At 40.7% G+C, this 57671-nt stretch carries 52 protein-coding genes, 2 tRNA genes and 1 pseudogene (1 of these 55 cut by a window edge); 33 read left to right on the top strand and 22 right to left on the bottom strand.

Going from position 1 to position 57671, the window contains the following annotated elements:
- Positions 1–665 precede the first annotated feature (665 nt).
- From PSH50_RS02380 to PSH50_RS02360, 5 genes are all read left to right on the top strand, one after another.
- A complete protein-coding gene (locus PSH50_RS02380; RefSeq protein WP_096739369.1) occupies positions 666–2036 on the top strand; it encodes an MATE family efflux transporter in 1371 nt (456 codons plus the stop codon).
- A 4-nt stretch (positions 2037–2040) separates the two neighbouring features.
- The gene (gene uvrB / locus PSH50_RS02375) at positions 2041–4035 is read left to right on the top strand and encodes an excinuclease ABC subunit UvrB (protein ID WP_273586751.1); all 1995 of its coding nucleotides are present in this window, start codon (positions 2041–2043) and stop codon (positions 4033–4035) included.
- The gene (locus tag PSH50_RS02370) at positions 4036–4989 is read left to right on the top strand and encodes a class I SAM-dependent methyltransferase (RefSeq protein ID WP_273586752.1); all 954 of its coding nucleotides are present in this window, start codon (positions 4036–4038) and stop codon (positions 4987–4989) included.
- Between the two features lie 148 nt (positions 4990–5137).
- Positions 5138–5809, top strand: coding sequence for a tRNA (adenine(22)-N(1))-methyltransferase TrmK (locus tag PSH50_RS02365; protein ID WP_248444044.1), 672 nt, complete (start codon positions 5138–5140; stop codon positions 5807–5809).
- A gap of 101 nt (positions 5810–5910) precedes the next feature.
- Complete coding sequence (locus PSH50_RS02360) at positions 5911–6948, top strand: hypothetical protein (RefSeq protein WP_273586753.1); 1038 nt, start codon at positions 5911–5913, stop codon at positions 6946–6948.
- Here PSH50_RS02360 and PSH50_RS02355 read toward each other — a convergent pair.
- Positions 6945–7187 carry a hypothetical protein gene (locus PSH50_RS02355; protein ID WP_024034198.1) on the bottom strand — a complete coding sequence of 81 codons (243 nt, stop codon included), beginning with the start codon at positions 7185–7187 and terminating at the stop codon, positions 6945–6947. The two genes, PSH50_RS02360 and PSH50_RS02355, sit on opposite strands and share 4 nt — an antisense overlap.
- A gap of 315 nt (positions 7188–7502) precedes the next feature.
- Here PSH50_RS02355 and PSH50_RS02350 point away from each other — a divergent pair, with 315 nt between their 5' ends.
- The gene (locus tag PSH50_RS02350) at positions 7503–7952 is read left to right on the top strand and encodes an isoprenylcysteine carboxylmethyltransferase family protein (RefSeq protein WP_029773497.1); all 450 of its coding nucleotides are present in this window, start codon (positions 7503–7505) and stop codon (positions 7950–7952) included.
- Positions 7953–8052: 100 nt separating this feature from the next.
- On the opposite strand, the gene queC is transcribed toward PSH50_RS02350, so the two are convergent.
- A complete protein-coding gene (gene queC, locus PSH50_RS02345; RefSeq protein WP_004589469.1) occupies positions 8053–8709 on the bottom strand; it encodes a 7-cyano-7-deazaguanine synthase QueC in 657 nt (218 codons plus the stop codon).
- A 145-nt stretch (positions 8710–8854) separates the two neighbouring features.
- Here queC and queE point away from each other — a divergent pair, with 145 nt between their 5' ends.
- The 4 genes and pseudogenes from queE to PSH50_RS02325 all read left to right on the top strand — a co-directional run bounded on the left by queE (position 8855) and on the right by PSH50_RS02325 (position 11820).
- On the top strand, positions 8855–9520 hold the full coding sequence (gene queE / locus PSH50_RS02340; RefSeq protein WP_273586865.1) for a 7-carboxy-7-deazaguanine synthase QueE: 666 nt from the start codon (positions 8855–8857) through the stop codon (positions 9518–9520).
- Positions 9521–10486: 966 nt separating this feature from the next.
- On the top strand, positions 10487–11020 hold the full coding sequence (locus PSH50_RS02335) for a GNAT family N-acetyltransferase (protein ID WP_273586754.1): 534 nt from the start codon (positions 10487–10489) through the stop codon (positions 11018–11020).
- Positions 11021–11163: 143 nt separating this feature from the next.
- Positions 11164–11235, top strand: a pseudogene (locus PSH50_RS02330) (twin-arginine translocation signal domain-containing protein); the annotation flags it as partial.
- 87 nt (positions 11236–11322) lie between these two features.
- Entirely contained in the window at positions 11323–11820 is a 498-nt protein-coding gene (locus PSH50_RS02325) for a lactoylglutathione lyase family protein (protein WP_235576495.1), read from the top strand.
- Between the two features lie 114 nt (positions 11821–11934).
- Here the strand turns inward: PSH50_RS02325 and bcp are convergent, their stop codons facing one another.
- Together bcp and PSH50_RS02315 are read right to left on the bottom strand one after the other, a co-directional pair.
- The gene (gene bcp / locus PSH50_RS02320; protein ID WP_273586755.1) at positions 11935–12414 is read right to left on the bottom strand and encodes a thioredoxin-dependent thiol peroxidase; all 480 of its coding nucleotides are present in this window, start codon (positions 12412–12414) and stop codon (positions 11935–11937) included.
- Between the two features lie 10 nt (positions 12415–12424).
- Positions 12425–12961: a glycine cleavage system protein R gene (locus PSH50_RS02315; RefSeq protein WP_029774547.1), complete on the bottom strand. Its 537-nt coding sequence runs from the start codon at positions 12959–12961 to the stop codon at positions 12425–12427.
- 360 nt (positions 12962–13321) lie between these two features.
- Between PSH50_RS02315 and bamC the strand changes: the two genes are divergently transcribed.
- Together bamC and PSH50_RS02305 are read left to right on the top strand one after the other, a co-directional pair.
- Complete coding sequence (gene bamC, locus PSH50_RS02310; RefSeq protein WP_029772477.1) at positions 13322–14380, top strand: outer membrane protein assembly factor BamC; 1059 nt, start codon at positions 13322–13324, stop codon at positions 14378–14380.
- Between the two features lie 70 nt (positions 14381–14450).
- The gene (locus tag PSH50_RS02305; RefSeq protein WP_029772478.1) at positions 14451–15821 is read left to right on the top strand and encodes a YjiH family protein; all 1371 of its coding nucleotides are present in this window, start codon (positions 14451–14453) and stop codon (positions 15819–15821) included.
- A 120-nt stretch (positions 15822–15941) separates the two neighbouring features.
- Here the strand turns inward: PSH50_RS02305 and PSH50_RS02300 are convergent, their stop codons facing one another.
- Complete coding sequence (locus PSH50_RS02300; protein ID WP_029772479.1) at positions 15942–16478, bottom strand: acyloxyacyl hydrolase; 537 nt, start codon at positions 16476–16478, stop codon at positions 15942–15944.
- Between the two features lie 246 nt (positions 16479–16724).
- Here PSH50_RS02300 and PSH50_RS02295 point away from each other — a divergent pair, with 246 nt between their 5' ends.
- Positions 16725–17318 (top strand): phospholipid-binding protein MlaC, encoded by a 594-nt coding sequence (locus tag PSH50_RS02295; RefSeq protein WP_096041478.1) that lies wholly within the window; start codon positions 16725–16727, stop codon positions 17316–17318.
- A 210-nt stretch (positions 17319–17528) separates the two neighbouring features.
- Positions 17529–18866, top strand: a complete 1338-nt coding sequence (locus tag PSH50_RS02290) for an ankyrin repeat domain-containing protein (RefSeq protein ID WP_004589168.1) — start codon at positions 17529–17531, stop codon at positions 18864–18866.
- Positions 18867–19149: 283 nt separating this feature from the next.
- On the opposite strand, the gene PSH50_RS02285 is transcribed toward PSH50_RS02290, so the two are convergent.
- The 5 genes from PSH50_RS02285 to PSH50_RS02265 are packed head-to-tail and all read right to left on the bottom strand — an operon-like array spanning position 19150 to position 22670.
- Positions 19150–19593 carry a DUF2069 domain-containing protein gene (locus tag PSH50_RS02285; protein ID WP_024034209.1) on the bottom strand — a complete coding sequence of 148 codons (444 nt, stop codon included), beginning with the start codon at positions 19591–19593 and terminating at the stop codon, positions 19150–19152.
- Positions 19590–20144, bottom strand: a complete 555-nt coding sequence (gene wrbA / locus PSH50_RS02280) for an NAD(P)H:quinone oxidoreductase (protein ID WP_004589170.1) — start codon at positions 20142–20144, stop codon at positions 19590–19592. Before wrbA ends, PSH50_RS02285 begins: the two co-directional genes overlap by 4 nt.
- Positions 20144–20491, bottom strand: a complete 348-nt coding sequence (gene arsC / locus PSH50_RS02275) for an arsenate reductase (glutaredoxin) (protein WP_024034210.1) — start codon at positions 20489–20491, stop codon at positions 20144–20146. Before arsC ends, wrbA begins: the two co-directional genes overlap by 1 nt.
- Positions 20492–20545: 54 nt before the next feature.
- The gene (locus PSH50_RS02270; RefSeq protein WP_024034211.1) at positions 20546–22003 is read right to left on the bottom strand and encodes a M48 family metalloprotease; all 1458 of its coding nucleotides are present in this window, start codon (positions 22001–22003) and stop codon (positions 20546–20548) included.
- Position 22004: 1 nt separating this feature from the next.
- Positions 22005–22670: a hypothetical protein gene (locus PSH50_RS02265; protein WP_273586756.1), complete on the bottom strand. Its 666-nt coding sequence runs from the start codon at positions 22668–22670 to the stop codon at positions 22005–22007.
- Positions 22671–22817: 147 nt separating this feature from the next.
- Between PSH50_RS02265 and PSH50_RS02260 the strand changes: the two genes are divergently transcribed.
- The 11 genes from PSH50_RS02260 to PSH50_RS02210 all read left to right on the top strand — a co-directional run bounded on the left by PSH50_RS02260 (position 22818) and on the right by PSH50_RS02210 (position 38146).
- Positions 22818–23036, top strand: coding sequence for a hypothetical protein (locus PSH50_RS02260; protein ID WP_004589174.1), 219 nt, complete (start codon positions 22818–22820; stop codon positions 23034–23036).
- Positions 23029–24105 carry an AI-2E family transporter gene (locus tag PSH50_RS02255; protein ID WP_273586757.1) on the top strand — a complete coding sequence of 359 codons (1077 nt, stop codon included), beginning with the start codon at positions 23029–23031 and terminating at the stop codon, positions 24103–24105. The genes PSH50_RS02260 and PSH50_RS02255 overlap by 8 nt, the downstream gene beginning before the upstream one ends.
- A gap of 126 nt (positions 24106–24231) precedes the next feature.
- A complete protein-coding gene (locus tag PSH50_RS02250; protein WP_273586758.1) occupies positions 24232–26457 on the top strand; it encodes an aminotransferase class V-fold PLP-dependent enzyme in 2226 nt (741 codons plus the stop codon).
- Between the two features lie 518 nt (positions 26458–26975).
- Complete coding sequence (gene pgi, locus PSH50_RS02245; RefSeq protein WP_004589177.1) at positions 26976–28622, top strand: glucose-6-phosphate isomerase; 1647 nt, start codon at positions 26976–26978, stop codon at positions 28620–28622.
- Between the two features lie 268 nt (positions 28623–28890).
- Positions 28891–30363, top strand: coding sequence for a glucose-6-phosphate dehydrogenase (gene zwf, locus PSH50_RS02240; RefSeq protein ID WP_004589178.1), 1473 nt, complete (start codon positions 28891–28893; stop codon positions 30361–30363).
- Positions 30364–30366: 3 nt separating this feature from the next.
- Entirely contained in the window at positions 30367–31077 is a 711-nt protein-coding gene (gene pgl / locus PSH50_RS02235) for a 6-phosphogluconolactonase (RefSeq protein ID WP_273586759.1), read from the top strand.
- A gap of 338 nt (positions 31078–31415) precedes the next feature.
- A complete protein-coding gene (locus PSH50_RS02230; RefSeq protein WP_004589180.1) occupies positions 31416–32123 on the top strand; it encodes a SapC family protein in 708 nt (235 codons plus the stop codon).
- Between the two features lie 244 nt (positions 32124–32367).
- The gene (locus PSH50_RS02225; RefSeq protein ID WP_273586760.1) at positions 32368–33402 is read left to right on the top strand and encodes an isoaspartyl peptidase/L-asparaginase family protein; all 1035 of its coding nucleotides are present in this window, start codon (positions 32368–32370) and stop codon (positions 33400–33402) included.
- A 95-nt stretch (positions 33403–33497) separates the two neighbouring features.
- Entirely contained in the window at positions 33498–37385 is a 3888-nt protein-coding gene (gene hrpA, locus PSH50_RS02220; RefSeq protein ID WP_273586761.1) for an ATP-dependent RNA helicase HrpA, read from the top strand.
- 74 nt (positions 37386–37459) lie between these two features.
- Complete coding sequence (locus tag PSH50_RS02215; RefSeq protein WP_024034218.1) at positions 37460–37840, top strand: PleD family two-component system response regulator; 381 nt, start codon at positions 37460–37462, stop codon at positions 37838–37840.
- Between the two features lie 9 nt (positions 37841–37849).
- A complete protein-coding gene (locus tag PSH50_RS02210) occupies positions 37850–38146 on the top strand; it encodes a PilZ domain-containing protein (RefSeq protein ID WP_004589184.1) in 297 nt (98 codons plus the stop codon).
- Positions 38147–38257: 111 nt separating this feature from the next.
- Here PSH50_RS02210 and PSH50_RS02205 read toward each other — a convergent pair whose 3' ends face one another.
- Positions 38258–39448 (bottom strand): class I SAM-dependent methyltransferase, encoded by a 1191-nt coding sequence (locus tag PSH50_RS02205; RefSeq protein WP_054983075.1) that lies wholly within the window; start codon positions 39446–39448, stop codon positions 38258–38260.
- A gap of 140 nt (positions 39449–39588) precedes the next feature.
- Between PSH50_RS02205 and PSH50_RS02200 the strand changes: the two genes are divergently transcribed.
- Both PSH50_RS02200 and PSH50_RS02195 read left to right on the top strand, forming a co-directional pair.
- Entirely contained in the window at positions 39589–40245 is a 657-nt protein-coding gene (locus PSH50_RS02200) for an HD domain-containing protein (protein ID WP_004589186.1), read from the top strand.
- Position 40246: 1 nt separating this feature from the next.
- A complete protein-coding gene (locus tag PSH50_RS02195) occupies positions 40247–40675 on the top strand; it encodes a VOC family protein (RefSeq protein ID WP_273586762.1) in 429 nt (142 codons plus the stop codon).
- Here PSH50_RS02195 and PSH50_RS02190 read toward each other — a convergent pair.
- Positions 40672–41667, bottom strand: coding sequence for a two-component system response regulator (locus PSH50_RS02190; RefSeq protein WP_273586763.1), 996 nt, complete (start codon positions 41665–41667; stop codon positions 40672–40674). The genes PSH50_RS02195 and PSH50_RS02190 overlap by 4 nt on opposite strands.
- A gap of 9 nt (positions 41668–41676) precedes the next feature.
- A complete protein-coding gene (locus tag PSH50_RS02185) occupies positions 41677–45009 on the bottom strand; it encodes an MHYT domain-containing protein (RefSeq protein WP_273586764.1) in 3333 nt (1110 codons plus the stop codon).
- A gap of 309 nt (positions 45010–45318) precedes the next feature.
- Here PSH50_RS02185 and PSH50_RS02180 point away from each other — a divergent pair, with 309 nt between their 5' ends.
- Entirely contained in the window at positions 45319–45969 is a 651-nt protein-coding gene (locus tag PSH50_RS02180) for a M48 family metallopeptidase (RefSeq protein WP_273586765.1), read from the top strand.
- 63 nt (positions 45970–46032) lie between these two features.
- On the opposite strand, the gene PSH50_RS02175 is transcribed toward PSH50_RS02180, so the two are convergent.
- Positions 46033–46117 (bottom strand) — tRNA-Tyr (locus PSH50_RS02175).
- Positions 46118–46165: 48 nt separating this feature from the next.
- Positions 46166–46250, bottom strand: a tRNA-Tyr gene (locus tag PSH50_RS02170).
- Between the two features lie 112 nt (positions 46251–46362).
- On the opposite strand from PSH50_RS02170, the gene PSH50_RS02165 reads away from it, so the two are divergent.
- Both PSH50_RS02165 and PSH50_RS02160 read left to right on the top strand, forming a co-directional pair.
- The gene (locus PSH50_RS02165; RefSeq protein ID WP_273586766.1) at positions 46363–46890 is read left to right on the top strand and encodes a VC2046/SO_2500 family protein; all 528 of its coding nucleotides are present in this window, start codon (positions 46363–46365) and stop codon (positions 46888–46890) included.
- 190 nt (positions 46891–47080) lie between these two features.
- On the top strand, positions 47081–47383 hold the full coding sequence (locus tag PSH50_RS02160) for a DUF6172 family protein (RefSeq protein ID WP_004589192.1): 303 nt from the start codon (positions 47081–47083) through the stop codon (positions 47381–47383).
- A 128-nt stretch (positions 47384–47511) separates the two neighbouring features.
- On the opposite strand, the gene PSH50_RS02155 is transcribed toward PSH50_RS02160, so the two are convergent.
- The 3 genes from PSH50_RS02155 to PSH50_RS02145 form a co-directional block, all read right to left on the bottom strand.
- Entirely contained in the window at positions 47512–47991 is a 480-nt protein-coding gene (locus PSH50_RS02155) for a YchJ family protein (protein WP_029774254.1), read from the bottom strand.
- A gap of 42 nt (positions 47992–48033) precedes the next feature.
- Positions 48034–48468, bottom strand: coding sequence for a SulA-like leucine-rich domain-containing protein (locus tag PSH50_RS02150; protein WP_121637664.1), 435 nt, complete (start codon positions 48466–48468; stop codon positions 48034–48036).
- A 283-nt stretch (positions 48469–48751) separates the two neighbouring features.
- Positions 48752–49207 (bottom strand): tetratricopeptide repeat protein, encoded by a 456-nt coding sequence (locus tag PSH50_RS02145; RefSeq protein ID WP_055254982.1) that lies wholly within the window; start codon positions 49205–49207, stop codon positions 48752–48754.
- Between the two features lie 117 nt (positions 49208–49324).
- On the opposite strand from PSH50_RS02145, the gene PSH50_RS02140 reads away from it, so the two are divergent.
- Entirely contained in the window at positions 49325–50617 is a 1293-nt protein-coding gene (locus tag PSH50_RS02140) for an NCS2 family permease (RefSeq protein WP_004589400.1), read from the top strand.
- Positions 50618–50867: 250 nt separating this feature from the next.
- On the opposite strand, the gene PSH50_RS02135 is transcribed toward PSH50_RS02140, so the two are convergent.
- Positions 50868–51626 (bottom strand): hypothetical protein, encoded by a 759-nt coding sequence (locus PSH50_RS02135; RefSeq protein WP_024032356.1) that lies wholly within the window; start codon positions 51624–51626, stop codon positions 50868–50870.
- A gap of 293 nt (positions 51627–51919) precedes the next feature.
- Here PSH50_RS02135 and cysB point away from each other — a divergent pair, with 293 nt between their 5' ends.
- Entirely contained in the window at positions 51920–52897 is a 978-nt protein-coding gene (cysB, locus tag PSH50_RS02130) for an HTH-type transcriptional regulator CysB (protein WP_024032357.1), read from the top strand.
- A gap of 71 nt (positions 52898–52968) precedes the next feature.
- Here cysB and PSH50_RS02125 read toward each other — a convergent pair whose 3' ends face one another.
- The 3 genes from PSH50_RS02125 to pabB form a co-directional block, all read right to left on the bottom strand.
- Positions 52969–54345 (bottom strand): L-serine ammonia-lyase, encoded by a 1377-nt coding sequence (locus PSH50_RS02125; protein WP_004589403.1) that lies wholly within the window; start codon positions 54343–54345, stop codon positions 52969–52971.
- A 102-nt stretch (positions 54346–54447) separates the two neighbouring features.
- A complete protein-coding gene (locus tag PSH50_RS02120) occupies positions 54448–55023 on the bottom strand; it encodes a CoA pyrophosphatase (RefSeq protein WP_039972509.1) in 576 nt (191 codons plus the stop codon).
- A gap of 6 nt (positions 55024–55029) precedes the next feature.
- Positions 55030–56376 carry an aminodeoxychorismate synthase component I gene (pabB, locus tag PSH50_RS02115; protein WP_273586767.1) on the bottom strand — a complete coding sequence of 449 codons (1347 nt, stop codon included), beginning with the start codon at positions 56374–56376 and terminating at the stop codon, positions 55030–55032.
- Positions 56377–56545: 169 nt separating this feature from the next.
- Between pabB and PSH50_RS02110 the strand changes: the two genes are divergently transcribed.
- Positions 56546–57671, top strand: partial view of a fumarate hydratase gene (locus PSH50_RS02110; protein WP_273586768.1) — the 5' portion only. It continues 401 nt past the right edge of the window; the window shows 1126 of its 1527 coding nt (coding positions 1–1126); the start codon lies at positions 56546–56548; its stop codon lies off the right edge, out of view.

Raw genomic sequence — 57671 nt, 5'->3', positions numbered from 1 at the left:
AAACTTTATTTTAAAAAGCTGTACAAAAACAAAACAATCAATAAGTTGCTAAATATTTGCGTAAACTAATTAAGTCACTTATAGCTGTATTAGGCACAAAGATTTGGCTTAGCTTAATTTTTTGTTTGCAAGCATTGATAAGTTTTTAACTTTAACTTTGAACAAAGGTAGGACCTGAGCTGAATTTTAGCCAGCGCGCAAGCCTTTATAAATGCGGGCTGAGCTGAGTTATCCACGGTTTCTGTGGATAACTCTGTTTATGAAACTTTAAGAACACTGTCCCGACCAGAGTTTTAGGGCGCTACAACGATTTCAAGCTTTTAAAACGATTTTTTTATTACTATAAAAAACATAGGGTTATAAATGCATGCTGAATTACCATGCAACGATGAGTAAATTAATTCGTTACGATAAAGATTAATACCGCGCTGTGTAAAAATTCAGCGAATTTGCAGGGTTAAATGTTAAAAAAGTAATAAAAATGTTCACTTATTGTTTTTTGGCGCTCTAAGGGCGTATTTGTGCACAAATGCTTAAAAATTCAACTTTAGCTATTTTTTTAATTGTTGCTTTATTATTAGTATGAAATCCATTGATAAATCCGTGGCTTGAATTGCTATGATGCTTTAAAATGGCTCGCTCAGTAAAAGAGGCTTATTTATTCCATGCGCGAAACTTCACATTCTCAATCACGCCCAGATTTACTTAACGATCCCATCTTGCCTACATTGAAAAAAATGACCATTCCGATGATATTTGGCATGGTCACGCTAATGATGTTCAATATAGTCGATACATTTTTTATCAGTATGTTGGGCACAGAGCCCCTTGCGGCGGTAAGCTTTACGTTTCCGGTAACCTTTACGGTAATAAGCCTAGCCATAGGTTTAGGTATTGGCACATCAGCGGTGATAGCGAAAGCCTTAGGCAGTAATAAAATAGAAGAGGCGCGATTTGATGCCAGTGTGTCGCTTATTGTGGCGCTACTATTAGTTATTTTACTTTCGTTTATTGGATATTTACTAATCGACCCAATATTCACTTTATTAGGGGCCGGACAATTAGTGCTGCCACTTATTCATGAGTATATGAATATTTGGTTTATTGGCAGCGTATTTTTAATTACCCCCATGATAGGTAATTCGGTATTGCGAGCCAGTGGCGATACTAAAACACCCAGCATAGTAATGGGTGGGGCAGGGCTTATTAATGCCATACTCGATCCTATTTTGATATTTGGCTGGGGCCCAGTACCGGCATTAGGCATTCAAGGTGCCGCTATTGCCAGTGTTATTGCCTGGGGCGTAGCGGTTATTATTATTTTATATGTGCTGGGCGTTAAAAAGCGGCTATTAAGCTTAAAAGCCGGTAATCAAACTGCGGCAAGTGCAATTAAAAAAGTACTTAAAATAGGTTTACCCGCAGCGGGGGCTAACATGCTTACTCCAGTAGCAATGGCAGTGATGACCGCACTCGTTGCCAATCATGGACCCGAAGCGGTTGCCGCTTTTGGTGTGGGCAGCCGTATTGAATCAATTGCCAGTATTTTAGTGCTGGCTTTGTCGATGACATTGCCTCCTTTTGTTAGCCAAAACTTTGGGGCGGGTAAATTAGGCCGCGTAAAAGAGGCGTACATTGGTACGCTTAAATTTGTGATGATATGGCAATTTGCTATTTATATTTTACTCATTGCGCTGTCAGGGGTAATAAGCCAATTATTTGGTAAAGAACAAGCTGTAATCGATGTTATTAAGCTCTTTATATACACCATACCGCTAAGTTATGGTTTTCAAGGGGTGATCATTTTATCAAATTCATCGTTTAATGCTTTACACAAACCTATGAATGCATTGTTTTTAAGTATTATTCGTTTGTTTGTTTTCTACCTGCCTTTTGCTTATGTAGGCAGTATGCTAGGTGGTTTGATTGGTTTATTTATTGGCGCTGCAATCGGTAATGTATTCACAGGGTTAGTCGCGTACAAATGGTTTGTAAAAGAGCTAGATGCAATATGCAGTAACACGGTAACGGAGTAAATGAATGAGTGATCACTTTGAGCTAAAGTCACAATTTAAACCCGCGGGCGATCAACCCACAGCGATTAAACAGCTTGAAGAAGGCTTAGAAGCCGGGCTTGCGCATCAAACCTTACTCGGTGCTACAGGTACAGGTAAAACATTTACCATGGCCAATATTATTAGCGATTTAAATCGCCCAACAATAATAATGGCGCATAATAAAACACTTGCCGCGCAGTTATATGGAGAAATGAAAGAGTTTTTTCCTAATAATGCAGTTGAGTATTTTGTATCTTACTACGATTACTACCAGCCAGAAGCCTACGTGGTTGCCAGCGATACGTTTATAGAAAAAGATGCCTCTATTAATGAGCACATAGAGCAAATGCGTTTAAGTGCTACTAAGGCATTGCTTGAGCGCCGCGATACCATAATAGTGGCCTCTGTGTCGGCTATTTATGGTTTGGGCGACCCCGACTCATACATGAAAATGATGCTGCTTTTAAAAGTAGGCGAGCAGGTCGACCAACGCGATATGCTGCGCCGCTTAGCTGAGCTGCAATATACCCGTAACGACATTGACTTTAGCCGTGGTACTTACCGTGTGCGTGGCGAAGTTGTTGATATATTTCCTGCCGAGTCAGACACCTATGCAGTACGCGTAGAAATGTTTGATGACGAAATAGAGCGCCTTAGTATTTTTGATCCCCTTACTGGTGCGTTAGAAAAACACATAGTTCGCGCTACTATTTACCCTAAAACGCACTATGTAACGCCACGCGAAAAAATTCTTGATGCCATAGAAAAAATAAAAGCTGAGCTTAAAGAACGCAGAGCACAATTATTAAGTGCCAATAAATTAGTAGAAGAGCAGCGTATAGCGCAGCGAACGCAATACGACATAGAAATGATGACCGAGCTTGGTTATTGCTCGGGCATAGAAAACTACAGCCGTTATTTGTCGGGGCGTACACCGGGCGATCCACCACCCACATTACTCGATTATCTTCCTGATGATGCATTGATGATCATCGATGAATCGCACGTAACCGTATCGCAAATTGGTGCCATGTATAAAGGCGATAGAAGCCGTAAAGAAAACCTAGTTGAATATGGCTTTAGAATGCCATCGGCGATGGATAACCGCCCATTGCGCTTTGAAGAATTTGAAGCCATAGCACCGCAAACTATTTATGTATCGGCAACGCCGGGTGATTTTGAATTAGAGCGCAGCGCAGGCGAAGTAGCAGAGCAAGTTATACGCCCAACAGGCCTGTTAGACCCAGAAATAGAAATACGCCCTGTAGGCACTCAAGTAGATGATTTACTCTCAGAAATTTATAAATGTGTAGAAAAAGGTGAGCGAGTACTGGTTACTACGCTTACCAAGCGCATGTCTGAGGATTTAACCGATTACTTAAGCGAGCACAATGTAAAAGTGCGTTACCTGCACTCAGACATAGACACAGTAGAACGCGTTGAAATAATTCGTGATTTACGCGCGGGTGTGTTTGATGTGTTAGTGGGTATTAACTTATTACGAGAAGGCTTAGATATGCCAGAAGTGGCGCTAGTTGCCATTTTAGATGCCGATAAAGAAGGCTTTTTACGCTCAGCACGTTCGCTTATTCAAACTATTGGCCGTGCTGCACGTCACCTTGATGGGCGCGCCATTTTATACGCCGATAAAGTCACTAAATCGATGGAAAAAGCGATTAGCGAAACCCAGCGCCGCCGCGAAATACAACACGCCTTTAATATAGAGCACGGCATTGAGCCGCAAGCCTTGGTTAAAAAGATCACCGATATTATGGATGTGGGCGAAGAAGCCGCACCACAAGATAACCTTAAACTGGTGCGTAAAGAGTCTAAAAAAATACTCAGTGCGAAAGAAATTGCCACACAAATTAAACAGCTTGAAAGCAAAATGCATGCTTATGCCAGCGACCTTGAATTTGAAAAAGCCGCGTCTGTACGCGACGAAATACACGAACTACAACAACAGTTGATTAACTAAATGACACCCGATTTTTCGCCCCTAATAAGCGCGCTTGAAGATGCGCCATTACTACAAAACGAACTATGCCGCGTATTTCATGGTCGCGGCCATAGCGTGGCATCGCTAAGCCATATTAATTTAGACTTTTATCCGCCAAGCTTGTTTTTAATTTCGTACGATGAAATTGACGAAGCCACGTTAAATACACTGACCAGTACCCTTTGGGCGTGGGCGCAGCAGCATCACCCTGAATTAATATCTGCATTGGTGTATCAACAGCGCGCGGGTGTACAAAGCAGTAATCGTTTAGTGCATGGTAATCTTCCCTCGCCACATGTGGTAAAAGAAAACGGCATTGGTTTTTTAGTGGATTTAACAAGCCGCCAAAACACCGGAATATTCCCCGATATGCGAAGTGGCCGTGAGTTTGTCTCTGCCAATAGTAAACATGCAAAAGTACTTAATTTGTTTTCATACACGTGTGGTTTTTCGCTTGCGGCAATGCAAGGCGGGGCTGATCACGTTATGAACATGGATATGAGCAAAGGCGTACTTAAAGTAGGTAAGCAAAACCACCAACTTAATGGTTTCGAGCGCGGAGTGAGTTTTTTACCGCACGATATTTTAAAGTCGTTTGGTAAATTAAAAAAAGCAGCGCCGTTTGATTTAATTATTGTAGACCCGCCAAGCTTTCAAAAGGGCAGCTTTATTCTAACTAAAGATTATCAAAAGGTGCTGCGCAGATTGCCCGAACTACTGTGCGATACCACACAGCTTTTATTATGCGCTAATAGCCCAGAGCTTAGCGAAGATGCGTTTAAAGCTTTAATAAACGAGCACACCCAAGGAGCAATAGAATTTGTTAAGCGCCTTGCACCAACGGCCCGTTTTGTAGAAGTAGACAGCAATAAAAGCTTAAAAGCGTTAGTGTATAAAACGGCGCATACCGCAACTTATACCAATTCGCAATAATACTTAATCATTTTAAGGGGCTAAACGTGTCGCTATCTGTGTTAAAAAACTCTCATTTAGAACAACTAAATAGCGAATTTTTTGCCTAGCTATCAACACGTTTTTCCAGCCTCAAAATAGATCACTTAATTAAGCTAATTGGTATTAAATGAAACTGAGTAAGCGTTTAAACGCAATTAATGCGTTAATTACTAACCCCGTTGATGTTATTTGGGATTGCTGCTGCGATCATGGTTACTTAGGCATTGCACTATTAAAGCGCCGCGCTGCAAAACAGGTTAATTTTGTAGATGTGGTAGATAAAATAATGGCCGAGCTGAGCGAGCACCTTACAAATATTAGCCAAACACTGCCAAGTGATGCGCAATATAAAGTACATTGCCAAGATGTAAGAGAAATAAAGCTCGTTCCAAATGCGTTAAATACTGTGGTTATTGCAGGTGTTGGCGGCGAGCTGTTACTAAAACTTGTTACTGGCATTATTAAAAACAATTGCGCTGCATCTGTAGCAAGCACCCGCTTTATAGTTTGCCCTATACACCATACTTATCATTTGCGCAGTGGTTTAGCCAAATTAGGCTTTGGCCTTGAAAGCGAGCAATTAATCACTGAAAACAACCGCTATTATGAGCTTATAGAGGTAAGTCAACGTAGCACAACGTTGCTCACATCTACTGGTAACAGCATGTGGGATTTAAATAATGCATCGCACAGGCAATACCTTAAACAATTACTCACTCATTATAATAAAATGCTTAATAAAGATGAGCTTTATTATCAAAAAGTTATAACAGATTATAAAAAACTCAGCGACGCTTAAAAATGGCTTATTTAGCTCTAATAGTGTGATCTAATGCAAGGCGCAAAAACGTAACATCAACATAGATTATATCGCCTTGCGCGAGTTTATTTGGTTTATGTATGTCAGATAAAAAAAGTCGCATTGAGCCGCTGCTCAGTGCAGAGCAAAAATGGCAAAACAGCTACGAGCAGCCAATTTCGTATGCTCCATTAGTGCAACTTGCTAATAACAGCTGGATAGTTCCACAGCACTTTTTACGCTATAAACACACCTTACAAAGCGTTAATCAAGTACTAGAAAATATTAATTTTTCAGCGCACTTTAGAGTGCTTGCTGCACAAAAAGATCAGCAAATTTATTTACAAGTTGCCGTACTCAGCCCCGATAATTACAAAACCAGTAGTTACGCGGGTGAGGGCACAGCAAAAAAATTACTGTTTGGCAGGCGCTGGATAGTAGAGGAAAACTTACCAACCTCCGAGCTTATTCAAACAGCGTTTTTAGCGCTTAAAATAGCGCGAGAGCACGAGGTAAGAGAGCTGTTTCAACTTACTCACAGCAATAATACCACCAGCACGCCATTTAATAATCATCATGATTTACCGGTTATGGCACAAAATGCAGAGCTTGTTATTGCACACGCGCCGCAGAGCAATGAGCAACATTGTACTATTGAGCAGTTATTAAAACGGGTAGTATTTGCAGGTGCTAAGGTATCGCTAAGTGCTTTGCAGCAAATAAGCTCGCAGCAGTGGTTATACACCTTAAAATTACACTGCGACACTTGTCAGCTTACAGAATTTAATAATAAAACCTTTGCATTTTTAACCAGTGATAGCAGCGCAAATAGCTTTTTACATGGCCTTATTAATGCCCTGGTTGATATTAGTAATGAGTATGTGAGTGAGCAATTTAAATACCAAGGGTTTGCCCGATTTAGTAAACACAATTGCGTAGAAAAAATAGGTGCTCTTAGTGTGGCAATGCGCTCGCCAAAAGTGTTGGGGCTGTGCTCACTTGGCAAGCAACATGCAAATAAGCTTAATTTTGAAATTGATAGTTCGCGTGCGCCACAAGGTTGCGGCCAAGCTATAGATGGGTTTTTAGCTGCCCACGGTATAGAGCAGCCAGAAAATGCACATTTATATCGTTTTTAAAGGCGGTTAATTTCTTCTTTTGTGGTGTAGCTTGAGTCTGTCACTATGGCCTCAAGCGTTTGCACGCGCTCTTTTAAAGCAACCACTTGCGCACTTACCTCGGCCAGTTGTTTATTTGCATCTTGGTTGCTATCTTGCATTTTGTGTTTAAATTCAAGGTGCTTTTTGTACATATCGTAAATAACTCCAGAGCCAACCGATATAAGCACAATAAGTACTATCATTGTAGTGCCTGACATAACCACTTCCTTTTTATAGTTTTAACTGTTGCATAAAGTATAACCATATTTAGCAGCGGTTAAACCTGACAATTGTAACTTTATTTGTCGATTACAGCGTGGAGTTGTGTTCATCATTGATACACCTGCGTTATTGTTTAATAACTAATGGCATAATTAATAAGTCTATTTGAGATTAAACCGTGTGACTTTAATCAGCACTTTAACGTGCTCTATGCCAGCGTTAACTTTGTATTTAATTGTGTATTAATGCAAACGGGTATAGTGTTTACAGACTTATAGGTTCTTATTTTATAATCAATACAGTGAGTTGCTATGTTAAATAATAAAATACCTCCGGTTATTGTCGTGCTCGTTTTTGCAGGCATAATGGCGTTAATAGCCCATTACAGTGTGATTGATTTTACAGCGTTTATTGCCTACCTAGCAGCAAGCTTAGTCATTATAGGGTGCGCATTTTGTATAGCCGGAGTGCTGAGCTTTAAACTTGCACGTACCACAGTTAATCCAAATAAGCCCGAGCAAGCATCAAAGTTGGTAACCAGTGGCGTATATAAAATTTCACGTAATCCTATGTATGTAGGCTTTGCGTTTATTTTAGCTGGCTGGGGTATTTGGCTTAGTTCGCTGTGGGCACTTTTATGTGTTGCTGGGTTTATTGCTTATTTAACGTTTTTTCAAATAATTCCTGAGGAGCGGGCGCTTAGCAAATTATTTGGCCAAGAATTCACAGAGTATAAAAACAAAGTAAAACGCTGGTTGTAATTTACAAGCAAATACAAAAAAGGCTATCGAGATGATAGCCTTTTTGCGTTCAGCGCTAATAAATTAACCGTACTTTCACTGAAAACCCCGTAACTAGCGGTTATTCGTATTCGATTGGATCAGTGACGTTATTAAGCGAAAATGCCTCTAAACGTTCTTGGCAGGCGCCACATTTACCACAGGCTTTTTCGCGTCCGTTATAACAAGTCCATGTTTGGCTGTAGTCTAAGCCCATTTTTATGCCATCGGTTAAAATATCAATTTTGGTGTTATTTAAGTACGGGCTAAAAATTTCTACAGCGTCGTAGTTAGCAATACGACATACATCATCCATTTTTTGCACAAACTCAGGACGGCAATCAGGGTAAATAGCATGATCCCCCGAATGCGCGCCATAATATACTTTGCTCGCTTTTAAAGACACAGCGTAACCAACCGCCAGCGAAAGCAAAATCATATTACGATTAGGCACTATGGTGCTTTTCATGCTTTCTTCTTCGTAATGACCTTCTGGTACATCAATATCATCAGTCAGTGATGAGCCACCAATAAGCTGGTTAATAGCTGATATATCTACAATTTTATGTGGAACATTAAGTTTTTCACACACGTTTGCAGCCACTTCAAGCTCTTTAACATGACGCTGACCATAGTCAAATGAAAGGGCATAAACATCATGGCCTTGTTGTAAGGCTTTATTTAATACGGTAAACGAATCCATACCGCCGGAATAAATAACAACTACTTTTTGCGTCATATCTGGATTGCTCTTTAGTTTTAATAGAGGTTTATATCAGGGCGCGATATACTACACGGCCGCAGCTTAAATAACAATTTTTGGGCAGCGCTTTTTCGTCTTTTATAGTAGCAATTTTGCAGCTAGGCAGTAAGTGAGATCTCTTTTGTACAAAATTAATGAAGTGTTTGAAACCATCCAAGGTGAAGCAAGTTTTACCGGCACACCCTCAATATTTTTGCGTTTGCAAGGCTGCCCAGTGGGCTGCGCATGGTGTGATACTAAACAAACTTGGGAAGTCGATAACGTGTACAAAGTATCGCTTGATGAAACGGTAGAAAAAAAAGCCGATTCAGATCATTGGGCCGATGCCAGCGCCGAGCAAGTACTTGAGCTGTTTAAATCACGTGGCTATACAGCCAAGCATGTTGTAATTACCGGCGGCGAGCCGTGTATGTACGATTTAAACCCAGTGTGTAAGCTATTGCACGATAACGGCTTTACGACACAAATAGAAACCAGCGGCACCTTTGAAATACTTGCCCCTGAGCAAACCTGGGTTACCGTATCGCCTAAAATTAACATGCGCGGCGGCTACGAAGTACTTACCAGCACCATGAAGCGCGCCAACGAGATAAAGCACCCAGTAGCGATGCAAAAGCACGTAGAAGAGCTTGAAGCGCTATTTGCCAAAACAGGCGTTAACCCGAAGCTTGTATACTTACAGCCAATCAGCCAAAAAGTGTCAGCCACCAAATTAGCCATCGACACCTGTATTGCCAAAAACTGGCGCTTATCGGTGCAGGTACATAAGTATTTAGGGATTAGCTAAAGCGCAAGGGCAGCTGTAAGTGCTTAGCTGTAAGCGATAAGCTGCTCGGCGTTAATTCGTAGGTTGGGTTGAGTGAAACGAAACCCAACACCACAACTCCATTACTCACTCTTTATATAAACCACCACACCAGCTTATTTAAACACGTAGGTCGGATAAGCGAAGCGCCATCCGACACAGTAACTTATTTAAGTTTCGGCGAATATAAATGGCTAATTAATTTATGATGTATGAAGTCAAGATTTGACCCCTCAGGTTCTCTAGTAGGTTGGGTTGAGTGAAACGAAACTCAACCCAACACCACAACTCCATTACTCACTCTTTATATTAAGCACCACACCAGCTTATTTAAACGCGTAGGTCGGATAAGCGAAGCGCCACCCGACGCAGTAACTTATTTAAGTTTCGACAAATATAAATAGCTAATTAATTTATGATGTATGAAGCCAAGATTTGACCCCTCAGGTTCTCTAGTAGGTTGGGTTGAGTGAAACGAAACCCAACACCACAACTCCATTGCTCACTCTTTATATAAACCACCACACCAGCTTATTTAAACGCGTAGGTCGGATAAGCAAAGCGCCATCCGAAAAGGCTAATTAATTTCTTCCCCGCAGTGATAGCATTTATTTTTTGGCAGGCGATAGCTAGTAGCTGATTGCATTACCTGGTTTTTCTTACAATTTGGGCAAAAGTAATTAATAACATTCACAATTAACGCGATTGCAAAAATAAAACTGCCAATATAAAACGGGTTTGTATAAAACTGGCTACTCGCTGGTGAAAACATAAAGCCAATAACACATATAATCAATGCGACTAAATACACTCTAAACTTGATTGCCTTACTCAAAATTAAATTCTCCTTTTTTTATCTTTTTATCAAATAGATTGGTATTTAGCCACTTAAAGTTTATGTTGGGTATTTTAAAGTGTAATTAAGGATATAAGGAGATCAAAAGTTAAATGGAAAAGTATTTACATATAAAAATATCAAAAGACATAAAGCTATCACCTTTATTAGAAAGTGATGCTCCTGATGTTTTAAGATTAGTTAATGAAAACCGTATTGATTTAGCAAAATATCTTTACTGGGTTAAAGATGTATCTGACATAGCGTCGGCCCATAAATATATTTTTGAACGAGTAAATAGCGGAAAAAGTGGTTCACGATGGTTCAAAATAAACTTTAAAGGTAAGTTTTGTGGTGTATTTGCCATTAAATCGATATGTCCCGATTCGGCAGTTGCTGAATTAGGCTATTGGCTAGCTCAAAACGCGCATGGTAACGGGATTATTAGTCAAATCATTTCAAAAGCTCCGCAGCTACTCACGAGCACTCATGTTAAATTTATCGAATTTAGGTGCCTAGAGAGAAACGAGGCAAGTATAAAGGTTGCGTTGAAATCAGGCGCTTTGCTCGTAGATGTTATACCTAATTTTTTAGTTGCAGATAATGTATTCCAAAGCCTAAATATTTATAGAACCCCAGTAAAATAATAAAAATATTACAGCTCTCACCATCACAAAACGTAATCATTAATATCATATTTGATAATTTTTTGTCCTCACTATATGCATTTATTATGGCTAATTAATCCCCTTTAATTACATTTAACGCCTTTGTCGTTAAGGAACATGCCATGAGTAAAAAAGAGTTAAACCGCAGAGACTTTATGAAGTTATCGGCAGCTGGGTTGGGTGCTGCGGCGCTGCCTATGCTGTTTACTAGTTTAAGTGCTAATGCCAACTTGCAAGCGGCTGGTAAAGGCGAGCAAGCAAATGGCTTAGCCGATTCGCCAATGCCTTACCCGCGTACGTTTTCGCATATAGGTGTATCTGTTCCAAACTTAGAGCAAGCCGTTAAGTTTTACACTGAAGTGTTGGGCTGGTATTTAATTATGAAGCCTACAAAAATAACAGAAGATAAATCACCGATTGGTGAAATGTGTACTGATGTATTTGGTGCTGGGTGGGGCAGTTTTAAAATAGCCCATTTATCAACAGGGGATAGAGTGGGGGTTGAGCTATTTGAATTTAAAAATCAGCAAAACCCAAAAAATAATTTTGAGTATTGGAAAACGGGAATATTTCATTTATGCGTACAAGACCCTGATGTAGAAGGACTCGCTGATAAAATAGTGGCCGCGGGCGGTAAAAAGCGTATGAAAGCGCCTCGCTATTATTACCCAGGGGAAAAACCATACCGCATGATTTACATGGAAGACCCGTTTGGCAATATTTTAGAAATTTATAGCCACAGTTACGAGCTTATATATTCAAGTGGCGCTTATGGTTAATAAATTATGTAACGAGTCACTGTACTTTATTCAATAAACGCTAATAAAAAAGCGTTGCCCTAGAGCAACGCTTTTGTATTTTTTACAGCTTACAGCTTACAGCTTACAGCTAACTTATTCTGCCGCTAAGTAATCTAAAACCACTTGGTGGTGATCTTTGGTTTTAAACTTATCAAATAAGTGTTTAATTTTACCGTCTTGGCCTACTAAAAAGGTTAAGCGGTGAATACCATCGTATTCTTTACCCATAAACTTTTTGTAGCCCCATACGCCAAATGCTTCAGCAATGGCGTGATCTTCATCGGCGAGCAAATCAAAGTTAAGCTCTTTTTTAGTTTCAAAGTTTTTAAGGCGCTTAATAGGGTCTGGGCTAATACCTACAACGCGGGTGTTAAATTGAGCAAGCTGCGCTTGTTGATCACGTAAGTTTTCGGCTTGAACCGTACAACCCGGTGTAGAGGCTTTAGGGTAAAAGTACACCAGTACTTGTTGCTCTTTTAACAGCTCACTTAACGTGACTGTTTCGTCGTTATGGTTTTGTAAGCTAAATTCTGGTGCTGTATCACCGGCTTGTAATGGACTAATTTTGTTCATGCTGTGCTCCTTAGCGAATACGTTTAAAAATATAATCTACGTTAAGACTGTGCGAAAGGTTTTCAAAGGTCACTTTAAATTGGTCTATATCAACCTCTACTGGGATATTAAACTCAATTTCGCAGCGCATTTTAGTGTCGGTTTCTTCATCGTAAGTGTCTGACTTTAATGAGCAGATACTAATGTGGTGATCGGCAAAAAAACGCGTTACTTTACTCAGTGTACCTGGGGTGTCTATCCCTGTGTATTCAAGGGTATAGCCTGCGCAAAATTCACTTTCGGTGTGGCGAGTGGTGCTGCGCTTCATCATGGTGAGTAGGCCTAGCTCCATGCCTTTAGTAGGCAAGGTGTGCTCTATGCGGCTAATGGCCGACATATCGCCGCTTAGCAGCATGGTAAAGGTAAATTCGCTGCCTAAAATGGCTATTCGGCTATCTATAATGTTGCAATGACAATCACTTACAAGCTGTGTAAGTTCACTTACAATTCCCGGTCTATCTTCGCCAATAGCGGTTAAAACAATTTGATGATTTGAAAATGCAGTCATGAAGTTTAATACCTACGTTTTTTGAAATATAACAACCGAGTTGGTATAGCCCGCTGCGCATACACTACGTTGCACGGCGGCGAAGTTTAACACAAAAAGCGCCCTAAACTACATAGGCACTTAATTAAAGGCGCTTTAAAGCGTTGTGTTCCTTGTTTTTACTGGCACAGGAAAGTACCATAGCTAAAATTTGTCTTTTTGTTGTGATTGATTTTATAACACTTAGGTGTGAACTTTATTGCAATTAGACAGCCAAATAATAAATGTAAAGTTAATGTTGATTTTACACTGAACCAAATTCGGTATTACCCACTCATATACGTGTAAAACAATTAAAGGGTATGCTAAGGAGAAATATCTGTGCAGTATTGGATCCCAAAAGCACTTGCAGTGAGTGTATTGGTAAGTTTATCAGGGTGTAATGTTTTTATTAATGAAGCGCACAACGAACGCAATTATCGTACGCATGAAGGTGTTAAAACCCCGCCATCGTTATCTCAACCAGCGCAAGATCCTGTTTATAAAATGGATGTGGGCCAATACGATAACAACCCTGAGGCAACAAACTATCGTCCACCAGCACAGGTTTTAACTGTTGCTAAAGGTAGCTGGGTAGAAGAGGGCGATAAACAAGCGCGTATTTACTTTGATAAAAACGATGGCATTGTTGATTTAGATGAATTTGTTTGGGACTCAATTAAAGCGGTTATTGCTGAAAATAATGCAACAACCACAAAAGAAGATAAGCTACTTGGTATTATCGAAACCGACTGGTACTCAATAATTAAAGCTGAAGAGAGCTGGTTGTGGGGCGATGAGGTAAGCGAAAACCAAGAGCGTTTTAGATTCACAATTGAAGAAAAATCGCATCAGCGTACTGCTTCGTTGCGCGCAGAACTTATTGACTTTAAAGGTGATGACACGTTAACTGATTTACTTAAGCAGCAATTAGAAGTACGCGCGCTTAACCAAGTTGTGGCTGAATTTGATTATCGCTATCGTCAGTTAGAAGTAGAAAACCGTAAGCGCCAAGGTATTATTTCTTTAGAAATGGGCTTTGATAACAAAGGCAATGCTGCACTTGTTACTGAGCAATCATACGATGCAGTATTCGACCGCTTCTCGGGCTTTTTAGAGCGCCTATCGTTTACTATTGTTGAGATTAAAACCGATACCGGCTTAATAACTGCCGACTACAACAAGCCAGAAAGCAGTGTATGGGATTCTATTTGGGGCGACGAAGTTGCGCAGCTTCCAATTGAAGAAGGCCAATACCAAATTTTAGTGAGCAAAACTAAAGAAGGCGGTACAAGCTTAACCTGGATGGATGACAAAGGCGAAACACTCGAACCTGGCACCATGAATGGTTTACAACAAGCGTTAGAAGCAGCACTTATTCAGCGCGGCATCAAAATTTAATAATTAATAATAAGTTTTTACTACAAAAAGAGCGCTTTGCTCTTTTTGTAGTTTTTATGGATTAAAAAATATGTCTCAGTTACCTCCTCGCGGGCACTATACGTGGCGCACTTGGTTTACTTTTTTAGTACCGTCGTTAATTGGTGTGTTTTTATTTATGACACCCATTCCTACCGCAGACGGGATGACCATTCCTATTGCGTTAATGGCTAAAGGCGTGCAAGCGTTGATGTCTGGCTCTGCGCAAGCAATTATTACCCTCATTATTTGTATTACTGGCGTTATGTCGGTGATCACCAAAGTATTTAAACCCGCCGCTATTTGCCAATCACCCCTGTTAAAGCATTTATTTGATGTGAGTGTAGTGTGGTTAGTGGTGCGTTTATTCGGTATGGCGTTTGTGCTAATGACCCATTTAGGGTTAGGTAGCGAGGCAATTACCTCTGCAAACACAGGCGCTTTGGTATTAAACGACTTATTACCTGTTTTGTTTTCGGTATTTATACTGGCCGGTTTATTACTGCCTTTACTAATTAACTTTGGGTTATTAGAGCTTGCAGGCACTATGCTAACCAAGGTAATGCGCCCTGTATTTGGTGTACCTGGGCGAAGTGCAGTTGACTGTACTGCGTCGTGGTTAGGTGATGGCAGTGTTGGTATTTTAATGACCGCAAGGCAGTACGACCAAAAGCACTACACGCAGCGCGAAGCCGCTATTATTGGTACTACGTTTTCGGCGGTTTCTATTACGTTTAGCTTAGTGGTTTTAGGTCAAGTGAAATTAGAGCACTTATTTGCCCCATTTTATGCCACCGTATGTTTAGCCGGTGTAGTTGCTGCTATTATTGTGCCGCGCTTACCGCCACTTCGCTTTAAAAAAGATTTGCTTATTGATGGTAGTGAGCCAAATCGCGATGCTGAGGCTATCCCAACAGGTAAAAGCTTAGTAGGGCACTCACTTGATGTAGCATTAGCAAAAGCCAATAACTCGTCGGGCTTTAAAGGTACCTTAAAAGAGGGTGTACATAATGCACTTGATATGGTGTTTGGTGTACTGCCTGTTGTAATGGCCGTAGGAACATTTGCACTTATTATTGCTGAGCACACGCCGGTATTTCAATATTTAGGTATGCCGTTTGTGCCATTTTTAGAGTGGTTACAAGTACCCGAAGCACAGGCCGCGGCACAAACTATTATGGTGGGATTTGCCGATATGTTTATTCCGTCAATTTTAGCTGCGGGCACCATTGAAAGTGATGTAACTCGCTTTATTATTGCTGCAATGAGCGTAACTCAGCTAATTTACATGTCTGAGGTTGGCGCACTTTTACTGGGTAGTAAAATACCGGTAAACATTGTTGAGCTGTTCGTTATATTTATTTTACGTACACTTATTACGCTGCCGGTTATTGCCTTAATGGCGCACTGGTTAGTTGGCTAGTAGTGTATTTTAATTATAAAAAGCCCTGATTTATCAGGGCTTTTTTGTGGCTAGTTATTTCAATTCACCCTAATGCTTAACATTCTTAAGTGGCAAATTGATACTAAATCCGAATGAAGATTAAAAACGCCTTGCCACTGAAAGAGTTAAAAAGTTTAAACCTGGGTTAGGCTCTTTAAATCCGGCGTTTGAGTAATGAATAACCCGAAGCGCTACGTTTGTGTGGCCAAAGTCTGCAACTAGGCCAATACGGTCTTCAAATTGGTAGTGAGTACTAATATTTTTGCCCGCAAATTTAGTTTCATCAATAAGCGATACGCCAATACCTGCCTCAATATAAAACGGGGTATTATGAAAACTAAAAGCAGGAAACTGCAGTACGGGCGACATAGCCAAAACAAGATTAGATTGCGAGTTGTCACCATGGCGGTATTCCCACATATTAACGCTGGTTTCAAAATAAAAGCGCGCATCGCCCACTAAGTTTTGTAAGCTAGGGGCATGATATTGATAAGCCAGCTTTACGCCATTCACGTTGCCTTCGCCCTTGAGAACATCTACGGCGTAACCATGATTAGACTGCGCAAACGCCGTGTTACCCCATACAGAAATAACTAAAAATAGAATAAGTGTGAAAGTTTTATATACCGTTTTCATAACTGCCAAATTGGTGTGTGAGTCGAATGAGTAAATAAATGATAAGGGCGGGCCATTCACATTTTCAATGAGGACAAAATGCCGCTTGTTTATGGGGTGTTAACAGGGAAGGCTTAACTAGTTGAAAATAAATAGTTTATTTAATTGGTGCTGTTTTGGCATTAATAAGGTGCATTTTTGTGTCTGTTTTTGTGGCTTAAAATCGCGTAATTTAGCCACATCTTAATCACACACATGGTCACGCTCATGAAACTTTTTAACACTATTTTTATTGCTGCTGCCTTTTTTAGCAGCGCGTTATTTGCGCAAACGGCGCAGTCGCCTCAACATATGCTTGAGGGCGTTGCCGATACGCTTTTTAGCGATATTGCAAAAGTAAATGCAAAAGGCGATGCAAGCAAAGCCGATATGGCGCGCATTGTAGAGACGCGTTTAATGCCAAACATAGATATTAAGTTTGTGTCGTTTAAATTGCTTGGTAAGCACATTAAAGGCATTGAGCGCGAGCAAGCTGTACGTTTTATTGATGCAGTAGAGCATTATTTAACAGGTACTTACGCAGGTGCGCTAATGAAGTACACCGGCCAGCAAGTGGTATTTGAACAAGATACCGCTAAAAGCGACTCTGAGTACGCGACGGTTAAAACGCAAATTATTGAGCCAAACGCGCCCGTGATTGATCTGCATTTTAAGCTACGCCAAGGTAAAGACCAACAGTGGAAAGTATACGACATTGTTGCCGAAGGTATTTCGCTTTTAAGCGCTAAGCAAAAAGAGATCATTCAACGTATTTCTGATGTAGGCTTAGAGCAAGTAATTACCGAACTAAAAAATAAATAGTTCACTTCCTGATTAAGACCCTCTCCAACCACAAAAGCAGCCGCACTAAAGTGTATTGGCTGCTTTTATATTTTCTTAATATTCATCTACTTTAAGCTCGCAGCAAAAAAAAGGTGTGATAGAATATCACCACGTCGATTAAGCGTGGTGTCAGCTAAAAACTGCTATAACTGACGCCTCATCAAGCTACACTGGAGTTGTGCTGTTTTAATGGAAAATGTACTGATTTGGCCAAAGGAATACCCATTACTTATTAAAGGACTTGTAGAACAAAACGGTGCCTTTATTTTAGATGCTTTAGAAGCTTGGCCTGCATGTCGTTCTACTATTGAAGATGACGGTGTATGCACCACTGTGCTACCACCCATTTACTATTTGATATGGTTAACCCCGCTTGAACCCTTTGAAGAGTGTTATTTTCAGCATATTAGTGAATATGACGAAGATGCGCACGCTTACATTGCTGCTGTTAAAAATCATTATTTAGATAACGAATACACCAGCGAATCAATGGCGCTAATGCTGTGCCAGCGATTAGAAAAATACGCCAGTGTGGCGGCGCAAAACGCACTTGATACGCCGCTTTCGTTGTTTAGCTTATTATTTAGTAAACGCTATTTTTCGTTAATTGAACATGCCCTAAATAGTGGCAGCAAATTAAGTGCACACGATACGCTAGCACTGTGGCAAGAAGTTGATTTTAGAGAGCGTTTAAGTGCTTTTTTACCTGAATCGGTTGCTGATTTAAACGAACTTACAGAGCTTGCCAGTCAAAAAGTAGCAAACGGTAAAGACTATTTTACGTTGTTAACGCAAGTATCGCCTGATGTAGATTCTATTGTATTGCTTGAAAAAGCATTACTTGCTCATTTAAGCCAAAAAAGCGCAAAGCAAACCATGGCGATGCGTTTTATAGAGCAAGGTGCCACTGGTACATTGGCTGATGAAAACAATAAAACAGCGTTTATGTGGGCAGCCGAAAAAGGCTATGTAAATGTGATAGAAACCCTGTTGGCTAAACAGGATCAAAAAGCGCAAGACACCTTAGGCAATACCGCACTGCATTATGCAGTGTTAGCTAAAAACGAAACCCTTATGGTGCTATTACTAAAAGCTGGTTACGACTTTAGAGCACGTAATAACGAGGGCTTAAGCTGTTACCGGTTAGCAGTAAGTATTAAAGCAAGCAATTTAGTTAAATGCCTTGAGCGCGATTTTGGTATAAAAGAGCTTTCGCCAGAAGGGCAGTTTAACCGCATTAAAAAGGTGCACGCCTTACACGCAATTGTCACTATTTTATTGCCATTGCAGCTCTATTTCTTTTTTGATGAAAGTATTGCCATAAAAAGTGAGCTGACTTTAATTTTTACATTGATTGCATCGGTGTGTTTTTTCTTTGCGGCGAGCTTAAAGCGCTGTGCGCTCTATCCACATATAAAACACCCGTGGGGATTATTTGTGTTGCGTGTTTTTTCGTTGTTGAGCTTAATTGCTCAGCTTGGGTTAGCCAGCATAGTTGCACTGGCTGCACTGAGCGAATTAGTGTAGCGGCCGCCATGGCAAACTAAAAGCCTAAAAAAACGCGCTTACATTGTTATGTTAAGCGCGTTTTTTGTATGTATAAGCTATTATACCAATCCGCAATAATATCTAATCATTTTGCAGGGCTAAACGTGTCGCTATCTGCGTTAAAAAACTCTCATTTAGAACAACTAAATAGCGAATTTTTTGCCTTGCTATCGACACGTTTTTCCATCCTCAAAATAGATTACTTATGCGGATTGGTATTATTTCAACTTTCAGCTTAAATAATTTATTTTGCGAATTAGCATTATTTATTGTATTCGTTAGCGGCTTTTTCCTCTGCGAGCTCTTCTTTAAGCTTACGTATTTTTAAGCCTTGCTCTTGCCCACGGTGCCTTGCGTAATATGTGCAGCCAATAAACATGGCAGAGGCAAACACAAGCTCTAATAACACCCATATTAGCTCATCAGGTGCAGCCCATAGCATGGTTAAGCCGTGTATAAAGTACAACATAACAACAAAGTTAGCCCAGGCGTAAGTGTAAGTGTTGTCTTTAATAAAGCCTCTTAAGGGCAACAGTAAAGGGATTATAGGCACAAACAAGGATACAACACTTGCGTTGCCATTTAGCGGAGGTACAAAGTACATCCACAGAGGAAATAAAAGTAATAAACCCACATAGCCAAAAATAGCGGTGCGCTGAAATTTTACAGTAATTGGCTTTTTAGCAGGGGTGTCAGCGGTATTCATTGAAGTTTTCTCGCAATGTGAGTGAGGCGTTTACCAACGCTTTGGCATATTTTAATTTCGTCTTTACTTAAGGTATTAGTATTACTACTGCCGGCTACATGCGTTGCCCCGTAAGGTGTGCCGCCGGTTTGCGTAGCTAGTAACTCTGGTACTTCGTAAGGTACCCCTAATAACATCATGCCGTGGTGTAGTAGCGGTAATGATAAATTAAGTAAGGTGGCTTCATTGCCGCCATGCATACTGCTTGACGATGAAAACACACAGGCTGGTTTATCTATTAACTGGCCTTTTAGCCATAGATCGCTGGTGGTTTCCCAAAACGTTTTTGCTTGCGATGCCATCATGCCAAATCGGGTAGGTGTGCCAAACGCAAGGCCGTCGCAATTTATTAAATCATCTTTTGTAATTACTATATCGTGCGGATTTTTAGCAACAAAGGTACGCAATACGGCTGTGGCACCCTGTTGCTCTATAGACTCGGCTATTTCGTGCGCCATAGCCTCAACCGAGCCATGGCTTGAGTGATACAGGACAACAATGCGAGTCGTCATTATAATACGCTTAATACGTTTTCAGGCGGACGGCCAAGGGCTGCTTTACCGTTGTTTTGTACAATAGGGCGTTCAATAAGTTTAGGGTTGTCTACCATGGCGTTTATTAGCGCTGACTCGTTGGTTTCTTCTTTTAGGTTAAGCGCTTTGTATGCATCTTCTTTTGTGCGCATTAGCTGGCGAGCTGAGCTAAAACCTAATTGTTCTAAAAGTTGGCTTATTTGCTCATGGTTAAGCGGTGTTTTTAAATACTCTACTACGCTTGGTGTTACGCTGTTTTGTTCTAGTAATGCGAGGGTTTCACGCGATTTAGAACAACGTGGATTATGATAAATAGTCACTGACATACAATTAGTTCCAAAATGTAATTTGCCGCTATTTTAGGGCAAGCGCTGGCAGACTTAAAGCCTTGCCAGCTCTTTTTGTAAACGGCGATACTGAGTAAGCAAGGCTTTTAAGCGTTGCTGTTTAACCAGCTCTGTGGGTTCTACGAAGTTAAGCGCTTTTTGGATTTCGTCTGCGGCTTTAATATACGCGCCATATTGAGATAACACATCAGCATTGGCCTCGTGATAAGCGGCAAGCTTGTCTTGTTTTTTATAGGCATCGGCTAATAGCTGTTTACCTAAGTTGTGATCGGGTTTTTCAAGTAAAAAGCTTTTTAAAATGTTTTCAGCTAATTCAAACTGCTCAGCCTCTAATGCCGCATTTGCATAGTTTAAAGTTATAACTTGGTTGTTAGGGCGATAGTTGTTTAGTTCAGCCAAAAACTTTACCGCTTCGTCGGCTTTTTTTTGCGCTATTAGTAAATCGGTATGGGTATCGATATAGAATAAATTTTTAGGACTTTGCGCTAATAGTGGCTCTAAAATTTCGGCGGCTTCATCTAGTTTATCTTGATCAAGTAAGCTTATGCCCAAGCCGTATTTAAGCGCGGTGTTGTTGTAACTGTTTTCGCGCATTAATTTTTTAAATAACGCTTCGGCATTTTCGGGCTTATTGGCATAACGAGCAAGTACTCGGCTTTTTGCTAAATTAAACTCAAGGCTTGGGTTTAAATGGCGCACAGGGAATTGCTCTGCACGTAGGCGTACGTCAGATACACGGCTCTCTGGCAATGGGTGAGTCAGTAAAAAAGCGGGTGGTTTGTACTTATATCTTATTTGCGCTGAAAGTTTAGTTAAAAATTCACTCGATGCACGGGCGTCAAAACCGGCGTTATTAAGGGTTTGCATACCAATTCTGTCGGCTTCTTGCTCGGCAGCACGGCTGTGAGTTAATTGGCTAAACGCAGCTTGGGTTTGGTTAGCCGAAATAATAGCAATACCTGCATCGGGAGCAACAACGGTGGCTAATATACCGGCTATCATGCCTGCAATAGTCAGAGCGCTGTTATCTTGTTGTTGCTGAATACGACGAGCTAAATGGCGCTGAGTTACGTGCGCTATTTCGTGCCCAAGTACAGAAGCAAATTGGCTTTCGTTATCTGATTGCGCAATAAGCCCAGTATGCACACCGACATGCCCGCCATAAAAAGCAAAGGCGTTAATTTCGTTGTTATTTACCCAAAAAAACGAAAAAGGAAAACGCACGTCGTTTGCATTAGCCACAAGTTTTCGGCCAAGTGTGGTTAAGTATTCGTCTAAAACGGGGTCGTTTACTACCGGTGATGAGCCTCTTATTTGCATCATCATCACTTCGCCAATGGCTTGTTCTTTTTCAAGTGGCAAAACTTGTAGCGCAGACGTGCCTAAATCGGGTAGCGTAAAGTTTGTTTGTGCCTTTAACGGCTCACTAACCAGTAGGCTAAAGGTAAGCGCGGCACTGCATAAAGTGATAAAGGCTGATTTTAGCTGCATTTTATTCCTTGTTAATTTGTTCACCAATGGCAATTTTTGCTATGTCAATTTCATCGCTGCTTGCACGGCTGTCTTTTTCGCACAATTGGTAGAGTTCTTTTATTGTGACTCCATCAAGCTTTACAACGTTCAATTCCTGCTGCAAAAATTTAATAATTTTATGTACTACCTTATGTGCATGTAAAATAATGGCTTTATCGGCTTTGTCGCCGCGCTCAAAATAAAAGCCAATAAACTTATGGAGCTGATTTATGCGGATCAGGTTTTTCATTGAATGCGGATCCCATACTTTAAACTCCATAAAGCGGTTATCTTTAACGTATTGATCAATAATTATATCTTTAGCATAGGGTTGCACCCAGAGCTCAAAGCCTCGGTCGGTAAATACTTGGTGTAGCGCTATACGCGGCTTATGCTTGGTGTGTATTTCACCAAAATCATCTTCATAGCCATCGAGTAAGTCTAAGTTCCAATTGCGTTTATTGATCAGGCTTTTTACAGCGTTATCAAATCCGTGCTCCAATATTCCTTCAGATTCGCTGACCGAAGAAGCAACAAGATGATAAAAAGGCGGGAGCTCACCCCAGTTTATCTGCTTTTTATACCAATTAATCTCTTTGAGAGTTGGATTACTAGGTAGTTGCGCTTTATTATGCGTGCCAGGCATTAACTTATCCTTACTGCTAATTATGTTATAAGGATAAACCATTGCTGGAATGGTTTTAAGAAAAAGTTACTGCTGTTCACATTTTATAAATAGAATGACCGACAATATGCGACTTATTATTCATTTTACTTAGCGAGTAAAGTAGTTATGTTAGAGTGCGATTTAAAAAAATTTAAATGCCCACAACAGTTTGTACAATTTAAATTAGCGCTTCGTAATGCGCAGTCATCTAATAAGGCAATAACGTTTAGTATAAATAACGATGAAAGCGCAGATGATATTACGCGTTTTTTAAGCAAAAATGCATATACATATAAATTTGATCAACACCTAGGACTATTACTAGTGGAGCCATTGCATGTTTGAATACGTTAAAACATGGTACGAAAGAAAGTTCTCAGATCCTCATTCAGTCACCTTACTTTTTTTACTCATTGCCTCTGTGGCATTACTGTACTTTTTTGGCTCGTTAATTGTTCCTGTGTTAGTGGCATTGGTGATTGCTTATTTACTTGATTGGCCGGTTGTACACTTAGAGCGCTTTGGGTTAAAACGCTTTAGCGCCACAGTCATTGTAATGCTGATTTTTACCGGGGTTATGCTTACTCTTATTTTGGTTATTGGCCCAGTACTTTGGAAGCAAACCAGTAATTTAGTACAAGAAACCCCGCACATGGTAGAGCAAGGTAAGTCATTTTTAATGGCCTTACCGCAGCAATACCCCAGTTTAATTAATGCCGAGCAGGTCCAAGCTATCGTGGCAAGTGTAGAAGCAAAGGCGCTCGAATTTGGCCAAGTTATTGTCTCGTTTTCACTTACTTCGTTAAAAGATGTTGTGGCATGGCTTATTTATTTGGTGCTTGTACCCTTACTTGTATTTTTTATGCTTAAAGACAAGCTTGAGCTTACAAGCAGTGCCGCTACGCTTATTCCGCAGCAGCGACGGTTAATTTTGCAAGTGTGGCACGAAATGAACCAGCAAATAATGAATTATATTCGAGGCAAAGTATTCGAAATTTTAATTGTGGGTGGCACCTCGTTTATTGCCTTTACTGTACTTGATTTACGTTATGCAGCTTTACTTGGCGTGCTGGTTGGGTTTTCGGTGTTAATTCCGTTTGTAGGTGCAGCATTGGTTACCATACCGGTTGCGGCGGTGGCGCTGTTTCAATTTGGTCTCGAAACGCAGTTTTGGACCATATTAATAATTTACGGGATCATTCAGGCGCTCGATGGCAATGTATTAGTGCCTTTGTTGTTTTCTGAGGCCGTTGATTTAAATCCCGTATTTATTATTGTTGCAGTGCTATTTTTTGGTGGCTTATGGGGTTTTTGGGGCGTGTTTTTTGCCATTCCGCTCGCATCGCTTGTTAAAGCGCTAATAAATGCCTGGTCATCAACCCATGGAGAAATAACAAAAGAGCGGGCACAGTAACGTACTTTTAGTTTAAAAAAGCATAGTAAACGCACCTAAGTTACTAATTGATTATTACCCAATGAGAACAAACTTATGTACTATTGGGTATAAGATATATTTTTTAGTAATAAAGGTGCATTTTTAATGTCTGAGTTTTTATTGCACGATGAACAAGCAGCCCAAGTTTATCTTGATGCAAACGCTACAACACCTGTTTTACCCTGTATTGCCGACGTGGTGTCGCACACCATGCAAATTTGTTTTGGTAACCCTTCAAGCCCCCATATTAGCGGTATACAAGCTAAGTATTTATTAGAACAAACAAGGCAAAATGCACGCCATGTTATTGGTGCGCCCGATGGCGATATTCTTTTTACCTCAGGCGCAACAGAGGGCATACAAACAGCCATTGTTTCAACGCTCATTCATGCTAAAAATCATACGATTAAAAACCCTGTATTATTGTACGGGGCAACTGAGCACAAAGCGGTGCCTAATACGTTAAAACATTGGAATAGCGTTTTAGGCATTAACGCCCAATTACTGGCTATTCCTGTTGATAGTAAAGGGGTTTTAGATTTAGCGTTTATTAGTGAGCACATAAATAACGCGCTAATGATTTGCACCATGGCGGTTAATAACGAAACCGGTGTTTATCAAGACTTAAACGCTATAGAACATACTATTCGCAGCCGTAATAAATCAGTGTCTTGGATGGTTGATTGTGTACAAGCCTTAGGTAAACAAGCGCTAGCGCTTAGTAGTACCAGCATAGATTATGCCCCGTTTTCGGGCCATAAACTCTATGCACCAAAAGGTATTGGTTTTTTATACATTAAAAATGGCAGTGCCTATACGCCATTTATTGCGGGGGGCGGGCAAGAAAGCGGCATGCGCTCTGGCACCGAAAACCTACCAGGCATAGCAGGGCTTAATAAACTGTTTAACTTGCTGCTAGATAAAAACGACGACACATTTAAGTCGGTTGAGGTATTAAATAGCTACAGAGCGCAACTGCTTAATGCGCTGCAAAGTACCTTTGGTGATATAACCTTTAATCACGATTTTTCACATTCTGTACCTACCACCCTTAATTTTGCTGTTGATACGCTTACCTCCAAAGAGGTTATTGATTTATTTGACGCAGCAGGCATTAGAGTGAGCGGTGGCTCGGCGTGCAGTACAGGGGCAACACGCAGTTTTGTGCTTGATGCAATGGGGGCAACTAATTGGCAAAGTGAAAACGCCATTAGGCTGTCTTTTGGGCCTGCTGCAACCGAGCAGCAAATTAGCCAAGCATGCAAGCGTATATGCTCGTTAAAGGCGGTATTAGAGGCCAATTGCTTAATTGTTTCTGACAGTGCGTCGCCAAAGCAAGAAGTGTGCGCGCTGGGGTTAACACAATTTAGGCATAAAGGAGCGTGTAGCTGGCTGTATGTTAGTGACGACGACAGTGCCGTTATCATTGACCCCGTATTAGAGCTTATTCCGCGCTTTGAAAAAATAGTGAGCACACAACAGCTCAACGTAAAAGCAATTTTAGATACCCACCAGCATCAAGACCGTCCAAGCGCAGTGGCTTTGTTAAATGAAGTACTAGGCACAACGCATGCGATGCAAAATAGCATTGAGCTTGGTACAAAAACGTTAACCATAAAGCCAACCCCAGGGCACAGTAAAGACAGCGTTAGTTATTTATTAAAAGAGCGCACCACAGGCCATATTGATTATTGTTTTTGCGGTGATTTAATTTTACCTGCAGGACTTGGTAATACCTCGCTTGAAGGGGGCAGTGCAACGCAAATGGCACACTCACTTATTACCCTTGCTGAGCAAATAAGTGACGATACGGTTATTTGTTCGGGGCATGACTATCAGCAATGCTTTGCCATTAACTGGCGTACTGTACGTGCACAAACGCCTTTGCTTAGCTCGTTATTAAATGGAGAAATAAGTACGGCGCAATTTGCACAGCTAAAAGCGCAACACGATCAGCTACATAGGCAAACCAGTAACCAATTGTGTGGCTATGTACAGGCGGCGGTACAAACAGACACTAAGCAGCTAGACTTTACGCAAGCTAAAGCGTTACTAACGCAAAAAAATGTGTATTTAATTGATACCCGTGAGCCGTATGAACATGGCGCAATTAATGTGGCGGAGCTTTTTGCCGCGCCTTTAGCTAATAAGCTTAATATTTCACTTAGCCGTATGGCTAACGCCATAGTACAAAATCAATTAAACCCGCAGCACACCTATATATTACTGTGTAGAAGCGGCAATCGTTCTAAAATTGCAGCGGCAAATTTACAGCAATTAGGCTTTGCGAATATTTATAACGTAGCGGGTGGTTTGGCGTTGGTGAGCTAATTATGGGCCTAGATTTGAGGATGTTTTAACCATCTATAAAGCTAGGCGAGTGCATACGATGCATTTTATGCTTTGGGCCTATAATGTTTCGAAGTTTAATTTGCAGCAGTGTGTTTGCTATTTTTACATGGATGTTTGCCAGTAGCGTAACGCAGGAGCCGTTACTGAACCCATTAGGGAACAAACCTCGCGCCAGGATTAAATTGTTCCTAGTTTGTACATATTTTAATCCTAAAAGGTCAACAGACCCTAATTCATGAATATTTAATAAATGTTGTTTAAACTATTAAATGCTTAAAATTTGTGGGTAATTAATTCATAAAATTTTTATGATACCGGTGTCAAAAGTAAAAAATTGCGTTATTATCTGCATCATAAATTATAAAAACAGCATTTTTATTGCTTTTTTCGTTATACTAAGCGCTTGCTTTTTTACTAGCACTACGCGCAATTAGCGAAGTCTTTTTACCTAAAACTGTTTTTAAATCATTAATTTAAATATTTTAGAGGATATTTACATGTCTAATCGTTCGCAATTAGCAAGTTGGCAAGCACTGCAAAATAGTGCCGCGCAGATGAAACAAACCCATCTAAAAACGTTATTTGCACAAGATGATACACGATTTGATGCATTCTCTACTCAAATTCCGGGTGTGTTGTTTGATTATTCAAAGCAGCGTATTGATAAAACTATTTTTGCACAACTCATCGAGCTTGCTAAAGAGTGTGACATTGCCTCTTGGCGCGACAAGATGTTTAGCGGTGAAAAAATCAATATTACAGAAGAGCGTGCTGTTCTTCATACTGCTTTACGTAATCGTGCCCATACACCTTTAGTTGTTGATGGCGAAGACGTAACGCAAGCGGTTGATAACGAATTAGCAAAAATTAAAACCTTTGTAGAAAAAGTACGCAGTGGGCAGTGGGTAGGCTACACAGGTAAAGCAGTAAAAGATGTGGTAAGCATTGGTGTAGGTGGTTCAAACCTAGGCCCGCAAATGGCAACCGAAGCGCTAAAAGCACTTGCTGATGACACTTTAAATGTTCATTACGTATCTAATGCTGACGGTGTTCAAATTGCCTCTGTGTTAAAAGCAATTGACCCAGAAACAACCTTGTTTGTTATTTCATCGAAAACATTTACCACATCAGAAACCATGACCAACGCCAAAACGGCCGTTGATTGGTTTTTACAAACAGCAAAAGATGACAGCGCCATTGCTAAGCATTTTGTTGCTGTTAGCACAAACTTAGAAAAAACCGCAGCCTTTGGTATTAGCGATGAAAACGTATTCACTATGTGGGATTGGGTAGGGGGTCGCTTTTCACTTTGGAGTGCGATAGGCTTACCAATTGCGTTATACCTAGGTTATGACGCGTTTGAAGCCATTTTAGAAGGCGCATTTGAAGTAGATGAGCACTTTAAAGCCGCTCCATTTGAGCAAAATATTCCGCTTATAATGGCACTACTTAGTGTATGGAATACCAGCTTTTTAGGCTTTACGTCGCAAGCTATTTTACCGTACGACCAAGCGCTTCATATGTTACCTGCGTATTTACAACAAGGTGAGATGGAAAGTAACGGTAAACACGTAAACTTTGCAGGCGAAACCGTACCTTATACAACGGTTCCTATTATTTGGGGTATGACCGGTATTAACGGCCAACATGCGTTTTATCAGTGCTTACACCAAGGTAATGTAATTGTACCTGCTGATTTTATAGCCTCAGTTAAGCCGCAGGTAGCCGTAGATAAGCATCACGATATTTTATTATCTAACTTTTTAGCGCAAACAGAAGCAATGATGAGCGGTGTAGATGCACAGCAAGTCACAGAAGATTTAGCCGCTAAAGGTAAAACACAAGCGCAAATTGATGAGTTACTAAATCATAAAATTCATCAGGGGAATCGCCCTACAACATCTATACTGCTAGATACAGTTGATGCAAAAACAGTAGGACGCTTAATTGCGCTGTACGAACATAAAATTTTCTGCCAAGGCATAATTTTAGAAATTTGCTCATTTGATCAATGGGGTGTAGAGCTTGGTAAAGGCCTTGCCTCTAAAATTGAAAGCGAACTAACCGATGACAGCGTAAAACACGCCCACGATAGTTCAACAAATGGCTTAATCGCGTACTACAAGCAACACCGTACGCAGTAATATATTCGCTTATGTAAATAAGCAAACCGAGTACCTTTGAACGGGTAGCGCTGGAGTTCTTAGGGCCTGTATTTTTGTGAGAGGATTTACAGGACTCCTAAGACTCATTTAATTGTGCGAACAGTCAAATAATAAATAAAACGCCATAGCGTAAAACATTCAATAGGCTTTTATTAACACTAAGAGCCACTGTCATTCAAGCACTAAACCTGCATACCAAGCGGCTTATGGAAGTCGCTTTTAGGTATTACAAACGTAGAGAGTAACTATGCTTAATCCTTTTGATATTATAATTTTTGGGGGCGGTGGTGATCTTGCGTTACGCAAATTGCTACCTGCAATGTACAGAGCATATCAAGAAGGCAACTTACCAGAAGGCTCGCGTATTCTGCCTACAGTGCGTGAAGAAAGTAAGCGTGCTGACTACATAGAAACAGCACACAACGCACTGAAAGAATTTTTAAGTAAAGGCGAATTTAACGCTAAAGATTGGAAAGCATTTTCTACTTATTTAGTGCCTGTAGTAAGCAACGTAACTGAAGCTGACGACAACTGGGATGTACTTAAAGGCATTTTAGATGAGCACGACAGCAATAAATCTCGCGTATTTTATTTATCACTTCCGCCTGCTGTTTACGGCACATGTTGTGAAATTTTATCAACGAAAGGTTTGATCACACCCACTTCACGTGTGGTTGTTGAAAAGCCAATTGGTTACTGCGGCGAATCAGCAGAGGCTATCAATGGTAAAATTGCAGAGTTTTTTGATGAAGAGCAAATTTTCCGTATTGACCACTACTTAGGTAAAGAGACAGTACAAAACTTAATGGCACTGCGTTTTTCAAATTCACTGTTTGAAAACATGTGGGATGCTAAATCTATTGATAATATTCAAATTAGTTTATCTGAAACGGTAGGCCTTGAAAGCCGTGCTGGTTTTTACGATAAAGCCGGTGCACTGCGCGACATGGTGCAAAACCACCTATTACAGTTATTGTGTTTAGTGGCAATGGAATCACCAAATAAACTAAACGCAAATAGCATCCGTACTGAAAAACTTAAAGTATTAGAAGCACTTCGTCCGTTACTTGAAGGTGACGTAGATGAAAATATCGTTCGCGGTCAATACGTACCAGGGGATTTAAACGGTAAAATTGTACCAGGTTACTTAGAAGAGCTTAACGAAGGTTCAAGTAAAACAGAAACCTTTGTGGCTATTCGTGCACACATTGATAACTGGCGCTGGGCGGGGGTACCTTTTTATCTTCGTACTGGTAAGCGTATGGCTAAACGTTGTGCAGAAATTGTGGTTGAGTACAAAAAAGTATCGCACAATATTTATGAAGAGAACGTGGGTAATATTGAGCCAAACCGCCTTGTTATTCGTTTGCAGCCGGAAGAGACGATTCAATTAACGCTTATGTCTAAGCGCCTTGATAATCTTGAAATGCAATTAGAGCCGGTAACGATGAATATTGAGCTTTCTCAAGCATACAGCAACGGTTTCCATTCTGATGCGTACAAACGCTTAATGCTTGATGCTGCAGCTAATAACCCATCGTTATTTATACACCGTGACGAAGTTCGTCAAGCGTGGAAATGGATAGATCCAATTATTGAGCGCTGGCAAACCAAAGGCAAACCTGCACTTTACCGTGCTGGTAGCTGGGGACCGGATGATGCTGATGAATTATTAGCTGAAAACAACCACGTGTGGTTTAACACAGGCGATAAGGCGTAAGGCATGGCAACACTTGTTGAAAAATTTTTTGACTCAAAAGATGAGTTAACCGCTGAGCTATCACACACGCTTGAGCAATCTTTACGTGATGGCACAAAAAGTGATGGCCGTGCTGTGCTAATGGTATCGGGCGGTTCGTCTCCGGCGCCAGCGTACAAGCACTTATCAACGCTTGATTTAGATTGGCAAAATGTAGATGTTGCCATGGTTGATGAGCGCTGGGTTGAGCCAAGCCACGAAAAAAGTAACGAAGCGTTTATAAAAAGCACCTTGTTACAAAATTACGGCAGTGCCGCTAATTTTATTACCATGAAAAACGATGCAGCAACGGCCGAGCAAGGTACACAAGTATGTGAAGCCGCTTATGGCGCTTTAAAAGCACCGTATGATGTAACAATTTTAGGCATGGGCCCAGATGGCCATACAGCGTCTTTGTTCCCCCATGCGCAGGGCCTTGAGCATGGTTTAACAACACAGCAAACTGTGTGCGCTATTAATGCAATAGAAAGTGACGTGACAGGCAGCATTACAGAACGCATGACACTGACTTTAAATGCAATAGCAAACTCTAAAGTGGTTAAACTCCTGATCAGTGGTGAAGAAAAGCTAGCGGTATACAAGCAAGCTAAAGCGGGTGGCGATGTAAACGATATGCCACTTCGCGCTGTGCTAAACCACCCAAGCATAAATATTGAAGTGTATTGGGCGCCTTAATTTAGCCGCTCATTTACAGTTTAAAAAGGCAGCTTAATTAAGCTGCCTTTTTATTTGGCTAAATAACGTGCTAAAGCTATTCAAAAAACACCGTCAAACTGTTAACCAATGTTAATGGTTTTTATGGCGCTGTATTAAAATCACTCGTTATTTGTACTGTTTTTGAGCGTATTGGTTGAGTTTTTATTGTCTTTTTTTTAGCAACGCCTAGATTTAGTTAAACTTTATTTTTTCATGACGGTTGTCATAAAACTTTCCCTTCCTTTTTTCGTTCAAAAGCATTAGCCTAAAGGCATTAACAATGAAACATATATATTAAAAATAAACGGAGCAGTAACATGGCGGAGCAACAAGTACAGCCTTTACACAACGAAAAGCATGCCAACACTAAAATTCAAAACGGCATCAACGTTGAATTTATGAAAACTCAACATTTAGTGCCAGTAGTTGCACATGAGTTTGCACGCGTAGCAAATGAATTCCCAATGTCTTTTGTTAAAAACAACGAAAGCGGTACTTTCCAAGCAGTTGCAATGTTTGGCCTAGAGCCAGGCGAAAACCTGTTTGTAGAAGATGGTAAATGGACAGCAGCTTTTGCTCCTATGGCATCAACGCGTTACCCATTAGGTCTAGTAAAGCACCCTGAGCAAGATCAGTACGGTATTGTGATTGACGAAGCAAGCTCGCTTGTAGGTGAAGAAGAAGGCAACGCATTATTTGAAAACGGTGAAGAAACAGACTACTTAAAACGTCGTAAAGAGTCTTTAGTGTCTTTCATTGAGTTTTCTCAAGTAACAGAAGCATTCACTAAATACTTAGCTGATAAAGAGCTACTAGTAGCGCAAACGCTAACAGTAGACATTAAAGGCGAGAAAAAAGACATCAACGGTATTTACCTTATCGATGAGAAAAAACTTAACTCGCTTAGCGATGAAGAGTTTTTAGAGCTTCGTAAGCGCGGTTACTTAGCACCTATTTATTCGTTCTTAACATCTACTCACCAAGTAGCACGTTTAGCACGTTTAAAAGCTAAGCAAGACGCGTAATTACATACACGTTTAGTAAAAAGCGCCTGATGGCGCTTTTTTTGTGCCATTAATCTTACTCTATGCCAATTGGGTTAAAAAGTAGGGATGATGCAGGGAAATAACACCCTCGTATTTCGCATTATTATTAGGCTGTTTATTAGCTGCTTAAATAAAGCGCTAACTTAATGCCGTTGATATTAGTTGAAAAAATACGTGTAACCATTCAAAGTAAATTCAATACTAAATTTAAAAAGAGCGCACTATGAAAAAAACATTCTTATTGTCAGTTTTAGCCAGCGGCTGCTTAACACTAAGCACGCAAGTATTAAGTGAACAAGCCCCGTTTGCTATAGCGATTCATGGTGGAGCAGGCACAATTGAAAAAGCAAAATTTACCCCAGAGCAAGAAAAAGCCTACCGAGCAAAACTAGCCGAAGCTGTTGAAGCAGGTTACAGCGTACTTGAAAAGGGCGGCGAAAGTTTAGATGCAATCACCACTGCTATTGAAGTATTAGAGCAGTCGCCTTACTTTAATGCTGGGCGCGGTGCAGTGTACACTTATGATGGCAGCCATGAGCTTGATGCCTCAATAATGGATGGGCGAAACCGTCAAGCGGGTGCGGTCGCTGGCGTAAAGCACATAGAAAGCCCAATTCAATTAGCCCGCTTAGTAATGGATAACTCAGTACATGTAATGCTTAGTGGTCAAGGCGCTGAAGAATTTGCAAAAGAGCAGGGCGTTGCGCTGATAGAAAATAATATATTTGATACTAAGCACCGTTATGAAGCACTTATAAAAGCAAAGCAAAAATTAGAAAAAGAAAAAGCAACCAGCAAAAACTACCAAGCTGCGCATAAAGCCCTGCCAACAAATTATAAAATGGGCACCGTAGGCGCAGTGGCACTTGATAAAAACGGCAATTTAGCCGCAGGTACATCTACAGGTGGCATGACCGCAAAACGCTTTGGCCGCATTGGCGATTCCCCTGTTATTGGCGCGGGTACATTTGCTGAAAACGATTCGTGTGCGGTGTCGGCCACCGGTCACGGCGAGTATTTTATTCGTTACAGTGTTGCCAGTGATATTTGTGCACGCGTTAAATATCAAAATAAAAGCATTGAACAAGCTGGGGATGAGGTTATTAACCAAGTACTTGCGCCTATAGGTGGTACAGGTGGGGTTATTATTGTAGATGCTAAAGGTCATATTAGTATGCCATTTAATACCTCGGGCATGTACCGAGCAAGCAAATCGAACACACAATCAACCTTTGTGGGCATTTTTAAAAACCAATAGCGTGATATATAAGCCTTATAGGGATTGTAGGATTAACGCTGCGCGTTTATTTTGATACTATTAGCCCTCATTTATTAAATTTATAAGGTGTGCGGGTGGTAAACCTAGGTCAGTTGTTTGGCGAGCTTAAAACGTGCTTAAAAAAAGATCAGTTTATATTTAAAAAACGCTTACATGGCGTAAAAAAAATACAAGACGAGACTAAGCAGGCCAATGCCCTTGAAAAAATAGCGGCTGATATTACCCGCAGCCAGCAGCTACGTGAAAAACGTTTAGCTGAGCTGCCCGCTGTAACGTACCCTGAGCAATTACCGGTAAGTCAAAAAAAGGACGTCATTAAAGACGCCATTGCGAATAATCAAGTGGTGATTATTGCCGGTGAAACAGGCTCAGGTAAAACCACGCAAATACCAAAAATGTGTTTAGAGCTTGGCCGTGGGGTTGATGGCTTTATTGGCCATACCCAGCCAAGACGTTTAGCCGCGCGCAGTGTAGCTAACCGTATTGCTGAGGAGATGAAATGTGAGCTTGGCCAACAAATCGGTTTTAAAATACGTTTTAGCGATCAGGTCTCTAATAATACGTATGTAAAACTGATGACCGACGGTATTTTGCTCGCCGAAATACAACAAGACCGCTTTTTAAATCAGTACGACACCATCATTATTGATGAAGCCCATGAGCGCAGCTTAAATATCGATTTTATTTTAGGGTATTTAAAAAACTTACTGCCAAAGCGCCCCGACTTAAAAGTTATTATTACCTCGGCGACCATTGATCCTGAACGTTTTTCAAAGCACTTTGATGATGCGCCAATTATTGAAGTGTCGGGACGTACATTCCCCGTTGAGGTGCGCTATAACCCTATAAGCGATATAAATAAAGACGCTATGGAAGCCGAAGGCGACCAACTGCAAGGTATTTTTGATGCGGTAGATGAGCTGTGCGCTGAAGGGCCAGGGGACATTCTCATATTTTTAAATGGCGAGCGCGAAATACGCGATACCGCAGAGGCGCTCTCTAAACGTAATTTAAAACACACCGACGTATTACCACTTTATTCGCGCTTATCTAACGCAGAGCAAAACCGTATATTTGCCCCGCATTCGCGCCGCCATATTATTTTATCAACCAACGTGGCCGAAACCTCATTAACAGTGCCGGGTATTCGCTATGTAATAGACCCAGGTACAGCGCGTATTAGCCGTTACAGCTATCGTACTAAAGTACAGCGTTTACCTATTGAGCCTATTTCTCAGGCAAGTGCGAACCAACGTATGGGACGCTGTGGCCGTGTTGAAGCGGGTATTTGTATACGTTTATACTCGCAAGATGACTTTATATCTCGCCCAGAATTTACAGACCCAGAAATACTGCGCACTAATTTAGCCTCTGTTATTTTGCAAATGTTGGCATTAGGGCTTGGCGATATGAGCGAGTTTCCGTTTGTACAAGCGCCAGATAGTCGCAATATTAACGATGGTTTAACCCTACTTGAAGAACTTCAGGCGATTAAGCCGAGTAAAAAGCGCCATCAAACGAGTTTAACGCAATCAGGGCGTGAGCTTAGCCGCTTACCGGTCGACCCGCGCTTAGCTAAAATGGTGTTGACGGCTAATAAGCTCGGTGCACTACGAGAAGTTATTATTATTGTGGCAGCGCTATCGATTCAAGACCCCCGAGAGCGCCCGCAAGAAAAACGCGCCGCAGCGAACGAAAAACACAGTCGCTTTGATGACCCTGACTCAGATTTTATTGCTTTTTTAAATCTTTGGAATTACCTAGAAGAGCAGCAAAGTGAGCTGACAAATAGCCAGTTTAGAAAGTTGTGCCAAAAAGACTTTTTAGCTTATATGCGTATTCGTGAGTGGCAAGACATTGTTTATCAAATAAGCACTGTGTGCAACGAAATGAAAATTAAAGCCACCACGCAAGTGGCAGACTCTGAGCTAATACACAAAGCGCTACTGAGCGGCATGTTAAGTCACATAGGCTTTAAAGACGAAAAGCAAATATATAAAGGCGCTCGCAATAGCCAGTTTCATATTTTTCCGGGTTCTGGGTTATTTAAAAAGAGCCCCAAATGGATTATGTCGGCAGAGCTGGTAGAGACCAGTAAACTATACGCACGTATTAATGCAAAAATAGATATTAATTGGGTAGAGCCCCTTGCACAGCATTTAGTAAAACGAAGCTATTCTGAGCCGCATTGGGAGAAAAAACCAGGCGCTGTTATCGCGTTCGAGCAACAAACCTTGTACGGCTTATTGGTGGTTAATAAACGCCGCTGTGTGTATAGCAATATAGACCCTAAAGTTAGCCGTGAGCTGTTTGTACGCACCGCCCTTGTAGAGCAAGAGCTTGGCTTAAATGAGCAATTTTTAGCGTACAACCGCGAGCTAATAGAAGATATTCAGGTGCTTGAGCATAAATCGCGACGTCGCGATATTTTGGTTGATGAGCAAACGTTATTTGAATTTTACGATAAAAAAATACCTAAAGAAATCAACAACCGTGCAGCCTTTATTAAGTGGTATAAAGCCCAAAAGCAAAAAGATAAACGCTACCTATACATGACCCGTGAAGAGCTTATGCAACACGGTGCAAGTAATATTACTGAGTTTGATTACCCTGACACATGGCAGCAAGATAATATTATTTTTCCGCTGAGCTATCATTTTGATCCAGGACAAGCTGTTGATGGGGTAGCTGTACAAATACCGGTAGCACTTTTAAACCAAGTGCAAGAAACCGGGTTTGATTGGCACATACCTGCCTTTAGGCATGAGCTAATAAGTGGTTTAATTAAATCGTTACCTAAGTCGTTACGTCGTAACTTTGTACCTGCTCCCAATTACGCTGATGCTGTACTGGCAGCCATTGAACCTATGCAAGGCAGCTTACTTGATGCACTTACTACACGCTTACTAAGAATGACAGGCGTAAAAGTAGATATAGAAGCGTGGGATTTAAACGCACTGGCGCCTCATTTAAGATTGCAGTTTGAGGTGCGTGATGAGCACGACAAATTGCTTGCACGTGGGCTAGATTTAGCAAAACTAAAAGCACAGCTGCAAGGTAAAGTAACTGATACGCTATCAAAGGTGGCCGATAAAGGCATTGAAAAAGCCGATTTAACACAGTGGGACTTTGGCGCTTTGCCTGCCTCGTACGTTAAAAAGCAAGGCCAATACGAAATAAAAGCTTACCCAGCGCTGGTAGATAAAAAATCCACAGCGGCAATTGAGCTCTTTGATAGTGAAGAAAAAGCCCAGCAGGCGCATCAGCAAGGTTTACGGCGTTTAGTTTTATTAAATGTGCCGTCGCCAATAAAGTACCTTCAGCAAAACTTGCCTAATAAAGCTAAACTGGGCTTGTACTTTAACCCGTTTGGGAAAATTGCAGATTTAATTGATGATTGTATTGCCGCTGGCGTAGACAGTTTATTAATAAAGCATGGCGATATACGCGATGAAAACGCTTTTGATAAAGTTAAAGAGCAAATTAGGGGCGAACTAGGCGATGCTGTGGTCGAAATTGCCACCCAGGTTGAACAAGTTTTAAGCATTGCTCACGCGTTACATAAAAAAATGAAAGGGCGTGTCGATTTAACTATGATAACTGCCCATGGCGATATAAAATCGCAGCTTGAGTCACTTATCTTCAAAGGGTTTGTGAGCGCTCACGGTGCGAATAAAATGCCCGACCTAATTCGTTATTTAAAAGCGATTCAAAAACGTTTAGAAAAACTGCCTGTTGATCCTAACCGCGATAGACTGTGTGTTTTAGAACTTGAAAAAGTAGCGCAAGAGTACAAAAAGCTCGTAAATAAAATTCCAAAAGGCTTACCTATTCCGCAACAGGTAAACGCTATTTTTTGGATGCAGCAGGAGCTTAGGGTGTCACTGTTTGCGCAAACCTTAGGTACCCCATATCCTATTTCTGCAAAACGCGTTATGAATGCGATAAAAGAGATAGAATAAAACTTGCATTTTCTATTAAGCTTAGTACCTTAATAGAAGGATTTATTTTTGGTTGAGAAGGAAGCGACATACCTATGTCCTCATCGGTTGAACATAAGATTAAGCGATTGTTAGTTGTAGATGACGAGTATTTTAATTATGAAATGCTTAAATCTGCCCTGACCTCAAAATTTGATGTTAGTTATGCTGACTCGGGTAAAAGCTGTTTGGCGTCTGCCATTGCTAACCCGCCGGATATTATTTTGCTTGATGTATGTATGCCTGGCCTCGATGGGTATGATACATGTCGGATGCTTAAGCACACGCCTGAAACTAAAAATATACCTGTTGTTATGGTTTCGGGCTTAGAGTCGCCCTCGGAAAAGCAAGCTGGCTTTGATGCAGGGTGTGATGCCTATGTAGTAAAACCGTTTTCGATGGGTACTTTATTTGAGCAAATAAACACGGTTGTTTAAAGGTGATGCATGTTTACTGAAGATAAGCGCAATTTTAGACGTATGCAGGTTAATACTCCTGCGCAATTAACAACAATAGAGCCTGTTGCTGGGCTTAATTATACCGCAGAATGTGTTGATTTAAGTGCCACTGGGTTATCACTACATTTAGATGACTTGCTTGAGCTCGATACTTTGCTACAGGTTAATATAGAGTCGACTCACCCAAGTATTGCCTCTTTAAATGCAACGGCTAAAGTTATACGTGCTAGCAAAGAAGATGATGGCACCATTACCGCAGGATTAGAAATAGTTCAGTTTAATTAAATTGAATTGAATTGAATTGAATAAACACCTAGCGGCTGGCTTTTGCTATTGCGGGTGTTAAATAACGTTCGATTTTATTACCTACGTCCTTGTAGGTAATAACAATAATTTTTAGTAAACCTTACAAATCAAGCCTTTTAAGTAAAAGCCTTCAGGGTAACTGCCAGCAATAGGGTGATCGGCCGCTTGATTTAAACGCTCCATAATCAATAGCTCTTTACCTGCATCTAGCGCAGCGTCTGCTACCACTTTTTGAAACAAGTTTTGCTCCATTAATCCAGAGCACGAGAAGGTAAGTAATGTACCGCCTGGTTTTAATATTTGCATAGCAATCATGTTTATATCTTTATAACCACGACATGCACCGGTTAACTGCGCTTTGTTGTCTGCAAATTTTGGTGGGTCCATCACAATAGTGTCAAACTGTTTGCCTTCCTCACGGTATTGGCGTAATAGCTTAAACACATCTTGTTTTACAAAATCGACTTTATTTAAATCTAAGTTATTGTGCTCTACGTTACGCTTAGCGGTATCCAGTGCTGGTTGTGATACATCAACATTAGTGACGTGTTTACAGCCACCACGCAGTGCGTAAAGTGAGAAAGTACCTGTGTAGCTAAAGCAATTTAATACGGTTTTATCTTTTGAAAAGCGCTCAAGTGCTGCGCGGCTATCACGTTGATCCAGGTAAAAGCCTGTTTTATGACCTTCTAAAATGTCTACTTCAAGCTTTAAGCCATTTTCTTCAATAACCACCGGCTCTGAAGGTTCGTTGCCCCACAGTACACCCTTAATAGGTTCTAAGCCTTCTTTGGTGCGCACGTCTACATCTGAGCGCTCATAAATATTCGCACCAGGAAAAATAGCCATTAACGCGCCTACAATTTCACCTTTATGGCGCTCAGCGCCGGCACTTAGTAATTGGCAAACTAAGGTGTTATCAAACTTATCAATGGTTACACCTGGCAAGTAGTCAGACTCAGCAGCACACAACCTAAAGCCAGTTAAACCGCCTTCGGCTATTGCATGCTCGCGGGCATGTAAAGCACGGCGTAAGCGACGCTCAAAAAAGTGTTGGTCTATTACTTCTTTTTCATCAAAGCTCCACACACGCGCTCTTATTTGTGAATGAGGGCTATAAGCAGCGGTGGCTAAAAACTTACCTTCGCTGTCGTGAATGGTGACCGTATCACCTAGGCCTGGTTTACCTTTAATTTTTTTGATGGCTTTTGAAAATAACCAAGGGTGTTTTCTTTTTAATGATTTTTCGCGACCAGCTTGTAGGTAAACGGCAGATGACATAAGGCTTCTCAGTTGTAATAAATAAGCGCTGTATTTTAGTCAAGCATAGGGCAACATACAATGAATGTTTTGCAAGGGAGGTGTAAAGCGCGTTAAAGTACGGATAATTCTCATATAAATTAGTTTTTTGGAACATCACTGTGGCCAACACTGCTTTAAGCCCTGAGTTACAACAGCTTGATTCTCAATGTCGCTCATTTATTACTTCGTTAATACATGCCGATGTAGCACACGACATAACGCATATTGAACGCGTAGTGCGTGTTGCCATTCAATTATGTCACGCCGAGCAAGCCAATATGAATATTGTTTTGCCAGCGGCGTGGATGCACGATTGTGTTGCGGTGGCAAAAAACCATCCCGATAGGGCAAAAGCATCTACCATGGCGGCAGATAAAGCGATTGCGTTTTTAAAATCAATTAATTACGACGCATGTTTGTTTGATGATATTCATCATGCTATTGCTGCCCATAGCTTTAGCGCCAATATAGCGGTTAAAACTGTAGAAGCGCAAATCGTGCAAGATGCCGATAGAATGGATGCACTCGGTGCAATAGGCGTTAGCCGTTGTATGAAAGTAGGGGGCTCTATTAGCCGCTTACTGTATAACCCTGATGACCCATTTTGTGTTAACCGCGAAGCAGATGATAAAACCTATACCCTTGATCATTTTTTTATTAAATTGCTTCATATTGCTAAGAGCATGAATACGCCCTCAGCTAAAGCCGAGGCAGAGCGACGCACAGAGTATATGTATGCGTTTTTAGAGCAGCTAAAATCAGAAATTGGTCAATAATATGAGCGCTCCTTTATTATCGGGCATTGATCATTGCCACCTTAATGTTGAAAACATCCAAGAAGCGCTAAAGTGGTACAAGCAGGTACTAGGCTTTAGCGTAGTTGAAGAGCTTGCCTTTTGGGATGAAAATGGCAAAGGGCCACTCACACTTGAAGATAGCGCAAAAACAACGCGTTTAGCGTTATTTGAAGGACAAGGGCGAAGCAAAGGTATTGCGTTTGCAGCCACCGGTGCACAGTTTATTTGTTGGGTTGATTATTTAAATGGCTTAAACATAAAAACTGTACTGGCCGATCACAGTGTAACGTTTTCGCTTTATTTTAAGGATAACAGTGGGAATAGCCACGAAATAACCTCTCATGACTACCCGCACATAAAAGCGGTATATGGTGATGTAAAACAAGGCTCACGCACGCGCAATACTTAGTGTTGCTCTTGATATGTGTTTTTAATTGCGATTATAGCATCTAGCTTATTTACAAATAAATTGATGAGGTGGGGGTCAAAGTGTTTACCCGCTTGTGCTTGCATATGCTCAAGCGCCTCTTCTACACCCCAAGCCTCTTTATACGGGCGTTTTGAGGTAAGGGCATCAAATACATCTGCAATAGCCACAATACGCCCTTCAACCGATATTTGTTCGCCTTTTAAACCATAAGGGTAGCCACTGCCATCCCACTTTTCGTGGTGCTCTATAGCCAGTTTATGGGCAAGTTGTAATAGCGGTGATGAGGAATTTGCTAAAATTTGTGCACCAATAGTCGCATGCTGTTTCATGTGGTCAAATTCGTCAGGGGTTAATCGCCCAGGCTTTAATAAAATAGCATCCGGAATACCTATTTTACCTACATCGTGCATAGGGGCTGCTTGGCGAAGTAGCTCTGCTTGTTGCTCACCCATGCCAAATTCTAATGCTAATAATTTACTGTATTGGCTCATCCTAGCAATGTGCTCGCCAGTGTCTGTGTCTTTGTACTCTGCAGCGCGGCCTAACCGATGTACTAAATCAACATGGGCTTGCTTTAATTGCTCGGCTTGTACAAGCGATAAATGCGTTTTAACACGTGCGCGCACAATCGCAGGGCTAATAGGTTTAGTAATGTAATCAACAGCACCAAGTTCAAAGCCTTTAAACTCATCGCTTTCATCACCCAAAGCCGTTACAAAAATAATTGGGATATGCGAAAGCGCGGGTGTGCTTTTAAGTATTTCGCACACCTCAAAGCCATTCATATCGGGCATCATGATATCGAGTAATATAAGTTTAGGCTGTTCTTTTTCTAGTAGCGCAAGTGCTGCAGCGCCCGATTTAGCAAAAGACATACGGTATTGATTACCTAATACTTCTCGCATGACTTTTAAGTTAGCAGGTTCATCGTCAACGATTAATATACGTGGTTTGTCGTTGCTAAAATCCATTCAATATTCTCATTCTTGGGTAAACTCTTTAATTAGACCGTCTAGCAGGTGTTGCGCCTGATCAAAGTCAAATTCATCAAATGCGTTTACAACCTCATTTATTTGAGTTTGTAAGTGTGCAGGGGCGTTATTTTCAAGCTGCGCAAGCAAATCATCGTTGAGCTCGGCGCTTTGCGCTTCATGGTGCAGCGTTTCACACAGTGACTTTAATTCAGCCGCGTTTAGCGTGCTTTTTTGCTCAGTATTTTCACTCTCAGCAGGCGTGATTTGTGCGCACTCATCGCCTGATATTAATTGCGTTATTGTTTCTAACTCGTCTTTTATTTGTGTTACTAACGCTGTAGATTGCTCAGAAGTTTGCTCACGCTCTAAATTGGCTAATAAAGTCATTAATGTTGTTAGGCCTAAATTACCGGCGACCCCTTTAAGGGTATGTATCAGACTATTGGCGTCTTTAATCTCAGATAACTTACTGTTAAATAAAATATCAAATCGTTTATTGCTGTCATTTATAAATTTGGCAATTTCGGTTAACTGCTTGCATTTATTACCCCAAAGCATCACACCTTTTTCAAAGTCGATGTGTTTAGCCTCAGGGTCTGATTGGCTAATAACCATATCTTTAGCAATACCTAAGCCAAGCACCTGGGCAATTTCTTGGTTAAGCTGATTTATATCTATCGGCTTATTAGCAAAGCCGTTCATGCCGGCACGTTTAGCTGTGAGTTTATCTTGCTGTAGGACGCTTGCCGTTAACGCAATAATGGGGGTAAATTTAAGCTGCCTTTGCTTTTCTATGGCTCTAATTTTTGTGGTTGCTTCTATGCCATCACACTCAGGCATATGAATATCCATTAAGATGACATCAAAATCTTGTTTCTCGAATATTGCAATAGCTTCTAAACCGTTGCTTGCTTTGCTTACCAAATGTTGATCTTTAGAAAGTAATAACGAAAGCAGCTCGGTGTTTTGCTCAATATCATCCACCACAAGTACCCTTAGCGATGGTAATTGAGTGTGCAGGCCATCGAAATGGTCTATTTTTTCTGCATCGCCTTGTTTAAGCGGTAAAGAGAAGTAAAAGCAGCTACCTTTGTTTTCTTCACTGACTAGGTTTATAGTGCCGCCCATTAGCTCTACTAATTGTTTACTAATGGTTGTTCCCAGGCCTGTACCGCCAAAGCGACGAGTAGTGGTGCCATCGGCCTGAACAAACGGCTGAAATATAGCTTTAACACGGTCTTTGGCAATACCTATGCCGGTATCTTGCACTTCAAAAAAGAGCTGATCAGTTTGCGTAGTACTTACAGTTAGCTCAACCGAACCTTGCTCGGTAAATTTAATAGCGTTACCGATGAGGTTAGTTAAAATTTGCCTTAACCTATCTGGGTCGCCATAGTAAGTTGTGGCAACAGAATCTTTAATGTTCAATTTTAAACGCAAGTCTTTCTTTTTTGCTTCAAGCCAAAATGTCGAAATAATGCTATCGAGTACTTGTTTTAAACTAAAGTGAACGGGTTCAATAGTTAGCTTTCCGCGCTCAAGTTTTGCGGTATCAAGCACTTCGTTAAGTAACCTTAATAATGAACGCGCCGCATTATTAACTGTAACCAAGTGCTTTTGCTGTTCTTGGTTTAGCGGAGTGTCCATCAGTAGGTCGCTAAAACCGATAATAGAATTCATCGGCGTGCGGATCTCATGGCTCATATTAGCCATAAAAGATTGCTTAGCGTGCGCTGCTTCTTCAGCTTGCAATTTTGCCTGCTCAAGTTTGTCTTCGTATTCTTTTTGTTCTGTAATATCAACCAATACCCCATCTATCCACTGCGGGTTATTATCTTTATCACAGGTAATACTGCCTTTATCTAATACCCAGGCAACTTTGCCGTTACGGTGGCGAATACGATACTCTACCGAGTACTTTAAACTTGAGGTCATGGCTTGCGCTACGGCTTCGTTTACCGCTGGCTGATCTGTTTTTAAAATAAGGTCGTTAAGTTCAATGCAGCTTTCTGTGAACTCTTCTGGCGTGTACCCTGTTAGCTCAGCCACTGTTGGGCTGATAAATAACATGCTCCAGTTTTCGTCGTACTTACAGCGAAAAGCAGCGCCAGGCATATTATCCATTAAAGAGCGGTACTTTTGCTCTTTTTCAATAAGGCTTTGCTGCATAGCGCGTTGTTCGGTTAAATCGGTGATAAAGCCAACATATAACGGCATATGGCCTGGCTGATTAACTTCCCCTATACCTAAGCGAATAGGAAAAAGGTGGCCATCTTTGTGTTTGGCAGACACATCCCTATTTATACCAATTACTTTTCCTAGATCTACATTTTTGGCGTGAGACAAATAGCCATCATGGTGGCGAGCGATTTCATCGGCCATCAGCATTTTTACATTATGACCTTGAACTTCGTTTTCTCGCCAACCAAAAATTTTGCTGGCAGCTTCGTTAAAGCTCAAAATAATGCCGGTGTGATCTATAGTCACAATGCCATCAATAGCAGTGCCTAAAATAGCATTTAGTCGAGATTCATCCGCCGATTTTTCCTCAAGCAGTAAGCGGTATCTAACCATGCCATTTATAACTGCAATGACACAGGTTATAGCAACGGTCGCGGTAGCTACGGCAATAGCCACAAAAGCAAGCTCAGTGGTTGACTCTTCGTAATCGGGTAAAAGCGGAGAGGTTGCAACAAAGCGGGTAGCAGCCATACCCATATAGTGCATACCTGCCACCGCTGAGCCTAAAATAACAGCGGTAATAGCGCGCGCTTGCAGTTGTGATAAATTAGGTAGCAAACGCGTTAAATGATAACGCGTAAAAAGTGCTATGAACGATAAACCAACAGCGACCACAATTGATAAAGCAAATATGATTGCATCGTAACGTAGTAACGGGGCCAGCTCCATTGCTGCCATGCCGCTGTAGTGCATTGTACCAATGCCTGAGCCTAGTAAAATAGAGCAAATAATAAGGTGTTTGTATGACCCTTGCGATTTTACTAAAATCGAAAAAGCGTACTGACATGCAATAAACGCCGGTAAAAAAGACAAGACGGTAATGATTGGGTCGTAGTGTATTTCTGTGCATAACGAAAAGGCCAACATACCTATAAAATGCATACTCCAAATACCGGCCGATAAAACAGTGGCACCGGTCACATTGGCTAAGCGTTTATAGCTTTCGAATTGCGTTTGCTTTGCTACATCAACCAACCAGATCGTAAAAAAGGCAGCAAAAATAGCGGTAATGACCGATAAACTAACCAGTATAGGGTTATATGCACCGTTGATAATGAGGCTCGGATCGTGGTCGGTTATAAAAAATGCAGACAGCATAGTGGCTCAAATTAGTATCTTTATTGAACTAGTTTAATAGATTTATTTTATAAATAAACTGTTAATCTAATAATTTATATTATAAATCAGTGAGGTTACTTTTTAGCATTAAAGTATTAACATGCGTAGCGTACTTTATTAATAAGACGTGATTTTGCGTAAATAAAAATAATAATAAACACTGAGCCCATTTATTTATCGCTAAATAACTGCATTGATTAAATAAGGCTTTATAATACGCTTTTATTTATATTTAGAGCATACACCTTGTTTGAGTATCAGCTAAAACGCAGTGCAAGGCGTAAAACAGTGGCAATAAAAGTTAGCCAAAAATTAGTTACTGTTTATGCGCCTACACACGTGCCAAAACTACAAATAGAACAATGGCTGTTTAGTAAAAAAGAGTGGGTAACTGCGCAATTACATAAACAACTTAACGCCATTGATACTCAACAACACCCGTTTAAAAACCAGCAAATAATGGTTTTTGCTAAGCCATATACCATTACTTTTGCAAAAGGGACACGCTCGTATGTTCAGCAATCTGATAGCGTATTTACTATTTACACTTCTAATCGAGTAAAAAAACAGCCTGAAAAACGCAAGCAGTTACTTTGCCTTGCCCTTGAAGAAACGCTAACAAACTACATTGAAATGCGTTTAGCTTATTATTGCCAACAGATGTCAGAAGCATTACCGACTAAATTGACGATTGGAAGTTATAAACGTAAGTGGGGGAGTTGTAATTCTCGGCGAGAGCTAACCTTTAGCCTTAACCTTGTTGGGGCGCCTCATCATATAATTGATTATGTTATTGTGCACGAATTGGCTCATTTAAAGTATTTGAACCACAGCAGCGCTTTTTGGAAGCGCGTAGCTAAATTTTATCCCGATTATAAATCTGCATCAGCATGGCTTAAAAACCACGGGGCAACATTACAATGGGTATTTGATAATTAGTCTAAAAATGAAGTTTTAAATAGTAATGAAAAAGGAATAGAAAAGGATACTGAAGATAAGAAGTGGTGGAGGGAGCTGGATTCGAACCAGCGAAGGCTGAGCCGTCAGATTTACAGTCTGATCCCTTTGGCCGCTCGGGAACCCCTCCACACTATTTTGTTACATTTGGCCCCACTTAACTTAGCGGTAAGAAAAGTGGTGGAGGGAGCTGGATTCGAACCAGCGAAGGCTGAGCCGTCAGATTTACAGTCTGATCCCTTTGGCCGCTCGGGAACCCCTCCAATGCAACGGCGCTGATAATAGCAAACTGCGTATTTAAGTAAAGAAAAAAGCTAAAGAAATTTGAAATAAAGCCGATAAATATCTATCAGTTATCATAATCGGCTAAAGACTATGCAAATCGATGATTTGTTAATCACAGAGAGTCAACTAAAGACCAGGCTAAATAAAAGTGTGCATGAAAATCGCAGAGGCGAATTCTCACTTTTATTAGCGATGCTATCGCACGATGCGCTGGATTTTAGTCAATTTCACTTGCCAAAAAGTGAAACGCATAGTGCTTATGTAGACGAAGAACAGTTAAGGGAGCGCTTTGGTGCTGGACCAAAGCAATTATTAGCTCCCGAAAAATTTGATATGACCATAGGGCAAGAGCACGCGTCGGTGATTGTTCAACAAGGCGAACAAGCAGGCATGAAAGCAATAAAATTAAGCCACTGCTTAAACCCTGAGCCACTAGCGATTAGAGATGACAAGTTACATATTCCTTTAACAGTAATCGATAATTGTGAACTATCAGTACGCAGGCGCTTAAATGACACGTACACCGCGCTTGCAAGTCCACAAATGGACGCCGCAGCATTTTATGACGATTTAACTAATGAGGCTATACATAAGCCATTGCTTGTTGCTAACGCATAAAAATAATTTAACACTTGTGCGTTTTAAAAGCCTAAAACACCTTATATTTAATAACCGGTTATGCAATAAAATAGAACAATTCTTTTTTTGTTTAAAAAAAGCATCCACAAATTAAATGCAATTGCTATAATGGCTGCAAATGGTATGACTTGAGTGCCATTATCATTAAATCAAGGTAATTAGGAACGTAATGAAGAAAACATTCACGCTAAATCATGAGAAAATCAAATACCCTCGTATGGTTGATGCTGCAAAGCATGAAGTGAAAAAATATTTGAAAAGAGAGCGCAATAAAACGCTACCTGTTGAAGCTGATTACTGGGCGTTTGACTGTAAGTTTGGCACAAGTGCCGATGATGCCGAAGTTGTTCACGTAGCTGAAATTAACAACAAGATCAGCGAAATCGAAAAGCAGGCGCTTACTTCATTCTATGTTGAGATTTTAGCTAGACCTGCGCAGCGTGAATCGTTCGATCTAGATGATGATGAATAACCAATAGCATATTGTAGAAAATGGACCTAGATGGTCCATTTTTTGTTTATGGCAGTTATTAACATGTTTAGTGGTATAGAGTAGCGCTTAAATAAAAAGCTATTGTTATGCTAAGTGTTTAGCTTATTTTATACACTGTGACACTTTTTATATTTTTTACCGCTTGCACATGGGCAGGGGTCGTTTCTGGCAACTTTTATATCGGCGACCGGATTAATAATTCCCTCTAAATAACGCCATTCACCGTCCTCTTTTATAAAGTCTGATTTCTCATCCAACTCACAATATAAGTTTTGGTAAAAATAATACGCGTTAAAGGCAACATAACCTCGCTCATCACTTTGCTGCGTATCGCGCACAACTAATTTTACAAAGCGGCAGCTATTAGCAAAGTCAGCAATTTCATTTACTGGGTTTTGTGCTTGTTTTTCTTTGGCGTAAGTTTTAAATACATAAGATGCATTTTTTAATGCATAAGCACTAAAGCGCGAACGCATTAGTTGCTCAGGTGTGGCTGGGGTTTTTATATCAAGATGATAAGGCTGGCAACAGTCGCCATAATTAAGCTGACTGTTGCATAAGCAAGCGCTAGTACTGGTTACACTCATAAAATACTAATTAACATAAATTAAAAATGTATTTTACCAAGCTTATTGAGTAAGTGATATTGCTGTAGTACTGGTTTTTTTAGTAAAGCAAAATAGCTTAGCGCTTCTTTTGTCTAAATTAAGCGATAAATTAACAAGCTGCTGTTCACTTACTATATCTGTCCACGTAATAATGGCTGCAAAGTTACCATTATGAAGTGCTGAATTAAGCACATACTCTAAATTTACTAAATGCTTTTGTCTTATTACAAGCAGTTTACTGGTATCTATAGAGCAGCTATCTAGCAAGGCTTTACTAGGCACATGGTCGGGCGCAATCAGTAAGGTCCACGCGTTAGAGCTATTGTATTGGTGCAACACTTTTAGCATTTCAAACGTAGCAGAAATTTCATCTTCTACTTTTATTAAGTTTACCGACTCACTTTCATTATGTTGTTGGTAGCTTTTAACGGTTCTTACGGTAATTGGCTGTAGCATAGGTCTCACTCACTGGTTTTATATACAGTATGTGTATACAGTAGTTTATACAGTTGTTGTGTGCAAGCGTTTTTTGTTATTTTTTATACAATTAATTGTTTTAAAAAATAAAGAATAAAAATAACACTTTAAAAACAAACGGTTAAAATTTAAGGCGTGTAGGTGAAAGCTGAGGGTGTTTGCAGTACTGTATAAAGTGTAGCAGCGCTATACAGTACTTAAGGGATGGCTATACAGTTATTTCAGTGTGTTTTACAGTGCTTAGCTGTTAGCTATACAGTAGTTAGTCATTTTTTGGGATTAAGTGGGCAAACTGAATTTGGTGGATTTGCTCATACAAACTAGCTGCATAGCACTGAGCGTCTTTAAGACGTTTGGTGTCGATATATTTTCTTAAATCATCTAAAGCAGCGGTTGCCGGTTCATAGCCTTGGCTGCTGGCTAAACTTAACCATGCTGCTGCGTGAAATACGCTTTTTGGTACGCCTTGGCCTTTGACAAAAAATAACCCTAAATAAAACTGGGCGCGATGATTTCCGGCCATTGCGGCGAGGCGCATCCACTTAGCTGCCAACGGTGCTTGGTTATGCTTTAAATAATACAGTGCTTTGTTAAGTGTTGTTTGCTCACTTACATCACTATTGTTTTCAGCGCTGTGGTTTGTAGGCTGTGTTACAAAATCTAAAATATTGTTTAATTGCTGCTCTAAGTCTTGTCCGCTAGGCTGAGTCTTATTCATATATTTTCTTTTTTATAGTTTCTACGTCAACAGTTTAGTATATCGCAAGGTAAAATGTCCTGTTTATACTTAATTTTATGGTAAAATCACGTCACTTTTTACTATCACAAGTCTATTATGCTCGAAGCTCTATTTAAACTCCGCGAAAATAACTCCAATGTGCGACGCGAAAGCATTGCTGGAATCACTACTTTCATTACTATGGTTTACATTGTATTTGTAAACCCTGCAATGCTTGCGGAAGCAGGCATGGATCAAGGTGCTGCATTTGTTGCTACCTGTATTGCGGCTGCTATTGGCTGTTTTATTATGGGATTGTGGGCTAATTACCCTTTAGCACTTGCGCCGGGCATGGGTTTAAACGCATTTTTTACTTACGGTGTTGTACTGGGCATGGGTTATAGCTGGCAAGCTGCATTAGGTGCGGTATTTATGTCTGGTTGTATATTTTTAATATTAAGTTTGTTTAAGGTCAGAGAGTGGATAATTAATGCTATTCCTTTGGTTTTAAAGCAGGCTATTGCCACTGGTATTGGTGCGTTTTTAGCGTTAATTGCGCTTAAAAATGCAGGCATTATTGTTTCAAGCCCAGCTACATTAGTACAGCTTGGCGATATTACTTCGGCAGGTCCTTTATTAGCTATTTTAAGCTTTTTTGTCATTGCTGCTTTGCTTTATCGTGATATAAAAAGCGGCGTACTTATTAGCATTTTGCTAGTAACGGGCATTGCGTTAAGCCTCGACTTAGTTGAGTACCACGGCGTAATGTCAATGCCACCGTCTATTTTACCTACCTTCATGCAACTTGATTTTGCAGCGGCCTTTGAGCTTTCTATGCTGAGTGTAATCTTTGCGTTTTTGTTTGTTGATTTATTTGATACATCAGGCACGTTAGTTGCGGTAACTCAAAAAGCAGGCTTAGCCGATGAAAAAGGCAATATGCCACGTTTAGGGCGTGCTTTAAGTGCAGATAGTACAGCTACTATTGCGGGTGCAATGTTAGGTACTTCTACCACTACTTCTTATATTGAGTCTGTAGCCGGTGTATCGGTTGGTGGGCGTACTGGCTTAACAGCTGTTGTTGTGGGTATATGCTTTTTACTAATGATGTTTTTTGCGCCACTTGCGCAAATGGTGCCGGCTTATGCAACAGCGGGTGCTATTTTATACGTTGCGGTATTAATGCTGCAAAACCTTAAGTTTGTAAACTGGGATGACATGAGCGATGCAATTCCGGTAAGTGTGGTACTACTTATGACGCCGCTTACATTCTCTATTGCGCATGGTATTGCTCTTGGTTTTATATCGTATACTGCGGTTAAAGTACTGTGTGGTAAACGCGATCAGGTTAGTATTAGCGTGTGGATTTTAACAGCGTTATTTATTATCAAGTTTGCATTTCTATCGTAATAGTTAATACCCATTCTTTTAGTTAGAGTTTTAGCTTGAGGGTGGGTAAACATTTATTATTTAGTGGCTATCACTCATTGCCACTGCATTGTTATACCTTGCGTATCTATGTTGTGGTAAATGAGCGTTTATAACGTAGTTAGCGCTAGGTAGTGCCTCAAAATACGTTAGTATTTACCCATTGGTAAAAGCTTAACAGATACAAAAAAGCCCATACATTATGTATGGGCTTTCTTTTGGGTATTTAAAATTACCATTTCTTTTTAGGTGCAAATAGTACGTCTAAGTCATCTTGCTCTGCTTCTGCTTTTTTCTTCAGGGCAGTGGCATTTGATGCTTTTAGTTCGGTGCTTATTTCTTCTAAATAGGCTTCAACTTCTTGGCGTTTTGCGTTTACGTATTCATCAGAATAGGTAACGGCACTAAGTGTGGCATAGGCTTTTTCAAAATATTGCCTAGCAGAGCCCACCATGCTCGCTGAACGAGCAGATAAACCGCGTTTAATTTGGCTTTCTATATTAATTCTAAGTTGTAACTTTTCAAGGCGTTTATCTTCTGCTGCAAATACTTGGCTATCTACACGGCCTTTACTGTGCTCAGAGCGCATAATAACTCTAAGCTTTTTTATGCCCTGAATTAACGAGACTAACTGCTTATCGTTACTTGGTAACGATAAATTGTCGCTGCTATTACCTTGTACTGCACCACTTAGCTTTTCTTTAGCTTCGTTCATTCTGCTTTTTAATGCTTTAGAATTAGGTGAATGGTTCACCATAGCGTTAAGTGCTTCGTAACATCTACGTTGTAAAACGCGTATAATGTTTTCAGAAAGCGGAATATTAGCGCTATTCATAAGTGCTTCTTCTGTTTCTTCAATTATCGCTTTTTGTTTTGTTAATTCTTTGCGACGTTCAATTTCTTGCTTTTCTTTATGCTGCTGTACAGCGCTTACCCACAGTGCAATCACTATCAGTGCCACTATAAGCACAATTATAATCGAAACGATCATGGCTTAATTCTCGGATTCATAATCTATTTTTTTATATTACATCAAATATATGCTTTGAGGGTAGCTTTGCGCTGATTAACTTAAAAATATGTTAAAAATTAGATATAAGAATAATGTATTATAAGTTGAACCTGAATAAACATCGCTATCTGCAGCGGGTTTATTATGCTAGCCTTAATGCTTAAATAATGAAAATATACGTGCTTACTTTGCCAAGTTTTAACTAAATTAAACTTGGTTTTGCTTAGTATTACCATCATATAAGCTTAATAATAACGTTAAAAACTGCAACCATGAAATTACAACAACTTAGATACATCGTAGAAGTTCAAAACCATAAGCTAAACGTATCAGCAACTGCTGAGAGTTTATTTACCTCACAGCCTGGTATATCTAAACAAGTGCGCATGCTTGAAGATGAGCTAGGTGTACAAATTTTTGGCCGCAGTGGTAAGCATTTAACGCATGTTACAGGTGCCGGCGAAGAAATAATTAACATTTCTCGCGAAATTTTATCTAAAGTCGAAGGTATAAAAGCGGTTGCTAATGAGCACACGCTGCCTGATCAGGGTAAACTAAATATAGCCACTACACACACGCAAGCTCGTTATGCTTTGCCTAGTGTTATTCAGGGCTTTATGAAAAAATACCCAGCTGTTTCGCTGCATATGCATCAAGGTACACCACAACAGATTTCTGATGCGGCAGCGCGCGGTGACGCAGACTTTGCCATTGCAACTGAAGCACTTCATTTATACTCAGATTTAGTTATGCTGCCTTGCTATCATTGGAACCGCAGCATTGTGGTGGCAAAAGATCATCCTCTAGCACAAAAGGCCGACAATTTAACCGTTGCTGATATAGCGCAGTATCCGCTTATTACGTATGTATTTGGGTTTACTGGTCGCTCTGAGCTTGATAAAGCATTTAATGCGCACGGTCTTGAGCCGCACATTGTGTTTACTGCAACCGATGCCGATGTAATTAAAACTTATGTAAGGTTAGGGCTAGGTGTAGGTGTAGTTGCCTCAATGGCCGTTGATCAATTAAGTGACACAGATTTAGTGTGTATTGATGCCAGCCATTTATTTGAAGCTAGCACAACTAAAATTGGCTTTAGAAAGGGCAGTTTTTTACGTACTTATATGTATGACTTTATTGAGCGTTTTGCCCCGCATTTAACTAAAGAGCGAGTAGAGCGAGCAAGCTTATTACGTAATCAAGAAGATGTTGATGCGTTATTTGCCGACATAGAACTGCCAGTAAAATAGTAAGACTTTAAGTATACAAATACTAAAAAACCGCGTATTGCTAAAATACGCGGTTTTTTGTTTTTATACGCTTAACATTCAATAATGTTTACCGCTAATCCACCGCGTGCGGTTTCTTTATATTTGGTTTTCATGTCGTTACCGGTATCGAGCATGGTTTTAATCACTTTATCAAGCGACACCTTTTGCTCGCCACTGCCACGTATTGCTAGGCGAGAGGCATTAATTGCTTTAATGGCGCCCATGGCATTGCGCTCAATACACGGTACTTGTACCAATCCGCCTACAGGGTCGCAGGTTAGGCCTAAATTATGCTCCATGCCTATTTCGGCGGCGTTTTCAACATGTACTACATTACCACCAACAATTTCGGTGAGTGCGCCAGCTGCCATTGAACAGGCAACACCTACTTCACCTTGGCAGCCTACTTCTGCGCCCGAAATAGAGGCATTTTTTTTGTATAAAATACCAATAGCCGCTGCGGTTAATAAATAGCGTGTAGCTATGTCGCGGTCCACTTCTTTAATAAATGTGTGGTAGTACATTAAAACGGCCGGCAATATACCCGCAGCACCATTTGTTGGCGCCGTGACTACGCGCCCACCTGCGGCATTTTCTTCATTTACAGCCAAGGCAAATAAATCTACCCAATCCATTGCTCTGAGTGGGTCATTACTCACTTCTACATTTAGCTTTAAATACAAACTAGGTGCACGGCGTTTAACTTTTAAACCACCTGGTAAAATTCCCTCGGTGCGCATGCCACGTTCAATACAGGCTTTCATTACTTGCCAAATATTAAACAGCTCGTCTTTAATATCGTCTTCTTTGCGCAGCGTTTTTTCGTTATGCATCATTAAAGTAGATACACTAAAGCCTGATTCTTTACACAGCTCTAGTAAATCTTTTGCACTTTCGAACGGGTAAGGAGCCGGGTTTTGCTCGCGTATATCAAGGGCTGCTTGTTTTTCGTTTTCAAATTCTTCATCGGTAACAATAAAGCCGCCGCCAATAGAGTAGTACACTTTGCTATATACTTTTTCGCCATTATTTGAGGCAATAATTTCCATTGCATTAGAGTGCTTAGGTAAGGTTTTGCGGCGATGAAAAACAATAGCCCCTTGCTTAGGAAAGTTCGCTTTATGGGTTTGGTTGAGGTATATCACTTGCTCTTTTTCAATGGTGGCAAGGATATCGTCAACTAAATCGGCATCTATTGTTTCTGGGTCGTAGCCGGCAAGCCCTAATATAACGGCTTTACCAGAGCCATGGCCTACGCCGGTTTGACCCAGTGAGCCATAAAGCTCTACCTTTATATCGGTAACAGAGGTTAAAAGTTGTTGCTCTTGTAGGTCATTAACAAATAAGCGCGAGGCACGCATTGGGCCAACGGTATGTGACGACGATGGGCCAATACCAATGCTAAACATATCAAATGCACTGATCATACTATGGGTCTCTACTTTATTTACTCAGCCCGAAAGCTGTTCTTTGAACGGTCGAGTATCATAACGTTAATTCTATATTATGTAACTATTTGGCCGTAAGTTTTACACTGGTAGGGCAAGCTGTTTTGTAAAGTTTTTTATAATGCTAGCCGTTGCTCCCCACAGTAATCCGTGCGGTGTACTAAACCCTTGCAAGGTGATGGTTTTGCCAAAACGTTGAAAAGGAATGGGTTGCCAATTGGCCTCGTTTGAAAGCTGGGTAAGCGACAGTAAAAAGCTAGCTTGCACTTCATTATAATCGTTCTCCCATACTGTGTGTTCATCAAGTAAACCCACAAATGGGCTAATGCTAAAGCCAGTTAGGGTAGAGTATTGTGGCAGCTGCCCGAGCACTTTAACATTACTTGGCGCTATATTAAGCTCTTCGTGTAATTCTCGAAGCGCTGTGGTGCGCAGGTGTTTATCGCTTTGCTCAAACTTACCGCCGGGTAAACAAATTTCCCCAGGGTGATGATGTAAATAAGTAGGGCGTTTGCACAATAAAATATGCGCGTGGTTATCAACATCAATAATAGGCAGCATAACCGCACTGGCACGCTTTTTACGGGTATCTTTTATTTGATTTGGCGCGGCAGTAGGGCTTAGCTGAAACCGCGCCATAATATGTTCACTATTCAAAGCGTTCTACTGTTTTAATAAAGGAAGTATTTTATTCACTTTATCGTATGTTTCTTGGTATTCCAATTCGACTTTAGAATCAGCGACAATACCACCACCGGCCCAGCAATAAATGTGTTCGTTATGACAAACCAATGTACGGATTGTAATACTGGTGTCCATATTACCGCAGGCGCTTAAATACCCTATAGAGCCACAGTAAATACTACGCCTATGAGGCTCTAGCTCTTCAATTATCTCCATAGCTCTAATCTTAGGCGCGCCAGTGATTGACCCTCCGGGGAATGCTGCTTCAAGTTGATCAACACACGTTTTGCTCTCATCCAGTTCTGCCGTTACGGTACTCACTAAGTGATGCACTGCCGGAAAGCTCTCAATAGCAAAAAGTGAGGGCACCTTTACAGAGCCAGGTTTTGCAACCTTACCTAAATCGTTACGCAGTAAATCAACAATCATTACGTTTTCTGCGCGGTCTTTGGTTGAGTTTTCAAGGGCTCTGGCTTGCTGTTGGTCGGCGATTGCATCTGCCATGCGTGGCAAAGTGCCTTTGATAGGTTTTGTTTCAACTATATTGTCGTGAACTGCAATAAAGCGCTCTGGCGATATTGATAAAATGGCGCCACGTGGGTGATTAATAAAGCTAGAAAATGGCGCTTTATTAGCCTCACGCAATACTTTGTAGGCTTGGAAAGGGTCGCCTTTAAAACCGGCACTAAAGCGCTGTGCTAGGTTGATTTGATAGCAATCACCACTTTTTAAATAATCTTGTATTTGCGCAAATTTATCAGCGTATTCATGTTCACTCATATTTGAGCGCCAATCGCTGGTGAGCGAAAACTGTGCAGGCGCTACATCGTTTGCTAAAAATTGCTGGTAAAGCGCTAAACGGTTCACGTTAGGCTGAGAAACGTAAAACCAGCTTTGCTGGTGTTTATCAAATATCAGCGCATCTAAATAAAGGCCAATGGCCATTTGTGGCATTGTTATATCGTGTTTTGCCGTGCGTGGCATGTGCTCAATAATACGACCTAAATCGTAACCAAAATAACCAAGCCAGCCGCCGTTAAAAGGCAGGTTATTAGCGGCTTTTTGCGCGCTAAGTTTACTTAGTTCATCGTTCATTATTGTAAAGGGGCTACGCGAGTCAAGCTGCTGATTAAATACGCTTTGATTGTTGTTTACTTCTAAAATAGCGTGAGGCTCTATCGCAATAATATCAAAGCGACTATTTATGTGCTCGCTATTGGCTGAGTCTAGTAATACGGCATAGGGTAAATGCGCAAAATGCGCGAAAACATCAATGCAGTTTTGTGTTATGGCTAATTTTACACAATTTTTTTCATTGTTTAGCATTTACTGCCCCTTTAAGAACTGGCTCGAAACGGGCTGGGAGGGTATCATAAGTCAAATTTTTTTGGCAGCGTTTAGTATCAAATCTACGTTGTAATTAAAACAGTGCAAACCACCGTCACCGGTTTGGTATAGATTACGCTTAAGCGTAACGCTAACTTAAGGAACCACTATGAGTACAATCCGTCAGCAAGACTTTATTGATAGCATTGAAGATGCGTTGCAATATATCTCTTTTTATCATCCCCTTGATTTTGTTCAAGCGTTAGAAAAAGCCTACAACAAAGAACAAAGCAAGGCTGCAAAAGATGCAATCGCGCAAATTTTAATTAACTCGCGTATGTCGGCTGAAGGCAAGCGTCCATTGTGTCAAGACACGGGTATTATTACCTGTTTTGTAAAAGTAGGGATGGATGTTAAGTGGGATAAAACAGATTTAACCGTACAACAAATGGTTGATGAAGGCACACGTCGCGCATATTTAAATCCAGATAACCCACTACGCGCTTCTATTGTAGCTGACCCTGCTGGCACACGTAAAAACACTAAAGATAATACCCCTTCAGTTGTGCACATCGATTTAGTGGCGGGTGGCGAAGTAGAAGTAATGGTTGCAGCGAAAGGCGGCGGCTCAGAAAACAAAAGCAAAATGGTTATGCTAAACCCATCTGACGATGTGGCTGCATGGGTAGAAAAAACGCTACCAACAATGGGCGCTGGTTGGTGCCCGCCAGGCATGCTAGGTATAGGCATTGGTGGAACCGCCGAAAAAGCAGCGGTAATGGCAAAAGAGTCGTTAATGGACCCGGTTGATATTCATGAATTAATGGAGCGCGGTGCAGAAACAACGGAAGAAAAACTGCGTTTAGAAATTTTTGAACGTGCTAACGAACTAGGTATTGGCGCGCAAGGTTTAGGTGGTTTAACAACGGTTGTTGATATTAAAGTAAAAACAGCGCCTACGCATGCGGCATCAAAACCTGTTGTGATGATCCCTAACTGTGCTGCTACGCGCCACGTACACTTTACACTAGACGGCTCAGGCCCTGCAGATTTAAAAGCACCTAAACTAGAAGACTGGCCAGAAGTGACGTTTGAAGTAGGTGAAGGAACTCGCCGTGTTAATTTAGATACGTTAACTAAAGAAGACACCCGCGAGTGGAAAATGGGAGAAACTGTTTTACTCTCAGGCACTATTTTAACAGGCCGAGATGCTGCCCATAAACGCTTACAAGATATGATCAATTCAGGTGAAGGTTTACCTGAGGGCGTTGATTTTGATAATAAGTTTATTTATT

The sequence above is a fragment of the Pseudoalteromonas sp. Angola-7 genome, assembly GCF_028599255.1.
GTDB lineage: Bacteria > Pseudomonadota > Gammaproteobacteria > Enterobacterales > Alteromonadaceae > Pseudoalteromonas > Pseudoalteromonas atlantica.
The sequence above is the reverse complement of the archived record's forward strand: the minus strand, read 5'-3'. Positions and strand labels throughout refer to the sequence as shown.

What these genes read in the sequence shown, in the direction of transcription:
- PSH50_RS02355 (WP_024034198.1), bottom strand. Translation starts at nt 7,187, where the DNA reads ATGTCAGGCACTACAATGATAGTACTTATTGTGCTTATATCGGTTGGC.
- PSH50_RS02140 (WP_004589400.1), top strand. Translation starts at nt 49,325, where the DNA reads ATGCTCGAAGCTCTATTTAAACTCCGCGAAAATAACTCCAATGTGCGA.
- PSH50_RS02125 (WP_004589403.1), bottom strand. Translation starts at nt 54,345, where the DNA reads ATGATCAGTGCATTTGATATGTTTAGCATTGGTATTGGCCCATCGTCG.
- PSH50_RS02230 (WP_004589180.1), top strand. Translation starts at nt 31,416, where the DNA reads ATGGCGGAGCAACAAGTACAGCCTTTACACAACGAAAAGCATGCCAAC.
- pgl (WP_273586759.1), top strand. Translation starts at nt 30,367, where the DNA reads ATGGCAACACTTGTTGAAAAATTTTTTGACTCAAAAGATGAGTTAACC.
- pgi (WP_004589177.1), top strand. Translation starts at nt 26,976, where the DNA reads ATGTCTAATCGTTCGCAATTAGCAAGTTGGCAAGCACTGCAAAATAGT.
- arsC (WP_024034210.1), bottom strand. Translation starts at nt 20,491, where the DNA reads ATGTCAGTGACTATTTATCATAATCCACGTTGTTCTAAATCGCGTGAA.
- PSH50_RS02360 (WP_273586753.1), top strand. Translation starts at nt 5,911, where the DNA reads ATGTCAGATAAAAAAAGTCGCATTGAGCCGCTGCTCAGTGCAGAGCAA.
- PSH50_RS02265 (WP_273586756.1), bottom strand. Translation starts at nt 22,670, where the DNA reads ATGCCTGGCACGCATAATAAAGCGCAACTACCTAGTAATCCAACTCTC.
- PSH50_RS02205 (WP_054983075.1), bottom strand. Translation starts at nt 39,448, where the DNA reads ATGTCATCTGCCGTTTACCTACAAGCTGGTCGCGAAAAATCATTAAAA.
- PSH50_RS02350 (WP_029773497.1), top strand. Translation starts at nt 7,503, where the DNA reads ATGTTAAATAATAAAATACCTCCGGTTATTGTCGTGCTCGTTTTTGCA.
- PSH50_RS02285 (WP_024034209.1), bottom strand. Translation starts at nt 19,593, where the DNA reads ATGAATACCGCTGACACCCCTGCTAAAAAGCCAATTACTGTAAAATTT.
- PSH50_RS02190 (WP_273586763.1), bottom strand. Translation starts at nt 41,667, where the DNA reads ATGGATTTTAGCAACGACAAACCACGTATATTAATCGTTGACGATGAA.
- PSH50_RS02290 (WP_004589168.1), top strand. Translation starts at nt 17,529, where the DNA reads ATGGAAAATGTACTGATTTGGCCAAAGGAATACCCATTACTTATTAAA.
- PSH50_RS02270 (WP_024034211.1), bottom strand. Translation starts at nt 22,003, where the DNA reads ATGCAGCTAAAATCAGCCTTTATCACTTTATGCAGTGCCGCGCTTACC.
- PSH50_RS02185 (WP_273586764.1), bottom strand. Translation starts at nt 45,009, where the DNA reads ATGCTGTCTGCATTTTTTATAACCGACCACGATCCGAGCCTCATTATC.
- PSH50_RS02210 (WP_004589184.1), top strand. Translation starts at nt 37,850, where the DNA reads ATGTTTACTGAAGATAAGCGCAATTTTAGACGTATGCAGGTTAATACT.
- bcp (WP_273586755.1), bottom strand. Translation starts at nt 12,414, where the DNA reads ATGAACAAAATTAGTCCATTACAAGCCGGTGATACAGCACCAGAATTT.
- PSH50_RS02165 (WP_273586766.1), top strand. Translation starts at nt 46,363, where the DNA reads ATGCAAATCGATGATTTGTTAATCACAGAGAGTCAACTAAAGACCAGG.
- PSH50_RS02365 (WP_248444044.1), top strand. Translation starts at nt 5,138, where the DNA reads ATGAAACTGAGTAAGCGTTTAAACGCAATTAATGCGTTAATTACTAAC.
- PSH50_RS02325 (WP_235576495.1), top strand. Translation starts at nt 11,323, where the DNA reads ATGCCTTACCCGCGTACGTTTTCGCATATAGGTGTATCTGTTCCAAAC.
- PSH50_RS02305 (WP_029772478.1), top strand. Translation starts at nt 14,451, where the DNA reads ATGTCTCAGTTACCTCCTCGCGGGCACTATACGTGGCGCACTTGGTTT.
- PSH50_RS02155 (WP_029774254.1), bottom strand. Translation starts at nt 47,991, where the DNA reads ATGAGTGTAACCAGTACTAGCGCTTGCTTATGCAACAGTCAGCTTAAT.
- PSH50_RS02295 (WP_096041478.1), top strand. Translation starts at nt 16,725, where the DNA reads ATGAAACTTTTTAACACTATTTTTATTGCTGCTGCCTTTTTTAGCAGC.
- PSH50_RS02255 (WP_273586757.1), top strand. Translation starts at nt 23,029, where the DNA reads ATGTTTGAATACGTTAAAACATGGTACGAAAGAAAGTTCTCAGATCCT.
- queC (WP_004589469.1), bottom strand. Translation starts at nt 8,709, where the DNA reads ATGACGCAAAAAGTAGTTGTTATTTATTCCGGCGGTATGGATTCGTTT.
- PSH50_RS02300 (WP_029772479.1), bottom strand. Translation starts at nt 16,478, where the DNA reads ATGAAAACGGTATATAAAACTTTCACACTTATTCTATTTTTAGTTATT.
- PSH50_RS02315 (WP_029774547.1), bottom strand. Translation starts at nt 12,961, where the DNA reads ATGACTGCATTTTCAAATCATCAAATTGTTTTAACCGCTATTGGCGAA.
- PSH50_RS02335 (WP_273586754.1), top strand. Translation starts at nt 10,487, where the DNA reads ATGGAAAAGTATTTACATATAAAAATATCAAAAGACATAAAGCTATCA.
- PSH50_RS02370 (WP_273586752.1), top strand. Translation starts at nt 4,036, where the DNA reads ATGACACCCGATTTTTCGCCCCTAATAAGCGCGCTTGAAGATGCGCCA.
- PSH50_RS02380 (WP_096739369.1), top strand. Translation starts at nt 666, where the DNA reads ATGCGCGAAACTTCACATTCTCAATCACGCCCAGATTTACTTAACGAT.
- PSH50_RS02260 (WP_004589174.1), top strand. Translation starts at nt 22,818, where the DNA reads ATGTTAGAGTGCGATTTAAAAAAATTTAAATGCCCACAACAGTTTGTA.
- PSH50_RS02145 (WP_055254982.1), bottom strand. Translation starts at nt 49,207, where the DNA reads ATGAATAAGACTCAGCCTAGCGGACAAGACTTAGAGCAGCAATTAAAC.
- PSH50_RS02195 (WP_273586762.1), top strand. Translation starts at nt 40,247, where the DNA reads ATGAGCGCTCCTTTATTATCGGGCATTGATCATTGCCACCTTAATGTT.
- PSH50_RS02135 (WP_024032356.1), bottom strand. Translation starts at nt 51,626, where the DNA reads ATGATCGTTTCGATTATAATTGTGCTTATAGTGGCACTGATAGTGATT.
- cysB (WP_024032357.1), top strand. Translation starts at nt 51,920, where the DNA reads ATGAAATTACAACAACTTAGATACATCGTAGAAGTTCAAAACCATAAG.
- uvrB (WP_273586751.1), top strand. Translation starts at nt 2,041, where the DNA reads ATGAGTGATCACTTTGAGCTAAAGTCACAATTTAAACCCGCGGGCGAT.
- wrbA (WP_004589170.1), bottom strand. Translation starts at nt 20,144, where the DNA reads ATGACGACTCGCATTGTTGTCCTGTATCACTCAAGCCATGGCTCGGTT.
- PSH50_RS02250 (WP_273586758.1), top strand. Translation starts at nt 24,232, where the DNA reads ATGTCTGAGTTTTTATTGCACGATGAACAAGCAGCCCAAGTTTATCTT.
- PSH50_RS02215 (WP_024034218.1), top strand. Translation starts at nt 37,460, where the DNA reads ATGTCCTCATCGGTTGAACATAAGATTAAGCGATTGTTAGTTGTAGAT.
- PSH50_RS02160 (WP_004589192.1), top strand. Translation starts at nt 47,081, where the DNA reads ATGAAGAAAACATTCACGCTAAATCATGAGAAAATCAAATACCCTCGT.
- PSH50_RS02150 (WP_121637664.1), bottom strand. Translation starts at nt 48,468, where the DNA reads ATGCTACAGCCAATTACCGTAAGAACCGTTAAAAGCTACCAACAACAT.
- pabB (WP_273586767.1), bottom strand. Translation starts at nt 56,376, where the DNA reads ATGCTAAACAATGAAAAAAATTGTGTAAAATTAGCCATAACACAAAAC.
- PSH50_RS02225 (WP_273586760.1), top strand. Translation starts at nt 32,368, where the DNA reads ATGAAAAAAACATTCTTATTGTCAGTTTTAGCCAGCGGCTGCTTAACA.
- zwf (WP_004589178.1), top strand. Translation starts at nt 28,891, where the DNA reads ATGCTTAATCCTTTTGATATTATAATTTTTGGGGGCGGTGGTGATCTT.